50 protein-coding genes (2 of these 50 only partly in view) are annotated in these 56,708 nt (G+C 67.7%); 18 read left to right on the top strand and 32 right to left on the bottom strand.

All coding sequences use genetic code 11. From position 1 onward, the window contains the following. Together ABIE19_RS02115 and ABIE19_RS02120 are read right to left on the bottom strand one after the other, a co-directional pair. Positions 1 to 1,355 carry the 5' portion of an aldehyde dehydrogenase family protein gene (locus ABIE19_RS02115; RefSeq protein ID WP_354087460.1) on the bottom strand. It extends 115 nt beyond the left edge of the window, so 1,355 of the gene's 1,470 nt are visible here — the first part of the coding sequence; the start codon lies at positions 1,353 to 1,355; its stop codon lies off the left edge, out of view. 65 nt (positions 1,356 to 1,420) lie between these two features. Next, the gene (locus ABIE19_RS02120; protein WP_354087461.1) at positions 1,421 to 2,218 is read right to left on the bottom strand and encodes a GntR family transcriptional regulator; all 798 of its coding nucleotides are present in this window, start codon (positions 2,216 to 2,218) and stop codon (positions 1,421 to 1,423) included. Between the two features lie 91 nt (positions 2,219 to 2,309). Here ABIE19_RS02120 and ABIE19_RS02125 point away from each other — a divergent pair, with 91 nt between their 5' ends. Continuing rightward, entirely contained in the window at positions 2,310 to 3,356 is a 1,047-nt protein-coding gene (locus ABIE19_RS02125; RefSeq protein WP_354087462.1) for a nitrilase-related carbon-nitrogen hydrolase, read from the top strand. 54 nt (positions 3,357 to 3,410) lie between these two features. Continuing rightward, a complete protein-coding gene (locus ABIE19_RS02130) occupies positions 3,411 to 4,664 on the top strand; it encodes an MFS transporter (RefSeq protein WP_354087463.1) in 1,254 nt (417 codons plus the stop codon). Here the strand turns inward: ABIE19_RS02130 and ABIE19_RS02135 are convergent. The 3 genes from ABIE19_RS02135 to ABIE19_RS02145 are packed head-to-tail and all read right to left on the bottom strand — an operon-like array spanning position 4,655 to position 7,130. Next, complete coding sequence (locus ABIE19_RS02135) at positions 4,655 to 5,542, bottom strand: VOC family protein (protein ID WP_354087464.1); 888 nt, start codon at positions 5,540 to 5,542, stop codon at positions 4,655 to 4,657. The two genes, ABIE19_RS02130 and ABIE19_RS02135, sit on opposite strands and share 10 nt — an antisense overlap. Continuing rightward, entirely contained in the window at positions 5,542 to 5,907 is a 366-nt protein-coding gene (locus ABIE19_RS02140; RefSeq protein ID WP_354087465.1) for a hypothetical protein, read from the bottom strand. The genes ABIE19_RS02135 and ABIE19_RS02140 overlap by 1 nt, the downstream gene beginning before the upstream one ends. Beyond that, positions 5,904 to 7,130 (bottom strand): class I SAM-dependent methyltransferase, encoded by a 1,227-nt coding sequence (locus ABIE19_RS02145; protein WP_354087466.1) that lies wholly within the window; start codon positions 7,128 to 7,130, stop codon positions 5,904 to 5,906. Before ABIE19_RS02145 ends, ABIE19_RS02140 begins: the two co-directional genes overlap by 4 nt. 100 nt (positions 7,131 to 7,230) lie before the next feature. Between ABIE19_RS02145 and ABIE19_RS02150 the strand changes: the two genes are divergently transcribed. From ABIE19_RS02150 to ABIE19_RS02185, 8 genes are all read left to right on the top strand, one after another. Next, on the top strand, positions 7,231 to 7,542 hold the full coding sequence (locus tag ABIE19_RS02150; protein WP_354087467.1) for a RedY/HapK family protein: 312 nt from the start codon (positions 7,231 to 7,233) through the stop codon (positions 7,540 to 7,542). Beyond that, positions 7,542 to 8,378 (top strand): SDR family NAD(P)-dependent oxidoreductase, encoded by an 837-nt coding sequence (locus tag ABIE19_RS02155; protein ID WP_354087468.1) that lies wholly within the window; start codon positions 7,542 to 7,544, stop codon positions 8,376 to 8,378. The genes ABIE19_RS02150 and ABIE19_RS02155 overlap by 1 nt, the downstream gene beginning before the upstream one ends. Next, a complete protein-coding gene (locus tag ABIE19_RS02160; protein WP_354087470.1) occupies positions 8,378 to 9,289 on the top strand; it encodes a polysaccharide deacetylase family protein in 912 nt (303 codons plus the stop codon). Before ABIE19_RS02155 ends, ABIE19_RS02160 begins: the two co-directional genes overlap by 1 nt. 70 nt (positions 9,290 to 9,359) lie before the next feature. Next, entirely contained in the window at positions 9,360 to 10,163 is an 804-nt protein-coding gene (locus tag ABIE19_RS02165) for an HpcH/HpaI aldolase/citrate lyase family protein (protein ID WP_354087471.1), read from the top strand. Between the two features lie 10 nt (positions 10,164 to 10,173). Further along, positions 10,174 to 10,695, top strand: a complete 522-nt coding sequence (locus ABIE19_RS02170; protein ID WP_354087472.1) for a MaoC family dehydratase — start codon at positions 10,174 to 10,176, stop codon at positions 10,693 to 10,695. After that, positions 10,695 to 11,882 carry an acyl-CoA dehydrogenase family protein gene (locus tag ABIE19_RS02175; protein ID WP_354087473.1) on the top strand — a complete coding sequence of 396 codons (1,188 nt, stop codon included), beginning with the start codon at positions 10,695 to 10,697 and terminating at the stop codon, positions 11,880 to 11,882. The genes ABIE19_RS02170 and ABIE19_RS02175 overlap by 1 nt, the downstream gene beginning before the upstream one ends. Further along, positions 11,882 to 13,033 (top strand): CaiB/BaiF CoA transferase family protein, encoded by a 1,152-nt coding sequence (locus ABIE19_RS02180; RefSeq protein WP_354087474.1) that lies wholly within the window; start codon positions 11,882 to 11,884, stop codon positions 13,031 to 13,033. Before ABIE19_RS02175 ends, ABIE19_RS02180 begins: the two co-directional genes overlap by 1 nt. Further along, positions 13,033 to 14,142, top strand: coding sequence for a CaiB/BaiF CoA transferase family protein (locus ABIE19_RS02185; protein ID WP_354087475.1), 1,110 nt, complete (start codon positions 13,033 to 13,035; stop codon positions 14,140 to 14,142). Before ABIE19_RS02180 ends, ABIE19_RS02185 begins: the two co-directional genes overlap by 1 nt. Before the next feature lie 11 nt (positions 14,143 to 14,153). On the opposite strand, the gene ABIE19_RS02190 is transcribed toward ABIE19_RS02185, so the two are convergent. Beyond that, positions 14,154 to 14,870 (bottom strand): GntR family transcriptional regulator, encoded by a 717-nt coding sequence (locus ABIE19_RS02190; protein ID WP_354087477.1) that lies wholly within the window; start codon positions 14,868 to 14,870, stop codon positions 14,154 to 14,156. A gap of 70 nt (positions 14,871 to 14,940) precedes the next feature. Between ABIE19_RS02190 and ABIE19_RS02195 the strand changes: the two genes are divergently transcribed. The 4 genes from ABIE19_RS02195 to ABIE19_RS02210 are packed head-to-tail and all read left to right on the top strand — an operon-like array spanning position 14,941 to position 20,408. Continuing rightward, complete coding sequence (locus ABIE19_RS02195; protein WP_354087478.1) at positions 14,941 to 16,272, top strand: MmgE/PrpD family protein; 1,332 nt, start codon at positions 14,941 to 14,943, stop codon at positions 16,270 to 16,272. Next, entirely contained in the window at positions 16,269 to 17,663 is a 1,395-nt protein-coding gene (locus tag ABIE19_RS02200) for an MmgE/PrpD family protein (protein WP_354087479.1), read from the top strand. Before ABIE19_RS02195 ends, ABIE19_RS02200 begins: the two co-directional genes overlap by 4 nt. Further along, entirely contained in the window at positions 17,660 to 19,054 is a 1,395-nt protein-coding gene (locus tag ABIE19_RS02205) for a phenylacetate--CoA ligase family protein (protein WP_354087480.1), read from the top strand. The genes ABIE19_RS02200 and ABIE19_RS02205 overlap by 4 nt, the downstream gene beginning before the upstream one ends. 13 nt (positions 19,055 to 19,067) lie before the next feature. Beyond that, entirely contained in the window at positions 19,068 to 20,408 is a 1,341-nt protein-coding gene (locus tag ABIE19_RS02210) for an amidase (protein ID WP_354087481.1), read from the top strand. A gap of 6 nt (positions 20,409 to 20,414) precedes the next feature. Here ABIE19_RS02210 and ABIE19_RS02215 read toward each other — a convergent pair whose 3' ends face one another. Next, positions 20,415 to 21,209, bottom strand: a complete 795-nt coding sequence (locus ABIE19_RS02215) for an enoyl-CoA hydratase-related protein (protein WP_354087482.1) — start codon at positions 21,207 to 21,209, stop codon at positions 20,415 to 20,417. Positions 21,210 to 21,310: 101 nt separating this feature from the next. Between ABIE19_RS02215 and ABIE19_RS02220 the strand changes: the two genes are divergently transcribed. After that, positions 21,311 to 21,751 (top strand): hypothetical protein, encoded by a 441-nt coding sequence (locus ABIE19_RS02220; protein WP_354087483.1) that lies wholly within the window; start codon positions 21,311 to 21,313, stop codon positions 21,749 to 21,751. Between the two features lie 67 nt (positions 21,752 to 21,818). On the opposite strand, the gene ABIE19_RS02225 is transcribed toward ABIE19_RS02220, so the two are convergent. After that, positions 21,819 to 22,745 carry a DUF1838 family protein gene (locus tag ABIE19_RS02225; RefSeq protein WP_354087484.1) on the bottom strand — a complete coding sequence of 309 codons (927 nt, stop codon included), beginning with the start codon at positions 22,743 to 22,745 and terminating at the stop codon, positions 21,819 to 21,821. 100 nt (positions 22,746 to 22,845) lie between these two features. Continuing rightward, positions 22,846 to 25,200, bottom strand: a complete 2,355-nt coding sequence (locus ABIE19_RS02230; RefSeq protein ID WP_354087485.1) for a TonB-dependent receptor — start codon at positions 25,198 to 25,200, stop codon at positions 22,846 to 22,848. Here ABIE19_RS02230 and ABIE19_RS02235 point away from each other — a divergent pair. After that, positions 25,184 to 25,612, top strand: a complete 429-nt coding sequence (locus ABIE19_RS02235; RefSeq protein ID WP_354087486.1) for a hypothetical protein — start codon at positions 25,184 to 25,186, stop codon at positions 25,610 to 25,612. The genes ABIE19_RS02230 and ABIE19_RS02235 overlap by 17 nt on opposite strands. Positions 25,613 to 25,625: 13 nt before the next feature. Continuing rightward, positions 25,626 to 26,909, top strand: coding sequence for a DMP19 family protein (locus ABIE19_RS02240; protein WP_354087487.1), 1,284 nt, complete (start codon positions 25,626 to 25,628; stop codon positions 26,907 to 26,909). Positions 26,910 to 26,958: 49 nt separating this feature from the next. Here ABIE19_RS02240 and ABIE19_RS02245 read toward each other — a convergent pair whose 3' ends face one another. From ABIE19_RS02245 to ABIE19_RS02265, 5 genes are all read right to left on the bottom strand, one after another. Continuing rightward, a complete protein-coding gene (locus ABIE19_RS02245; protein ID WP_354087488.1) occupies positions 26,959 to 27,711 on the bottom strand; it encodes a hypothetical protein in 753 nt (250 codons plus the stop codon). 708 nt (positions 27,712 to 28,419) lie between these two features. Further along, positions 28,420 to 28,689, bottom strand: coding sequence for a DUF7660 family protein (locus ABIE19_RS02250; RefSeq protein WP_354087489.1), 270 nt, complete (start codon positions 28,687 to 28,689; stop codon positions 28,420 to 28,422). A 2-nt stretch (positions 28,690 to 28,691) separates the two neighbouring features. After that, on the bottom strand, positions 28,692 to 29,117 hold the full coding sequence (locus ABIE19_RS02255) for a hypothetical protein (protein WP_354087490.1): 426 nt from the start codon (positions 29,115 to 29,117) through the stop codon (positions 28,692 to 28,694). After that, on the bottom strand, positions 29,065 to 29,820 hold the full coding sequence (locus tag ABIE19_RS02260) for a hypothetical protein (RefSeq protein WP_354087491.1): 756 nt from the start codon (positions 29,818 to 29,820) through the stop codon (positions 29,065 to 29,067). Before ABIE19_RS02260 ends, ABIE19_RS02255 begins: the two co-directional genes overlap by 53 nt. A gap of 512 nt (positions 29,821 to 30,332) precedes the next feature. Beyond that, positions 30,333 to 44,438 (bottom strand): LysM peptidoglycan-binding domain-containing protein, encoded by a 14,106-nt coding sequence (locus ABIE19_RS02265; RefSeq protein ID WP_354087492.1) that lies wholly within the window; start codon positions 44,436 to 44,438, stop codon positions 30,333 to 30,335. 203 nt (positions 44,439 to 44,641) lie between these two features. Here ABIE19_RS02265 and ABIE19_RS02270 point away from each other — a divergent pair, with 203 nt between their 5' ends. After that, positions 44,642 to 45,793 (top strand): tetratricopeptide repeat protein, encoded by a 1,152-nt coding sequence (locus ABIE19_RS02270; RefSeq protein ID WP_354087493.1) that lies wholly within the window; start codon positions 44,642 to 44,644, stop codon positions 45,791 to 45,793. On the opposite strand, the gene ABIE19_RS02275 is transcribed toward ABIE19_RS02270, so the two are convergent. The 18 genes from ABIE19_RS02275 to ABIE19_RS02360 form a co-directional block, all read right to left on the bottom strand. Beyond that, positions 45,780 to 46,118, bottom strand: a complete 339-nt coding sequence (locus ABIE19_RS02275) for a hypothetical protein (protein WP_354087494.1) — start codon at positions 46,116 to 46,118, stop codon at positions 45,780 to 45,782. The genes ABIE19_RS02270 and ABIE19_RS02275 overlap by 14 nt on opposite strands. A gap of 3 nt (positions 46,119 to 46,121) precedes the next feature. Continuing rightward, positions 46,122 to 46,676 (bottom strand): tetratricopeptide repeat protein, encoded by a 555-nt coding sequence (locus ABIE19_RS02280; RefSeq protein WP_354087495.1) that lies wholly within the window; start codon positions 46,674 to 46,676, stop codon positions 46,122 to 46,124. 3 nt (positions 46,677 to 46,679) lie between these two features. Next, entirely contained in the window at positions 46,680 to 47,420 is a 741-nt protein-coding gene (locus ABIE19_RS02285) for a sigma-70 family RNA polymerase sigma factor (protein ID WP_354087496.1), read from the bottom strand. Between the two features lie 5 nt (positions 47,421 to 47,425). Next, complete coding sequence (gene fliP, locus ABIE19_RS02290) at positions 47,426 to 48,154, bottom strand: flagellar type III secretion system pore protein FliP (RefSeq protein ID WP_354087497.1); 729 nt, start codon at positions 48,152 to 48,154, stop codon at positions 47,426 to 47,428. After that, a complete protein-coding gene (locus ABIE19_RS02295) occupies positions 48,151 to 48,528 on the bottom strand; it encodes a hypothetical protein (RefSeq protein ID WP_354087498.1) in 378 nt (125 codons plus the stop codon). The genes fliP and ABIE19_RS02295 overlap by 4 nt, the downstream gene beginning before the upstream one ends. After that, on the bottom strand, positions 48,525 to 48,824 hold the full coding sequence (locus tag ABIE19_RS02300) for a FliM/FliN family flagellar motor switch protein (protein WP_354087499.1): 300 nt from the start codon (positions 48,822 to 48,824) through the stop codon (positions 48,525 to 48,527). The genes ABIE19_RS02295 and ABIE19_RS02300 overlap by 4 nt, the downstream gene beginning before the upstream one ends. Position 48,825: 1 nt before the next feature. Then, complete coding sequence (locus tag ABIE19_RS02305; RefSeq protein ID WP_354087500.1) at positions 48,826 to 49,563, bottom strand: FliM/FliN family flagellar motor switch protein; 738 nt, start codon at positions 49,561 to 49,563, stop codon at positions 48,826 to 48,828. After that, the gene (locus ABIE19_RS02310) at positions 49,560 to 50,744 is read right to left on the bottom strand and encodes a flagellar hook-basal body complex protein (protein ID WP_354087501.1); all 1,185 of its coding nucleotides are present in this window, start codon (positions 50,742 to 50,744) and stop codon (positions 49,560 to 49,562) included. Before ABIE19_RS02310 ends, ABIE19_RS02305 begins: the two co-directional genes overlap by 4 nt. Before the next feature lie 9 nt (positions 50,745 to 50,753). Next, positions 50,754 to 51,158, bottom strand: a complete 405-nt coding sequence (locus ABIE19_RS02315; RefSeq protein ID WP_354087502.1) for a flagellar hook capping FlgD N-terminal domain-containing protein — start codon at positions 51,156 to 51,158, stop codon at positions 50,754 to 50,756. Continuing rightward, on the bottom strand, positions 51,159 to 51,734 hold the full coding sequence (locus ABIE19_RS02320; protein ID WP_354087503.1) for a hypothetical protein: 576 nt from the start codon (positions 51,732 to 51,734) through the stop codon (positions 51,159 to 51,161). It lies immediately after the preceding gene. Positions 51,735 to 51,873: 139 nt separating this feature from the next. Beyond that, positions 51,874 to 52,335 carry a hypothetical protein gene (locus ABIE19_RS02325; RefSeq protein WP_354087504.1) on the bottom strand — a complete coding sequence of 154 codons (462 nt, stop codon included), beginning with the start codon at positions 52,333 to 52,335 and terminating at the stop codon, positions 51,874 to 51,876. Beyond that, complete coding sequence (locus ABIE19_RS02330) at positions 52,332 to 53,642, bottom strand: FliI/YscN family ATPase (protein ID WP_354087505.1); 1,311 nt, start codon at positions 53,640 to 53,642, stop codon at positions 52,332 to 52,334. Before ABIE19_RS02330 ends, ABIE19_RS02325 begins: the two co-directional genes overlap by 4 nt. Next, on the bottom strand, positions 53,639 to 54,334 hold the full coding sequence (locus ABIE19_RS02335) for a FliH/SctL family protein (protein WP_354087506.1): 696 nt from the start codon (positions 54,332 to 54,334) through the stop codon (positions 53,639 to 53,641). The genes ABIE19_RS02330 and ABIE19_RS02335 overlap by 4 nt, the downstream gene beginning before the upstream one ends. After that, the gene (locus ABIE19_RS02340; protein WP_354087507.1) at positions 54,331 to 54,666 is read right to left on the bottom strand and encodes a hypothetical protein; all 336 of its coding nucleotides are present in this window, start codon (positions 54,664 to 54,666) and stop codon (positions 54,331 to 54,333) included. The genes ABIE19_RS02335 and ABIE19_RS02340 overlap by 4 nt, the downstream gene beginning before the upstream one ends. Further along, the gene (gene fliF, locus ABIE19_RS02345) at positions 54,656 to 55,879 is read right to left on the bottom strand and encodes a flagellar basal-body MS-ring/collar protein FliF (RefSeq protein WP_354087508.1); all 1,224 of its coding nucleotides are present in this window, start codon (positions 55,877 to 55,879) and stop codon (positions 54,656 to 54,658) included. Before fliF ends, ABIE19_RS02340 begins: the two co-directional genes overlap by 11 nt. A gap of 30 nt (positions 55,880 to 55,909) precedes the next feature. Continuing rightward, positions 55,910 to 56,239, bottom strand: a complete 330-nt coding sequence (fliE, locus tag ABIE19_RS02350) for a flagellar hook-basal body complex protein FliE (RefSeq protein ID WP_354087509.1) — start codon at positions 56,237 to 56,239, stop codon at positions 55,910 to 55,912. Continuing rightward, the gene (gene flgC / locus ABIE19_RS02355; protein ID WP_354087510.1) at positions 56,236 to 56,652 is read right to left on the bottom strand and encodes a flagellar basal body rod protein FlgC; all 417 of its coding nucleotides are present in this window, start codon (positions 56,650 to 56,652) and stop codon (positions 56,236 to 56,238) included. Before flgC ends, fliE begins: the two co-directional genes overlap by 4 nt. A gap of 2 nt (positions 56,653 to 56,654) precedes the next feature. Beyond that, positions 56,655 to 56,708 carry the final stretch of a hypothetical protein gene (locus ABIE19_RS02360; protein WP_354087511.1) on the bottom strand. The gene runs 291 nt beyond the window's last position, so the window shows 54 of its 345 coding nt (coding positions 292–345); its start codon lies beyond the right edge, outside the window; the stop codon is at positions 56,655 to 56,657.

A 56,708-nucleotide genomic window follows, 5' to 3' on the forward strand; every position in this document is an offset into this window, starting at 1 on the left:
CCCGAGGTCTTGAAACTCTGCTTGCCGGCTTCGTGGAACAGGGCGGTCAGGGCGGCGTCGTTCAGGCTGACGGCGCCGACATCCAGGCGTCGGCCGACCCGCTCGGCCTGATCCAGGTCGGCGGCGAAGACGGCGCCCGACAGGCCGTAGTCGCTGTCGTTGGCCAGACGCACGGCCTCGTCCTCGTCCGTGAAGGCCATGACGGGCAGGATGGGGCCGAAGGTCTCGTCGCGCATCACCGCCATGTCGTGGTCCGCATCGGCGATGACGGTGGGGCGCAGCCACAGGCCCCCCTCCAGGGTCTCGACCGTTCCGCCGGTCAGGACGCGGCCGCCCCTGGCGCGGGCGTCGTCGATCTGGGCCTGCAGGACGGCGGCCTGTTTCTCGAAGATGACGGGACCGATGTCGCCGGATGATATGTCGGGTCGGCTCAGGCGCACCGCCTCGGCCTTCTCGACCAGGCGGGCCAGGAAGGCGTCGTGGACGGCGCGGGCGACATAGAGGCGCTCGATCGACTGGCAGGCCTGGCCGGTGGACAGGACGCAGCCGCGCAGGGCCGCGTCGGTCGCCGCCTCGATGTCCGCGCCTTCCAGCACGATCATCGGGTCCTTGCCGCCCAGTTCGAGGAAGGCGGGGATCAGGCGGCCCGCCGCCTGGACGGCGACCTTGCGCCCGGTGGCGACCGAGCCGGTGAAGCAGACGCAGTCGACCTGGTCGATCAGGGCCTGGCCCGTCGCGCCGTCGCCCAGGACGAAGCCGAACACCGCGCCGAGGCCCGGCGTGGCGGCCACGGCCTCCATCACCGTCTCGACGAAGCGCGGCGTGACCTCCGACGGCTTGACCAGGACGGCGCAGCCGGCGGCGAGGGCGGGCAGGGCGTCGATCATCGACAGCAGGAAGGGGAAGTTCCAGGGGCTGATCACCCCGACCAGGCCGTAGGGAACCCACTGGGTCGTATGGCGGACATGGGGCGCCGAAACGCCGTCGCGCCAGACGGCTTGTCCGAACGATTGGACGGCGTGCCGGACCCCGGCCAGCATGCCGTCCAGGCTCGCGGCCTCAATGCCCGCGATGCGGCGCCGCCCGGTGTCGACCTCCAGGGCGCGGGCCAGGGCGGGGCGGCGGGCGGCCAGTTCGGCGGCGAAGCGGGACAGGGTCTCCAGCCGGCTTTCAAACGACCGCATCGCCCAGTCCGCCTGGGATTCCCGCAGGCCGGCGGCGGCGGCCGCGACGGCCTCAGGATCGGCGCGGCGGATGAACTCCTCGACGCGCCCGGTGCGCGGGTCGCGGACCCGGATGACGGCGTCGCCCAGGCCCTCGGCCGTTCCGGTTTCGACCTTGATGGAACTGATCATCGCTCGCCCTTAAATGACATATTCCTATATCATTTAATCTGTGCCAGGATTGCAAGCGTCAGCTGTCAGCCTCTCGAATTTTCGGGATGGGAGGGCGGTTTCCTTCGGTGAGTCTTCACATGGTACTGGAAACGGTCGGAGCGGTAGTGGGAGTGTATCAGCTGCACCGGCCGTCCGTTCACGTCCCGCATGATGCGCTCGACCTTCAGCAGGGGGGCGCCGACCGCGACGCCCAGGGCCGACGCCACCAGGGGCTCCGCCGCCACCGCCGTGATGGACTGTTCCGCGTCGAACACCGCCGCGCCCGCGCGCTCCAGCAGGGTCAGCAGGGAGGTGGTCGCCATGTCCCGCACCGAATAGCGGTCGGCGATGTCGCCCGGCACATGGGTCACCAGGTGGGAGAAGGGCTCGCCCTGCAGCTTGCGCCGGCGCACGGCGCGCTGGACGCGGGTTCCCGGCGACAGCTCCAGCGCCTCGGCCGTGGGCGCGTCGGCCGGGATGTCGGCGACGTCCAGCACCTCGATCTCGGTCTCCAGACCCATGATCCGCAGGCTCTCCAGCAGGTTGTCGAACGACCCCTTTACCACGGGCACGGCCGTGCCGTTGGTGACGGTGGTGCCCCGGCCGCGATGCCGGTTCAGCAGGCCGTCGGCGGCCAGTTCGTTCAGCGCCCGCTTCACCGTGATGCGCGAGACGTTGAAGATCTTGGCCATCTGCTGCTCGCCGGGCAGCAGGGCGTTGGCGGGGATGGCACCCGACCGGATCTGCTCGCGCAGGACCAGATAGATCTGGTGATAGAGCGGCGTGGGCATGCTCTCGTCCAGCTGCGGCACGGCGGAGAAGGGCCAGGCGTCGTCGGTCATCGTGGAGGCGTCTCGCGGTCTGGAGGGGCGTCGCATCGAGAGATGAGGCGTCTGTAGGTATATCAATATGTCAGATTGGTCTGAAACCTCTATGTCAATTCCCGAACCCTATATCGCCCTGGCCCTGCAGACCGCCTGCGACGCCGTGAACCTGGACCAGACGACCGAGGCGGCGCGCGAGCGCATGGCCCGGTCGCTGGAGCGCATCCGCATCCAGATCCTGGGCTCCAAGCGGTTCATCGGCGCGGACGTGCGGCTGGTGGTCCTGCCGGAATACTTCCTGACCGGCTTCCCCATGGGCGAACCCGCGGCCGTCTGGGCCGAGAAGGCGGCCTTGGAGATCGACGGGCCGGAATATCAGACCCTGGGCCGGATCGCGGCCGAGGCCGACGTCTTCATCGGCGGCAACGCCTATGAGCGCGACCCCCACTTCCCCGGCCTCTATTTCCAGACCTCCTTCGTCGTCGCGCCCTCGGGCGAGACGGTGCTGCGCAATCGGCGGCTGGTGTCGATGTTCGCGCCCAGCCCCTATGACGTCTACGACCGCTATGTGGAGGTCTACGGCAAGGAGGCCCTCTTCCCCGTCGCGGACACCGAGATCGGGCGGCTGGCGGCCATTTCGTCGGAGGAGATCCTCTATCCGGAGATCGCCCGCGCCCTGGCCCTGCGCGGCGCCGAGGTCATCGTCCATCCGACCAGCGAGGCGGCCTCGCCCATCCCCAGCCCCAAGAACATCGCCAAGCAGGCGCGGGCGATCGAGAACCTGGCCTATGTCGTTTCGGCCAACAGCGCCGGGATCGACGGCATCTCCATCCCGCGCGCCTCGACCGACGGCAGCTCCAAGGTCATCGACTATCGCGGCCTGGTCCTGGGCGAGGCGGGCTATGGCGAGAGCATGACCGGCTACGCCGAGATCGACATCGCGGGCCTGCGTCGCTACCGCCGCCGCCCGGGTATGGCCAACATCCTGTCGCGCCAGCCCATGGGCCTGTGGCGCGAGGCCTACGAGGGCTTCGACATCCAGCCGCGCAACAGCCTGCTGGACGAGGCGGGGGCGGCGATCACGCCGACGCCGCCCTTCTACGCCGAGCGTCAGCGCAAGGCGATCCAGGGTCTGGTCGACAAGGGCGTCGTCTAAGAAACGCCGGTCGAACCAACTGAAAACAAAGAAAACATCTAGGGAAGAGGCGCAATGAGCGAAGAGGCGAAAGGATACGGCGAGTTCCGCCGGGGCTGGCCGATAGTGGTCGCCGCCATGCTGGGGATCGGGCTGGGGCTGTCGCCCGTGCCCCTCTATACGACGGGGGCCCTGGCGCCCCATCTGGCCCAGGCCTTCGGCTGGGGCTTCGGCCAGATCATGGCCGGGCTGACGGTGATGACCCTGACGGTGCTGCTGGCGGCGCCGGTGGTAGGCATGCTGGCCGATCGTTTCGGCGTGCGGCCGGTGGCCCTGATCTCGGTGGTCCTGTTCGGCCTCAGCTTCATGGGCTTCGCCCTGTCGAACGGGTCGCTGCCGCTCTACTACGCCACCTGGGCCGTCATGGCCGTGGCGGGGGCGGGGACCCTGCCGATCACCTGGACGCGGGCGGTCAACAACTGGTTCGAGACGCGCAAGGGCCTGGCCCTGGGCGTGGCCCTGCTGGGCACCGGCCTGTTCGGCTTCCTGGTCAAGCCGCTGACGGCCTGGCTGGTGGCCGAGTTCGGCTGGCGCGGCGCCTATGTGGCCATCGGCGCCCTGCCGCTGATCCTGGCCCTGCCGGTCGGCTGGTTCTTCTTCCGCGACAAGGACGGCGGGGCGGGCGAGACCGTCGCCGAGCGGCGCGCGCGCCAGGCGGCTCAGTCGGCGGCGACGCCGGGTCTGACCTTCGGCCAGACGCTGCGCGAATGGCGTTTCTGGGTCCTGGGCGTGGCCTTCCTGCTGGTCAGCTTCGCGGTCGGCGGCTCGATCCCCAATATGGAGAAGATCCTGGGCCAGGCTGGTTTCGGCGCCGACGACATCGTCTGGCTGGCCTCGCTGATCGGCCTGTCGGTCATCATCGGCCGTATCCTGGGCGGCTGGCTGATCGACCGCTTCTGGGCGCCGGCCGTGGCCTTCATCTTCCTGGCCATCCCGGCCCTGGCCTATTGGCACCTGGCCTCGGGCGGGACGGATACGACGGTGACGGCCCTGTCCATCTTCGTCATCGGCTTCGCCGCCGGGCTGGAGTACGACCTGATGGCCTTCCTGGTCGCCCGCTATTTCGGGATGAAGGGCTACGGCGGAATCTACGGCGCCCTCTACGGCTTCTTCGCCCTGGGCGCCGGTTTCGGGCCGGTGGTGTTCGGCGCGGGCTTCGACAAGAGCGGCTCCTACGCCGGGCCGCTGCATGTCTCGGCGGGCCTGCTGCTGGCCTCGGCCGTGCTGCTCCTGCTGCTGGGCCGGTATCGCAAGTTCGATCAGGCCTGAACCAGCTCGATCAGGGTGTCGTCGGGGCCGATCAGGGTCCCGACGGCCTTGCCGCCGTAGACCGCGCCGTTGCGCACGACCGGCGCCGTGAACCAGGGCGCCCGCACGGCGTCCAGGTCCGGATGGACGAAGGTGGTCAGGGCCACGCCCGGAAACAGGTCGCCGACGCGGCGCGGACGCGGCGTCGCGCCCCGCGGATACTGATCCAGCTCCAGGAAGCCGTCGCCCTGATGCAGGCCCATGGCGATCGGGTGCTTGTGTTCGACGGGAAGGTCGAAGGCCTTGGCCAGCATGGTGTAGGTGATCGCCATCGGGGGGCTAGTCTTCACCCCCAGGGCCGCCTCGACCCAGGCCTTGGACGCCTCCAGATCCGAACAGGCCAGGACCATAATGAAGATCCGGTCGATCAGGCTCTCGGCGCGCGGCAGGCGCATGCCCGGCGGGTCGTCCTCGATCTGGGTCAGGTAGACGATCTCGCCGTCCGGTCCCCGCACCTGCATGGCGTGGATCATAGGCATGCCGTCCAGGCGACGCGGCGGGCCGATCACCTCGAACGGGCAGTTCGGCTTCCGCATCCGCTCATGCACGGCCAGGACGTCGGCGACGCAGATCTCGGTCGCCGCCCAGCCGAAGCTGCGCAGGGGACGATAGTCCGCCGGCGCCTCTCCCTCCACGAAACGCAGGTAGAGCGGCGCGCCGGATTCAGGGCGGCAGACGACCTGGCGACGTCCGGCGGCGCCCGGCGCTGCCCAGCCGGCGGCCAGGTTCGGATCGACCGGCCCGCTCTCGACCGTCTCATAGCCCAGCCATTCGCCGTAGCGCTCGGCGGCGGCCTCCGGATCGGGCGTCGTCAGCGTGGCGGCGCGCAGCATCCGCATCAGGCGCGGTCCGACAGTTCGACCGCCACCTCTTCGGACCGGATGTCGCCCCTGGCGTCGGCGGCTATGGCCTCGCCCTCCTGCTGGACGATGCGCAGGACGCGGACCAGGTATTCCTGCATCCACAGACCGCGCTCGGCCGCCTGGTCGGCGTCGGGGCGGAAGGCGTCGATCTCCTCGCGCGTCATCACGCCCTTGGCTTCCAGGATGCGCTCCAGGGTGTCCATGCGCTGACGGGCGACGGCCAGTTCCTGGACCGCCGCCATGGCGATGCCCAGCACCCGCTCGACCTCCTGCTCCAGGAAGTAGGGACGCTTGCCCGCCGGCTTGGCCGAGGCGACGTCGAGGGCGAGGGGCAGGCTCATTTACGGGCTCCGATGACGTGCCAGGCCGCCTTGCGGCCGAAGTCCTCGCTGTCGTCGTCGGCGGCGTCGGGGAAGAGGTCCCGATCGACCACGGCCGTCACGCCGACGTGCAGCAGCCTGTCGCGCTCGAAACCCGCCTCGACCAGCCAGCCGTCCAGGTCGATCTCGTGCAGCGTGCTCCAGAAGGGCTCGTTGTTGTAGAAGCAGTCCCAGTCCCGCATCGCCTGTTCGAACAGGGGCATGTCCGGCGTGTATTGCGGTTGTTCGACGTGCAGGACGAAGCCGCCGGGCGCCAGGACGCGGTTGCTCTCGGCGAAGATGGCCTTCATCGAGGCGTAGGACAGCTCGTGCAGGAACATGGTCGTCTGCACCCAGTCGAAATGGCCGTCGGCCCAGCGCGACAGGTCCGATCCGTCGGCCTGGACGAAGCTGATGTTCTCCACGCCCAGCGACTTGGCCCGCGCCAGGCCGTAGCGCAGCATGGGCGCGCCCACGTCGATGGCGACCACCTCGGCCTCGGGATAGGCCTGGGCTATGGGCAGGATGTTGTGGCCCAGGGTGCAGCCGATATCCAGGATGCGGCGCGGCCGGAAATCCGGATGGGTCTTCTTCATCCAGGCGGCCACGGCCTGGCCGCCGCCGTCCAGATAGCGGCCCAGCATCCCGCCCGTGGTGGCGAAGATGCCGTGGTCGTAGCTGGCCGCCACGGTCACGTCGCCCTCGAACAGTTCGGAGTGATAGCTGCCGGGCATGCAGTGGTGATCGACCGCCGAGACATAGCGCGGGATCGGCAGGCTCGGGTCCAGCTGAAGCCGGGGGTCGCCCTGGGTCAGGTCGCGCACCTTGGCGGCCAGGGTCTCGGCCTGGCGAGCGGCGGTCCAGCGGCCGGCCTGCTGGCGCTGCTCCATCGTCAGGCGGCGCAGGGCGGACCAGGTCTGGAACATCGGGTCCTGGGCCAGGGCCTTGCGCACCTCGTGGCGTGACTTGGGTTGTCCGGACGTCTTGACCAGTTCCGGCTCGACCCGCCTTTCCCACGCCGTCTTCACGAAGGGCATGACCCGCGTCGACAGGTGGCGGTTCATATGGGCCAGGAAGTTCAGCCGCGCGACCTCGTCGTGCTGGGTTTCCGGGAAGACGGCATGACGCCCCACGGCCTGATAGTCGGGCGGTCCGTCATAGGCCTGGGCCGGGCCGGCGTTGGCGATGGAGGGGGAGGCGGTCATGCAAACCTCGCTTCCGGGCTTTTCCAAACAAATGGCATATGTTTATATCTTTACCTTGGCACGACGGCGCGGCGCTGTCGAGCATCGGGAGGGACGCCGAATGGCCGGAACGCGGATCATCGCCTATTTCAACCTGAAGCCGGGCGTGTCGGTCGCCGACTACGAGGCCTGGGCCCGGTCGACGGATATTCCGACGGTCAACGGCCTGCCGTCCATCGAACGGTTCGAGGTGTTCCGCTCCGTCGCCGTCCTGGGATCGGACGCCCCGCCGCCCTACGCCTATTTCGAGATCATCGACGTGGCCGACATGGAGGTCTTCGGCCAGGACGTGGCGACGCCCCTGATGCAGAAGATCGCCGGCGACTTCCAGGGCATGGCCGAGGTGGTCTTCGTCCTGACCGAGCGCCTCTGATGGGGCGTTTCACCGGCAAGGTCGCGGTCGTCACCGGCTCGGGCCGTCGCAAGGGCCTGGGCGAGGCCATCGCCGTCCGACTGGCGTCGGAGGGCGCGGCGGTGGTCGTCTCCGACATCGGCGCCTCGCGCGACGCGGCCACCCCCGGCGCCATGATCGGCGCGACCGAGGAGATGGAGGCCGTCGCCGCCGACCTGCGCGCCCTCGGCGTCGCGGCCTCGACCTGCGCCTGCGACGTGCGCGATCCGGTTCAGGTCCAGGCCCTGGCCGACCATGCGGTCGCGACCCACGGCGGCCTGGACATCTGGGTCAACAACGCCGGCATCGGCTACATCATGAAGCCTCTTCTGGAGGTGACGCCCGACGACTGGAACGCCGTGATCGGCGTCAACCTGACCGGCGCCTTCTTCGGCCTTCAGGCCGCTGCCCGCGTGATGGCGGCGCAAGGAAAGGGCGGGCGTATCGTCAACATCGCCAGCCAGGCCGCCAAGTCCGGCTTCCCCCACGCCCAGGCCTACACCTCGTCCAAGCACGGCCTGGTGGGCCTGGTCCGCTCGGCCGCGATCGAGCTGGGGCCGCTGGGGATCACCGTCAACAACGTCTGCCCGAACCACGTCACCACCGGCCTGGGCGCCTGGCAGAACGAGTATTTCGCCAAGGTCACGGGGGCGGATTCGGTCGAGGACTATCTGAAGAAGATGGCCGCCCGCATCCCCATGCAGCGCCCCGGTCTGACCCAGGACACCGCCAACGCCGTCGCCTTCCTCTGCTCGGAGGAGGCCGCCTACATCACCGCCGAGAGCCTCAACGTCTCGGGCGGAGAGGAACCGCACTGATGAACCGTCCGCCCGCCACGCCCGCCGTTCCGCCCGAGGGCTTCACCTGGCCGAACGGCGCCAAGCTGGCCCTGTCCGTCGTCGTCAACGTCGAGGAAGGCGCCGAGCAGAACATCCTGGACGGCGACAAGGGGCCCGAGCCGGTCGACGAACTCTCGGCCTCGCCCAAGCGCGCCATGCGCGTCCACGGCAATGAGAGCAACTACCAGTACGGCATCCGGGCCGGCGCGCCGCGCGTGCTGCGCGAACTGGACCGGGCGGGGATCAAGGCCACCTGGACGGCGGCGGCCCTGGCGCTGGAGCGCGCGCCCTGGCTGGCCGAGGCCATCGTCGCGCGCGGCGACGAGGTCTGCTGCCACGGCTGGCGCTGGGCGCACCAGTTCTGGATGAAGGAAGAGGCCGAGCGCGACTATATCCGCAAGGGGCGCGACTCCCTGGAGCGCACCACGGGCAAGCGCCCGGCGGGCTGGCTGTCCCGCTATCTCCACACCGACGACACGCGGCGTCTGCTGGTGGAGGAGGGCTTCACCTATCACATGGACGACTACTCCGACGACTTCCCCTACTGGGATCTGGTCGAGATGTCGGACGGGTCGAAGACGCCGATGGTGGTCCTGCCCTACGCCATCGATTCCAACGACATGAAGTTCTGGCTGGCGCCGTCGCTGACGCCGCAGAACTGGACCGACTACGCCATCGACACCTTCGAGCAGTTGCATGCCGAGGCGAACGAGATCGGCGCCCGCTACATGAGCCTGGGCCTGCACCTGCGGATCATCGGCCGACCGGGCCGGATCGGCGCCTTCAAGGCCTTCCTCGACCATGTGAAGACCCGGCCCGACGTCTGGATCGCCTCGCGCGAGGAGATCGCCGCCGCCTTCGCCGCCGCCGTCCCGCCGCCTTCAGTCTGAAGAGCGCGAAATCCATTTGACCGGACAAAGTCTGCTTTCTAGTTTGTCCGGACATTTAAGCGTGAGTCCGATGATCCACCGTTCCCTTCTCTTCGTCCCCGGCGCCCGGCCCGAGCGCTTTGAAAAGGCCCTGGCGGCCGGCGCCGACGTGACCTGCATCGACCTGGAGGACGGCACCCCGCCCCAGTCCAAGGACGAGGCCCGGGCCGCGACCGCCGCCTTCGTCGCCGAACGTCCGGCGGCGGTGCGGATCAACGGCGTCGGCACGCCCTGGTTCGAGGCCGACGTGGAGGCTCTGAAGGGGATCGCGGGCCTGACCCTGATCATGCTGCCCAAGGCCGAGAGCGCCGAGCAGGTCGCCCTGCTGTCCGAGAAGCTGGGGCCCGGCCACGCCCCGCTCTGGGTCGTGATCGAATCGACCGAGGGGCTGAAGAACGCCTGGGCTGTCGCCGCCGCGCCGGGGCTGGAGGGGGTGCTGTTCGGCGGCGCCGACTATTCCGTCGACATCGGTTCGGACATGGAGTGGGACGCCCTGGCCTATGCACGGGGCCGATTGGTCGCCGCCTGCGCGCGGGCGGGGGTCCAGCTTCTGGACGTGCCCTTCCTCGACGTGCGCGATCCGGACGGCCTGATCGCCGCCACGCGCCGCGTGCGGGCCATGGGCTTCACCGGCCGCGCCTGCATCCACCCCGATCAGGTCAGGGGCGTGCACGAGGCCCTGACCCCGACCCCCGCCCAGGTCGAACACGCGAACAAGGTCGTCGAGACCTTCGAGGCGGCCCAGGGCGGCCCGGCCCTGCTGAACGGCAAGCTGATCGACCTTCCCATCCTGAGGGCCGCCGAGCGCGTCCTCGACACCGCAAAAAGAAGCTGAGAGACGAACCATGGTCCAGAACGTCAAACAGGTCGGTCCGCAACGCTATCGCGAGACCTTCGGCCGCTATTTCGAGGACTTCGTCGTCGGTGACGTCTATGAGCACCGCCCCGGCAAGACGGTGACGGAATACGACAATCACCTCTTCACCCTGCTGACGCTGAACACCCATCCGATGCATTTCGACGCGGAGTTCGCGGCGGCCTCGGAGTTCAAGAAGAACCTGGTGGTCAGCCCCTACACCCTGGCCCTGCTGATCGGCATGAGCGTGACCGACACCAGCCAGAAGGCCATCGCCAACCTGGGCATGGACGAGGTCAAGTTCACCGCCCCCGTCTTCGCCGGCGACACCATCTACGGCGAGAGCGAGGTGCTGGAGAAGCGCGAGAGCAGGTCGCGTCCCGGCCAGGGCATCGTCACCATCAATACGATCGGCAAGAACCAGCGCGGCGAGGTCGTCTGCACCTTCAAGCGCAACCTGCTGATCCCCGCGCGCGGCAACGCCGTCGAGGACAAGGTGGGCCACTACTGATGAGCGAATCCCACATCACCGAGGCCGACGAGCGCGCCATCCTGGACGCCATCGACAAGTGGCTGGAGCAGAAGGTCGCCCCGGTCGCCATGCAGTTGGAGCATGACGACGAATACCCGGCCGAACTGGTCCAGGACATGATCGACCTGGGCCTGTTCGGCGCCCTGGTCGATCCGGAGTACGGGGGCCTCGGCCTGTCGGCGACGACCTATTCGCGCATCGTCGCGCGGATCAGCGAGGAGTGGATGAGCCTGACGGGCGTGTTCAACTCCCACCTGATGATGTGCATCGTCGTCCAGAAGTTCGGCACCCAGAAACAGAAGGACTACTGGCTGCCGAAGTTCGCGGCCGGCGAACTGCGCGGCTGCCTGGGCCTGACCGAACCCGACGCGGGCACCGACCTCCAGGGCATCCGCACCACGGCCCAACGTGTCGGCGACAACTACGTCGTCAACGGTTCGAAGACCTGGATCACCAATGTCGTCAACGGCCACTGCCTGGCCCTGCTGGTGAAGACCGATCCGGACGCCAATCCCCGCTACAAGGGGATGAGCATGTTGATCACGCCTAAGATCGACCCCGAGACCCGCGCGCCCCTGCCGGGCGTGCAGGCGGGCCGCAAGCTGCCCAAGCTGGGCTACAAGGGCGTCGACACCGGCGAGATCGCCTTCGACGGCTATGAGTGCGACGCCGAGATGGGCCTGATCGGCGGCGAGGAGGGGCAGGGCTTCTTCATGGCCACCGGCGGGCTGGAGATCGGCCGCATCAACGTCGCCGCGCGCGGCGTCGGCGTCGCCCGTCGCGCCCTGAAGGAGGCGGTGCGCTATTCCCAGGAGCGCAAGACGATGGGCAAGCCCATCTGCGAGCACCAGGCCATCCAGACCAAGCTGGGCGAGATGGCGACCAAGGTCCGCGCGTCCGAGCTTCTGGTCGAGGACGCGGCCCGCCTCTACGACCGGGGCGAGCGCGTGGACATGGAGGCGGGCATGGCCAAGTTCTTCGCTTCCGAAACCGCGCTGGAAGTCGCCACCGAGGCCATGCGCATCCACGGCGCCTACGGCTATTCCAAGGAGTTCGTGGTCGAGCGCCTGTATCGCGACGCCCCCCTGATGTGCATCGGCGAAGGCTCCAACGAGATCCAGCGCATCATCATCGCCAAGCAGTTGATCGCCAGGAACAAGATCTGATGAACCGTCCCCTGGAAGGCGTGCGCGTCGTCGCCGTCGAACAATACGGCGCCGGTCCCTACGGCACCCAACTGCTCAGCGAACTGGGCGCCGAGGTCATCAAGATCGAGGCGGTGTCGATGGGCGGCGACGTCAGCCGCGCCACCGGCCCCTTCTTTCTGGGCGAGAACGACAGCCATTTCTTCCAGACCTTCTCGCGCGGCAAGAAGTCGGTGACGATCGAGCTGAAGACGCCCGAGGGCCGCGCCGCCTTCGACCGCCTGGTCGCGACGGCCGACGCCGTGGTCAACAACCTGCGCGGCGATCAGCCGGCCAAGCTGAAGATCGCCCATGACGACCTGAAGGCGATCAAGCCCTCCATCGTCTGCGGCCACCTCTCGGCCTATGGCCGGGATAATTCGCGCAAGACCTGGCCCGGCTACGACTATCTGATGCAGGCCGAGGCGGGGTTCATGAGCCTGACCGGAGAGCCTGACGGCCCGCCGATCCGCTTCGGCCTGTCCATGGTCGATTTCATGACCGGTTCGGTCTTCGCGCTCGGCGTCGTCTCGGCCATCCTGGGCGCGCGGCGGACAGGCGTGGGCTGCGACGTGGACGTCTCCCTGTTCGACGTGGCCCTGCACCAGACCTCCTATCCGGCGACCTGGGCCATGAACGAAGGCTATGAGATCGAGCGGATGCCGCGCGCGGCCCACCCTTCCATCGCCCCGTCGCAACTGGTCCGCACCGCCGACGGCTGGGCCATGCTGATGTGCCAGACGCCCAAGTTCTGGGACGCCTTCTGCGCCGTCGCCGAACGCCCGGACCTGAAGGCCGACCCTCGCTTCGCCGACATCCCGACGCGCCGAGCCAACATCGAGGCTCTGACCGAGGCCCTGGATGCGGTTATGCAGACGAAGACCACGGACGAATGGCTGGTCCTGCTGGGCGGCCAGGTTCCCTTCGCCCCGGTGCGCGGCCTGAAGGAGGCGCTGGACAACCCTTACGTCGCCGAGGTCGGCATGCGCGACGTGGTGGATCACCCGGAACGGGCGGGCGGGCTGCACCTGCTGGCCTGTCCGATCAAGATCGACGGCAAGCGGGCGCCGGGCCTGCGCGCCCCGCGCATGGGCGAGCACAACGCTGAACTGCTGGACGAAGGCGCGGCCTGATGAAGCTGGAAGGCGTCAAGGTTCTGGACCTGTCCCTGTTCCTGCCGGGACCGATGCTGACGCTGATGATGGCGGACCATGGCGCCGACGTGATCAAGATCGAGCCGCCGGGCGAGGGCGAGCCGACGCGCCATGTCGGCTACGTCAAGAACGGCGCCTCGGTCTGGTTCCGCAACACCCATCGCGGCAAGCGCAGCCTGGGCCTGAACCTGAAGACGCCAGAGGGTCTGGCCGCCTTCCACGCCCTGGCGGCCGAGGCCGACGTGATCGTCGAGGCCTTCCGTCCTGGCGTGGCCGACCGGCTGGGCGTCGGCTACGACGCCGTGCGCGCCTATAATCCCGGCGTGGTCTATTGCGCCATCAGCGCCTTCGGCCAGGACGGCGCCTATCGCGACCTGCCGGCCCACGACGTGGCGGTCCAGGCCCTGGCCGGTGTCGTCTCCCTGAACGAGGGCCAGGACGGCAAGCCGGCCATGCCGCACATGCCGGTGGCGGACGCCTTCTCCTCCCTGGCGGCCCTGTCGGGGGTGCTGATGGCCCTGCTGCGGCGGATGACGACGGGGCAGGGGGACTATCTCGACGTCTCCATGTACGACAGCACCCTGGCCTGGACGCCCAATGTCACCGGTCGCATCTTCGCGACGGGACAGGCGCACGAACCCAAGGACGAGCGGTCATGGGGCGGGGCGGCCTTTTACAACCTCTATGAATGCGCTGACGGCCAGTGGGTCGTGCTGGGCGGGTCGGAGCTGAAGTTCGCCAAGAACCTGCTGAAGGCGCTGGACCGGCCCGACCTGGTCGCGGTCGCGGCCCTGCCGCCGGGCCCGGATCAGGAACCCCTGCGCGCCTTCCTGCGCCAGACCTTCGCCACGCGGACGCGGGCGGAGTGGGAGGACTGGTTCAAGGGGCGCGACGTCTGCTTCGCCCCGGTCCGCACCCTGAAGGAGGCCTTCGATGATCCGGCGACGGCCCAGCGCGGCATGATCGCCCTGGACGCGGAGGGGAACGAGGTGGTCGGCACGCCGCTGCGTTTCCGCGAGGAACCCGCGCGCCTCGACCCGCGTCTGCCGGGCGAACCGGCGGCGCCCGACGCGGTTCATTGGCGATGAGCCGCTTGGCCTCAGGAATCGCGGCGATAGCTCATGGCGTAGACGAAGCGCGACGCCGGATGGGTCGTGTCCGAGGCCAGCATCAGCCGGTCGTCCCGGTCGTAGTAGCGGCGCAGGGTCTGGAGCGCCGCGCCGCCGCGTTCGGCCTTCAGCAGGCGCGCGGGCTCGACCCCCAGGGACAGGGCCGCGATCTCCTGCTCGATGCGCTGGACCACCACGCCGAAGTCGCGGGCGATCAGTTCCTGGATCGCGCCGTCCCAGGCGCGCAGGCGCGGCGCCAGGTCGGCGTAGGCCGGGGCGATGTAGATCTGCGACAGGGCCAGGGGCTTGCCGTCCTTGCGGCGCAGGCCGGAAACCACCAGCCAGGCCTCGTCCGAGACCAGGCCCAGCCTTTCCTGTTCGGACGGCTCCAGTCGACGCAGGCCGGCGCTGCGGATCTCCAACTGGGCGTCGCGCGCGTATTGCATCAGCTCCGTCACCCCGCCCAGGGGCTGGACGAAGGCCGGGGCCGCGCCGGTGCGCAGGACGGTGGTGCCCACGCCGCGCCGCCGCTCGACCAGGCCCGCCTCGAACAACAGGCGCAGGGCGTCGCGCGCCGTGTGGCGCGACACGTCGTAGATTTCGCACAGCTCGAACTCGGGCGGCAACTGGCCGCCGACCGGATAGCGCCCCGAGGCGATATCGGCCCTCAGGGCGTCGGCGAGCTGGCGATAGCGGGGTTGGCTCATGTCTGACCCTCGTGACGTGCGTCCGTCTTCTGCCATCAGGTCCGGACAAAGGGAAAGCCTTTCAATAGCCTTGGCCGAAGGTTTGGCCCGTCCCGTCTCGGCGGCGGACCGCGCGCGGGCGCGACGGCATCTGCTGGATTGGCTGGCCTGCGCCGTCGCGGGCGCGGTCGAGCCGGGCGCGGTCGAGCCGCGTCGCCTGGCCGCGCTGGAAGGCGAGGGGCCGTGCCGCGTCATCCGGGGCGGCCGTCTCGGACCCCAGGCGGCGGCCCTGGCCAACGGCCCGGCGGGCGCCCTTCTGGAAATGGACGACGTGGACAAGCGCGGCCTGCTGCATCCGGGGCCTGTGGTCTTCCCCGCCGTGCTGGCGGCGGCGGACGCGGCGGGCGTGGATGACGGCGCGGCGGTGCTGGACGCCGTGGTGCGCGGCTATGAGGCCATGATCCGCATCGGCCGCGCCGTGGGGCCGGGGCATGCGAGCCGCTTTCACGTCACGGCCAGTTGCGGCGGCTTCGGCGCGGCGGCGGGGGCGGCCTCGGTGCTGGGCCTCGATCCGCTGCGGACGGCCTGGGCCCTGGGCAATGCGGGACAGCAGGCCTTCGGCCTCTGGCAGGTGCGGCATGAGCCGGTCTTCACCAAGGCCCTGCACGACGGCCGGGCCGCCGCCAACGGCCTGGCCTCGGCCCTGCTGGCGCGCGACGGCTACGCCGGGCCGCTGGCGATCTTCGAGGGGCCGCACGGCTTCTTCCACGGCCTGTGTCCGGACGGCGCGCCCGAGGCCGTGCTGGACGGCGGCGACGCCTGGGCGATCCACGAGGTCAGCTTCAAGCCCCACGCCGCCTGCCGCCACGCCCATGCCGCCGTCGACGCCGTTCTGGACCTGCGGGAACAAGCGGCCGGGCGGGCCTTGCAGAGCCTGCGCATCGGAACCTACGGCGACGCCCTGACCTTTTGCGACCGGCCCTCGCCCCGCACGCCGGGCGAGGCCAAGTTCTCGTTGCAATACGCGGCCGCCGTCGCTTGGCTGCACGGCGACGCCGATCTGCCGCGCTTTACGTCCGAGGCCATCGCCGACTCGGCCGTCGCTGCCCTGCGCGACCGGGTCGAGCTGTCCCGCGACGCCGGATGCGACGCCCGCTATCCGGCGCGCTTCGGCGCCGTCGCCGAAGCCGTTCTGGCCGATGGAACGACCTTGCGCGCCGAGGCGCCCGACGCCCTGGGCGATCCGGAGAAGCCGCTGGACGACGCCGCCCTGATCGCCAAGGCGCGCGCCCTGTTCGCCTGGGGCGGCCTGACCGCCCCCGCGGCGGAGGCCCTGATCGCGGCGGCCTTGTCGCTGGGCGAGGGCGCGAGCCTGGCCGATGTCTGGGCCGCCGCGCCGGTCGATGTGGAGGAGACGCGATGACCAACCCCGGCGCCAATCCCAGTGCCAATCCGAGCGAACGTCTGGTCGACCACGCCCTGTCCCTGCGCTGGTCCGACGTCGATCCGGCGGCCCAGGCGGCGGCGCGGACCTTTCTGCACGACAGCCTGTGCGTCGGCGTCGCCGGCCGCAACGCCCCCTTCGCCGATGCGGTTCTGAGCGCCGCGCGCCTCTGGGGCGAGGGCGGCGTCTGCTCCGTCCTGGGTCGGTCCGACGCGTGCCTGCCCGCGCCCCAGGCCGCCTTCGTCAACGCCTTCCAGATTCACAGCCAGGAGTTCGACTGCGTCCACGAACCGGCCGTGGTCCATCCCCTGGCCACCATCGTCTCGGCCCTGTTCGCCGAGGTCGAGCGGTCCGGTCCCTATTCCGGCGAGGCGGTGCTGACGGCCCTGGTCGCGGGGGTGGACGTGTCGGCCTCCCTGGGCGTCGCGGCCTCGAACCCTCTGCGTTTCTTCCGCCCGGCGACGGCGGGAATCTTCGGCTGCGTCGCCGCCCTGATCAGTCTGACCAAGCCGGATCGGCAGGTCGCGCTGGACGCCTTCGGCTATGCCCTGTCCTTCGCCTCGGGCTCGATGCAGGCCCATGTGGAGGGCAAGGCGACCCTGCCGGTGCAGATGGGACAGGCGGCGCGCAACGCCGTCTCGGCCCTGGACCTGGCGCGGGCGGGCTTGCCGGGGCCGTCGCAGTCCATCGACGGCAGGTTCGGCTATCTGCCCCTGTTCGAGGGGGCGTTCGACCTCGATGCGGCCCTGGCCGACCTGGGCCGCCGCTTCCGCATCGCCGAGGTCAGCTGGAAGCCCTATCCCACCGGCCGCGCGGCCCAGGGCTGCATCGTCGCGACCGAGATGCTGATGCGCGACCACGGCCTGACGCCCGCGACGCTGGAGCGCCTGACCTACAGCGCCCCGCCCATCATCCACTATCTGGTCGGCCGTCCGGCGGTCGAGGGGATGAGCGTGGCCTACGCCCGCCTGTGCGCCGCCTGGCTGTCGGCCGTGACCCTGACGCGGGGGCGGCCCGTGGGGCTGGACGATTTCTCGGGGGCCTCCCTGGCCGATCCGGCGGTGCTGGACCTGGCCGGCCGGATCGAGGTGGTCGTGAACGACAATCCCGACCCCGCCGCCTTCGCCCCGGCCGAGGCCGTGGCGCGCTTCACCGACGGGCGTGAGGTCAGGTTGACGCTCCAGGCCCAGTTCGGCGCCCCCGACTGGCCCCTGAGCCGCGAACAGCACCTGGCCAAGGCCGCCGCCTGCCTGGCCTTCGGCGGCCTGCCCGACATTCACGCGCCGCTCGCGGCGCTGATCGACCAATTCGACCTGTTAGACGACGCCGCCAGGGCTTTCCGCCTGGCCGCGGGGAGAGACGACGCATGACCGACCTGCACCGCCACTACTGGCAGGACATGACGCCCCAGGGCCTGACCGCCGACCACCCTATCGGCGACGCCTTCACCCGCTACGCCACCACGGTCAGCCGCGACGAGCTGACGGCGCATCAGAACCGGCTGTTCATGCGCTGCGTCGACCGGGCGTGGAAGACCGACTTCTATCGCCGCCTGTGGGGCGACAAGGGGATCGAGCCGGGCGACATCCGCTCGCTGGAGGACCTGCCGCGCCTGCCGATCTTCGACAAGTCGGACATCATGGCCAGCCTGGACCGCGCCTCGCCTTTCGGCGACTTCGCCGGCTTCGAGGCTTATGAGCAGCGGCCGCCGGTCATCCTGCACACCACCTCGGGCACGACGGGCAAGCCCCAGGTCCTGCTGTTCGGCCCCAAGAGCCGCGAGGTGCAGAACATCCTTCTGGCCCGCCTCTATCGCTTCCAGGGCCTGCGCCCCGACGACATCGTCCACTCGGTCTACGGCCACGGCATGATCAACGGCGGCCACTATGTGCGCGAGGCCGTGACCCACTGGACCAGCGCGGTCTTCCTGTCGGCCGGGACGGGGGTGGAGACCCGCTCGGTGCAGCAGGTCGAGATCATGAAGAACTTCGGCGCCACCGTGATCGTGGGCTTCGCCGACTACATCAAGAAGCTGGCGACCGTCGCCCGCGAAATGGGGCTGGAGCCGGGACACGACATTCCGGTGCGGATGATCTCGGGCCACATGGGCCGTGAGGACAAGGCCGCCATCGGCGAGGCCTGGGGCGGCGCCCAATGCTTCGACTGGTACGGCGTCGGCGACACCGGCCTGATCGCCGCCGAGGGGCCGGATCGCGACGGCCTCTATGTCCAGGAGGACGCCCAGTATCTGGAGGTCTGCGACATCGACACCGGCAAGGTGATCGAGGACGGCGGCGTCGGCGACATGGTCTGCACCTGCCTGTTCAAGGACGACCTCTATCCGATCATCCGCTTCAACACCCACGACGTGACCCAGTGGAAGCCGGGCCAATCCTCCATCGGCGTCGAATACCGCCGGGTCGAGGGCTTCATGGGCCGGTCGGACAATATGGTGAAGATCCGCGGCATCAACATCTTCCCGCAGGGCGTCGGCCCGATGCTGGATGAGCACCCGGCCTTCGCCAAGGAGTTCATCTGCCGCGCGACCCGCGACGCCCAGGACCGCGACAGCTTCATCGTCGTGGCCGAGGCCACCGATCTGTCGCCCGCGACGGCCCAGGCTTTCGGGGATATCCTGAAGCGCAAGATCGGCATCGAACCGGTGATCGAACTGGTCGAGCGCGGCGCCACCGCCGCCCTGACCCAGATCGACGTGCGCCAGAAGCCGATCCGCCTGATCGACGAACGGTTCAAGAAGTAAGGGAGCGCCCGCCGTGGCCTTTTCCAATCCGGTGGTCGAGGCGGGCGTCGCCGGCCTGGCGGCGCTGTTCCGAGAGCGCGCCGTCACGCCGTCGGAGGCGGTCGAGGTCTATCTGAGCCGGATCGAGCGGCTGAACCCGCGCCTCAACGCCTTCCTGGCCGTGGACGCCGAGGGCGCGCGGGCGGCGGCCCTGGCCAGCGGCGCGCGCTGGGCGGCGGGGCGGCCCCTGTCGCCGATCGACGGGGTTCCCATCGGGATCAAGGCCAATATCGCCTCCGTCGGCCTGCCCCTGCACGCGGGGATCGACGCCTATCGCGATCAGGTGGCGGACCACGACGCCGTCTGCGTGGCGCGGCTGAAGGCGGCGGGGGCGGTGATCCTGGGCGTGCTGAACATGCACGAGGGGGCGCTGGGGGCCACGACCGACAATCCCGCCTTCGGCCGCTGCCAGAATCCGCACTGGAGCGGCTTCACGCCCGGCGGCTCGTCCGGCGGGTCGGGCGCGGCGGCGGCGGCGGGTCTGTGCGCGGCGGCCCTGGGCACGGACACCATGGGCAGCGTCCGCATCCCCTCGGGCTATTGCGGAATCTTCGGGTTGAAGCCGGGCCGGGGCCGCGTCTCGACCGAGGGCGTCATCCCCCTGTCCTGGACCCTCGATAACGTCGGCCCCCACGCCCGCTCGGCCGAGGACTGCCGCCTGGTGTTCGAGGCCATGGCCGAGGGCGCGGCCGCGCTGTCCGCAGAGGGCCGGCCCTGGGCGGCGCTGGACTTCTCGGGACAGGTCCGGGTCGATCCCCGCGTGGTCTGGGCCTTCGAAGATCGTCTTCAGGCCGCGCGCGACCTGGGGCTGGCGGTCGAGACCCTGCGGCTGGACGACTACGACTTCGGCGCCGTGCGGCGGCTGGGACTGCTGATCTCCGAGGTCGAGGGCCATGTGGTGCATGAGGCGCGCCTGGCCGAACGCCCTGAAGGCTTCTCCAGGGCCTTCGCCGACGGCCTGGCCTGGGGCGCGCGCCAGCCTGCGCCGCGCCTGGCCAAGGCCTATCGCGAGCTGGAGACGACGGCGGCCCGGCTGCGCGCGCGCCTGTCCGGTTATGCGGGTCTGCTGTCGCCCACGACGCCCCAGTTCGCCTTCGTCTTCGACGATCCGGTCCCGGTCAATCAGGCCGATTTCACCGCCATGGCCAATGTCGCGGGGATGCCGGCGGCCGCCTTCCCCTCGGGGCTGACGGGCGGGATGGACGGGGGGCTGCCCCTGTCGGTCCAGGTCATGGCCTGGACCGAGGCCGACGCCCTCGACCTGGCCCAGACCCTGGCGCGGCCCGTCTTCACCCCGCCCGACTTCGCGGGCTGAGACGCTTCAGCGGAAGGGGAAGACCGGCGTCCGCTTCTGCAGGAAGGCGTCGCGACCCTCGCGGAAGTCCTCGCCCTCCAGCGAATCCAGGAACCAGGCGCGGGTCGCGTCGTCGTCCTGGGTCTGGCCGTCCAGGATGCGGCGGATCACGGCCTTGGTGCGCCGCGCCGACCACTGAGAGGCCGTGGCGATGGCCTCGGCCTTGGCCGCGACGGCGGCTTCCAGCTCTTCCGGCGGACAGGCGGCGTCGATCAGGCCCAGGTCCAGGGCCTCCGCCGCGCTCAGGATGCGGCCGGTGTAGAGGATGTCCTTGGCCGCCGAGGGGCCGACCGCCTCGACCAGGCGGCGGGTGTCGCCCAGGCTGTACATCAGGCCCAGCTTGCCCGGGGTGATGCCCAGCTTGGCCCTGTCCGAGGCCATGCGGATGTCGCAGCACAGGGCCAGGCCCAGGCCGCCGCCGACGCAGGGGCCGGGGATGGCGGCGATGGTCGGCTTCGACAGATTGGCCAGGGCCTCCATCGCCTCGGCGATCTCGGCGGCGTAGGCGGCGGCGCTGTCGCGGGTGGCGTAGACCGTCTCGAACTCGGCGATGTCCGCCCCGGCGGCGAAGGCGCCGCCCGCCCCGGTGACGACCAGGACCTTGACCGCCGCATCGGCCTCGACCGCCGCCACGGCCTGGGGCAGGGCGCGCCACATGGCCTGGGTCAGGGCGTTGCGCTTGTCCGGACGGTTCAGGGTCAGGACGGCGACGTCTCCGTCGCCGGTCAGGACCAGGGCGTCGTCGGCGAAAGTCTGGGACATGGGGCGGCCTTCAAGGCTTGTGTCAAAAAACATATTGAGTATACCTTTATATCATTCGCTGGGCGTTCGACAGCGACATCGAGATTTCCGAGGGAAAATCCATGGCCGACCTCCGCAAAGAAATGCCCCTTCTGGCCCGCCACGAAGGCGTCTGGGAAGGCGTCTACATCCACGTCGATACGGACAACAACGTCATCGACCGCCACAGGTCGCGCCTCCAGTGCCAGTTCCCCAGCGAGACCGAATACTACCAGATCAACACCTACACCTGGGACGACGGCCGGACCGAGGAAATCCACTTCCCCTCGACCTATCGCGACGGAAAGATCTGGTGGGACAATGAGCGGATCATCGGCAATTGCTGGGAGGCCGACGCCCAGACCATCATGCTGCGCTGGGAACGCAAGGACCTGCCGAACGCGTATCTCTACGAGATGATCCAGCTCTCGGCCGACGGCAATCAACGGGCCCGCACCTGGCACTGGTTCGAGAACGACGAACTGTTCAAGCGCACCTGCATCAAGGAAACGCGCGTCGCCTGACCTCCGGCCTGACGGTTGAAAAGAGAAGCCCTCGAAGATCGCTCTTCGAGGGCTTTTCCTTTGGGCCTCAGTGACCGCTTTGCCGGGTCGGTTGCGGGTTGGCGCGGCGTTCGGCGTCGATGCCGGCGCGGGCCACGGTCCAACTGGTGGCGTTCGGCCGGGCGTCGTCCAGAGGCGGCGGCGCGGCATAGGCCGGATAGTCCGTCGCGATGGCGTCGCGCAGCACCTGGGGCAGGGCCTCGATCCCTTCGACCGGTTGGGACATGGCGTTGAACACCATCAGGCCGGAGCGGCTGCCCATCTTCATGAAGGGCATCCAGGGCGCGATGCGGACCCAGGACAGGACGGCGTTCGCCGTGTCCGTGCGGCTGCTGACCAGGGTGCGGCGGTCGGCGGCGAAGTCGAAGATCTCCATCGCGTGATAGTGGTTGCCGACGTAGTCCTGGTAATCGCCCGCCATGGGGTTGGGATAGAAGAGCGGGATTTCCGCCGGCATGAAGACCCGGTCGCCCTGGATGCGGAAGGGGGCGACGAAGGGCCTGCCCTGGGCGTCGCGCTCGAACATCGGGCGCTGGTTGACCGGATCATTGGCGACGTGGGCCACCGACACCTCGGCGCCGGTCCAGGGGTTCTTCCAGCTGTCGATCCTCTGCCCCGTGACGGGGTCGAGGTAGAGCATGAGTTCGCGCGACACCAGGCGGAAGCCCTGGCCCCGCACCGGGTCCTGAACCGTGCCGCACTGGCGGATGTTCATGCCCTCGACCTTGAACAGCAGGCGGTCGGGCTCGCCCTCGACGCGCGACCAGACATTGCCGCTCCAGTGATAGACCAGAGGCTTTCCGTCGATGGTCGAGCAGTTGATCTTGCGCATGGCCGCCAGGGCGTCGCGCGGCTGGGTCAGGTCCAGGTCGGCCGCCGAGGCCGACTGCGCCGTCGCCAGACATGAAAAAGCGGCGATCAGGGCCGCCGCGGTCGTCTTCAGATAGGATTTCAAGGTTCGACTCCGAACGACAGAGAAGTTCACCGGGATCTTCGCCGGATCAGGGCGAGGAGAAGAAGCCCCGAAGCCGTCAGGCTCCGGGGCTGAAGGGGCCTTAGAACTGATAGCCCAGGCTGACGCCCATCATGCGCCGGTCGGCGCCGGTGACCAGGGGCGAGGCCACCGAATAGTTGACCGAGTCATAGAAGCGCACGGCCGCCGTCGGCGTATCGTCGTCCAGCAGGTTGTTGACGAAGAACTGGTAGCTCAGCGCCTCGGACCGCAGGGCCAGGCGCAGGTCGACCGTGGTCTTGGCGCCGAAGTACTGCATGTTGTCGGCGCGGACGTAGGTCTTGCTCTGGTGCTGGACGTCCAGGCGTCCCTCGAAGCGATAATCGCCCCAGGCCGCCATCTCGAAGCGCGGCGACAGGGTGATCTTGTGGTCCGGCACATAGGGCAGGTGGCGGCCGTCGAAGTCCCAGGCCGGCAGGCCCAGCGCAGCCAGGGTGCCGTCCAGCGAGGCGTCGGCGAACTTCTCGTACCGCGCGCGGGTCCAGGCGTAGCTGCCCACGATCGAGAAGTGGTCGTTGAAGTAGAAGTGACCGTCCATCTCCAGGCCCGACACCTTCGCCTCGGCGACGTTGCAGGTATAGGTGCGCTGGGTCGAGGTCGAGCCGGGCGGGAAGGCCGAGGCCGGGTTCTGGCAGGCCGCCTGCTGGTCCGACCAGTCGGTGTGGAACAGGGCGACATTGGTGCGCAGGCGACGGTTCATCCAGTCGAACTTGCCGCCGATCTCATAGTTCCAGCTGGTCTCCGGCTCGAAGGTGCGCTGGTTGGCGAAGATGTTGATATTGGGGTTGAAACCGCCGGTCTTCACCCCGCGCGCGACGCTGGCGTACAGCATCTTGCCGGGCTCGATCTTGTAGTCGACGATCAGGCGCGGCGTGGTGAAGCTGAAGTCCTTCTCCAGATCGAACCGCGCGTATGACGGTTGTTCGGCGGCGGTCAGCGGCGGCGTCGTCGGCGCCGTGCGGGTCGGCGCCTGGTGATAGGTCTGTTCTTCCTTCTGGTAGCGCGCCTCCAGCGTCGCCGACAGCTTGTCGGTGAAGGCGTAGGTGGCCGAGCCGAACACCGACCAGCTCTTCGTCGTATTGACGATGTTCGGATAGCCGAAGCGCGAGGCGTTGGTGGCCGACAGGCCGGCCAGGCTGCGCTGAACGACGTCGGCGTCGCCGTCATAGTAGTAGGCGCCGACCAGCCAGCTCAGGGGGCCGTCGCCGTTGGACGACAGACGCAGTTCCTGGCTGAAGTCGGTATAGGTCTCTTCGGCCGACGACGTGGCGAAGCCCGAGGCTCCAACCGGGATCAGGCTGCCGGGCGCGAAGGGATAGCCGAAGTTGGGGCATCCGCCTGTGCGATCGCAGACAGTGTTGTCGCCGTCATAGGTGAACTCGGCGTTGCGCTTGGCGTAGGCCGTGATCGACTTCAGCGAAAAGCCGTCGAAGTCGTAGTTCAGGTCCAGGCTGGCGCGGAAGGTGTCCTGGCGCGTGCCGTAATCACCGACCTCGGCTGCCGTGCGCTTGGTGTTGACGTTGATGCGGCGGCCCAGGGGCTGGACCTCGCCGACATAGAGCTGGTTGCGGATGGTGCCGACGGGCGCGCCGCCGACCTGCAGCGGATAGGCGTTGGTGCGCTGGACCTCGGACGCGGGCTGGCCGGAATCCTCTTCGCTGCCCGTCAGGCGCAGGATGGCCGAGAAGCGGTCCGTCGGCGTGAAGTCCAGGGTCAGCATGCCGCCGTAGGACTGGCTGTAGTCGACCTTGCCGCCGTCGATGGCGCTGACGTACCAGCCGTCGAATTCGCGGCCGTAGGCGCCGACGCTGAAGCGCAGGGTGTCGGTGATGGGGCCGCTGATCCCGGCGGTCAGCTTGCGCAGGCCGTGGTCGCCGGCGGTGGCCTCGATGTGACCCTTCAGCTCGTCCGACGGACGGGCGCTGATGTAGTTGATGGCGCCGGCGAAGGTGTTTTGTCCGTACAGGGCCGACTGCGGCCCGCGCACCACCTCGATCCGCTGCAGGTCGGCCATCTCGATGTCCACCCCGGCCTTGCCGCTCAGATAGACGCCGTCAAGGAAGACGCCGACGTTCAACTGGCCGTAGGTCTGGGCCGCGCCGCGGATGATGGGCAACTGGTTCTGGGCGCCGAACAGGGGCGTGAAGCTGAGGCCCGGCGCGATCTTGGCCAGGTCGGCCAGACGTTCGACCCGCGCCGACTTCAGCTCCTCGGACGTGACCGCGGCTATGGCCAGGGGGGTGTCCTGCAGCGACTCCTCCCGGCGACGCGCGGTGACGATGACGTCGTCGACGACCTGGGCCTGCTGGCCGGCGTCCTGCGCCCGAACCTGTTGGCCGGCGGCCAGACTCCCCAGCGCGACCGATGCGGCCAGCGCCGCCTTGAAATATCGAGACACTGCCTTTTTCTCCCCGGTGTTTTTGTTGGGGCTAAATGGTATAACAATAGCCCTTTGCGAACTGTCGGCGTTTTTGGGCAAAGATCAACAGTTTTTTTACGCCGTAGCGCGGGGCGATGCGGGGCAAAGGGGTTCCGAACGGCTTCAAAAGGTCCGGACTTTTGTTCGGTCGTATTGGGCAGGCGCCGTCGAGGCGCGTCGGCCGCGGCGCAAGGGTGCTGATCCGACGTCCTTTTTCGCCGAACAGGCGCGCTCAGAGCAGCCGATCGACGCCGAACAGCAGCTTCAGCGCCTGATCGGCGCGCGTCATCAGGAATACGAGAAAGGTATCCATACCCAGTCCTCCACCATGGGGCGGGGCGCGGGACAAGTTACAACCTCGTCATTCCCTTGCGACGTTTCGGCGCCGTGATAGGCATGAGATCATGACGCAAGGCCCGCTCCTTCCCGCCGTCGACTGGTCCGCGCTGTTGCGCCGGGCGCCCCATTTCAGCGCGGCGATCGTGGACGCCCTGTGCGAGGCCGGTCCGGCCGCCTTCGCCCCCCATGTCCGCGCCGTTTATTATTTCGACCTGTTCGACGCCCAGGTGTCGAACGGCGGGGTGGATCAGTATTTCGACAATGCGGCCGCCCGGATGGACGAGGCCGCCCAGGTTCCGGCCCTGATCGCCGCCAACCCGGTCTATGCGCCCGCTCTGTCCCTGATCGAGGAAGCCCACGCCGTCTGGAGCCGGCTGGCTCATCTCCATCCCGAGGCGGGGGAGGGCGACGACGAAGACGAAGACGAAGACGAAGACGAAGACGAAGACGAAGAGGTGTGGGACGCCTATCAGGCGGCGCTTGAACCCCATGCCGAACGGCTCGAAGCGATCGCTCAGGCCTTCTTCGCCGTCCATCATCGCATCCGGGCGGATCTGGAAGCCGACATCCTGCGCGACCCGCACCGCTATTTCCGCATCACAGAGATTCCGGGCCTCGTTGGCCGCGGCGTCGAGCATGTGATCCTGGAAGACGGCGCCTATCGACTGCGGTTCGAGGACGGCTTCCCGGTCGGCCCCAACCTCTTCGAAGGCGAGGACGGCGCCTGCGACGTGGTCTGGTTCTCGCGCGACCGCACCCTGCTGCAGGCCGAGACTCCGGCCTATGGCGCTCAGCGCCGTCGCGACTGGATCCACTATCCTAGCCAGGCGAGCGGCACCTGGACCTTCGGCTTCGACTTCATGGGCGAGGGCCAGTCGGTTCGCGACGACCGCCTGTCGTTGAGCCATGGCCATCACGGCCTGCATGAGTATTTCACCGCCGACGGCCGCCGGGAGAGCAGTTCGCTCTACTGGCATGGCGAGGAGATGTGCGGCGAGCACTTCTACCTCGACGGAACGCCCCTGCTGCGCACCCGGCGACAGGGGCAGGGCGAGCACCGGACCCGATACTGGCCGAACGGCGCCCTCAACACCGAGAGTCTGACGGATCGCGACGGGCGCGAGCGCTACCTGCGCTGCCTCGACGCCGACGGCCGCGACCTGGCGCCCGGAGGGACCGGCAGGCTGGTGGAGATGCTGAGCCTGGACGCCGAGATGCGGCAGTGGCTGGAAGGCGAACTGGTCGGCGGCTTCCTCACCGGCGAGGCGCGGCGGATGGCGAGCCGTCCGGACGGAAGCGCGCCGCGCGAGACCGAGCGCCGCTTCTTCAAGAACGGCCGGGCGCAGTAGGGAAGGCGTCCGGCCCCTGCGGCATGGTCGATGAGGGGCGGCTCTGAACCTACCTGCGGCCCCTTCCGGCGCCGGGGACCTTGGCGTTCAGGGTTCGATAGCGGCTTTCGCACTGCGTCGCGCTGAAGTTGAACTGGTTGATGCTCTCTACGCCTTCTCGATACTTGCGCTCATAGAACTGCCGCTCGCGCGAGGTCCGTACGTCGGCGGACGGCATGGTCGCGCTACTAAGCGCGCTCAGGCGGGCTTCAGGCAGGATATCGCTGCAGGCGCCCAGAAGCATGAAGACATCGCCGCGCGCGAAGATGGCGGGGGTCTGCCAGGAGGCCAGCCCCGCACCTTGAAGGATGTCGTCGGCCATCATGCGTCGGCTGGCGGCGCGATCGAAATTGGCGGGTGCGGTAATGTAGTCTCGCGTGACGATGTGTGACGTCGCCGCCGCGCAGGCGCGGTCCAGCCATTCCACCATCCGATGGGTGGGCTCGGCCGTCCGTTCCCTCGCGGTGGCTCCATCGGAGGCGGCCTGACCCAGGCGCGCGAACTCGGCGACATGCGCGCGCATGGACTCTAGCACCCACTGCTCGCGAACGGCGGGACTGGGGCTGTTGAGTTTCGGCTCGGATAACTCCGCCTCTATCGCCTCGCTAAAGAAGGGCGACACTGAATAGCCCAACTGATGGCATTGGCTGGACGCAGCGGCTATGCGGCCCAGTTCGTCGTCCAACTGGCGCGCCATGCCCTGGTCCGCGGGCGTCGCCGACAGTTGAATCGCCGCCCAGACGGCAAGTGCTGCGTAACCCATGTTTCCCCCTGTCCCTGGCCCGAAGCCTTGTCTCAGACGCCTTGCCCTGTCCAGAACGATAGGGCGGATTCTGTTTTTTCGTGCTCGACGCCGGGCGAGGCCTGTCCCGCGTCGCTTCGAGACGTTGATCACGCCGCCCGCAAGCGCGGCTCCTGCGGCCGGGGCCTGGGTCGTCAGTCAGCTGACGAACAATCTGCCGAGGGTCTGGCCGATGACGCTGGGGAGGGCCGACTTCAGGTTGTCTCCGAAGCTGGAGCTGTCAATCAGAGGTTATTATTTTTCTTCGACAATTCGAACGCCAAGTTCAATAAGTCGATATATTATCGTGTTCTTTAGGTCTGAATTTGTTACTGATAGGTCGAATATCTTTCCATTCCCATCTCTAAAGCATACTGTTGTAGATACTGGAGTTTTTTCAATAAAATAATCATCAATAGATAGATTGTTCCGAAATATTAATTCATCTGGATTGGGCGTGACTTCGTTGTTTTGAGTTACCATTTTCCAAAATCTCCATAGTACGTTGTTACATCTCGTGGGCTGGGACCCTAGAAAATGTGGTTTGGAAGTGGCTGTGCACTCGGATTTGTCTGTAATGCTCGGAAGTGCAGTGCATTTGCTAGCTCCATATCAGCAGGATAGGCCCAATTTTCCAGCACACGCCCCCGAAGTGGCGATATCGCCGCTGTCTGCGGCGACGGTAAATCGTTAGTTTCCGTAAACTGAAGCGGCTAAAAGCATCTGAGCGGCCATACGCCAAGTAATCATTTCGACATCGACAACTTCACCCATATTTTTGTAAAAGCCGTTCATATCGTTTGCAAAGCCGGATAGCCCTTCAAGAAATTCGCTGAGGTCGTCATTTTGCCATTCGCTCCGCCGTTCACGAAAATCGTCATTCAAATATTTAATAAATTTGATGAAGTCTTGCCTATTTTTGACCGAGGCGGAAAACTCAAAAAGTTCATCACCAGTCATAATTATTTCCCCGATCGAATGAGAATGGATTCACCATTGTTCTGTGTTGTGAACTTGAAAAGCTCGCGCTTCGGGATGGAATCGAGTTTCTGATAGGGAATTTCGATACCAGCCTTTTGGAAGGCGTATAGACGTCTGTTATCCAAAGTGAAAATCATGCCTTCCTTATCCGCGATGCGGATTGGTGAAACCGTCCTCGGATCGATGGACTTGTTGGCTAGGCCGGTTGCAAAATCATCGACCGAGCCGAATGGCGGTTTGAATGAGGCTCCTGCGCTATCTTGGCTAAACCGAATGAGTGCAGGATCAACTGTGCCCGTCGTTGGCAATGCTGCAAAGCCATCAGCCGTGAGAAATGTTCTCTCTGCGGCAGCTCTAGGAGCCATGCCTACAGCGGTTTTCGGTCCGCCGACGAACACTGAGGCCACGGTGATGGCCGGTTCCGCCATCATGTGTCCGGACACGTTCTGCGGGCTGTTCCAACGCAGGCCGTCCCAGGACCGTATCGATCACGCCGTAGGGCGCGGCGAACGTGCTGGCGAACCCGCCGTGCGCGCGCTCCAGAGCGGCGCGCACGGTGAGGCCCGCATTCGTCGCATTGGAACGGGTGACGCTGCGCATGCCGCTGACACCGGCGGCGTGATCGAACATGTCTCGAATGGCGGATTGCCGAAGCCCGATGTCGCCGCCGAACCATGTCGCCAGGTTGGAAGGGGGCGACGGACGCAAGGTCGTCTCGCCGAAGCCTCGCGGCCTTGAGGGCTGCAGGCTCCAAGCGTTGAAGAAGTCGTTCCATGCTCCTTGCAGGGCTTTCGGAGTCTGCTTGACGCCCGTGACGATCACGTCGGCGACCTGGGTTGCGTCTTCGGAAGCCCATGTCAGGGAGGTGGAGAGCGTGGTTCGGGTGTGATCGACCGTGCCGCCGAAGGCGCGGCCTAGCGACGAGAAGGCCTGACGAGCGCCGCCGGCTATGTGGTTGTAGCCGTTCGAAACGGCGTTCTTGAAGCTGTCCCATCCCCGTTGGAGGAGGTTCCGCTCGGTGGAGCGTCCGCCCCTGACGAATTCATTCGGCTCCACGAAATAGCGGTTGAGATCGGGAACGAGCTGGCCGGTTTCCGGGTTGATCCGCACGGTCGCGGGCCAGAGTCCCTTGTCCTTGCCCTGAACAGGCGGCGTGGTCAGTTGTTTGGCGACGATGCCGCCGAGGGTATTGCCGATGACGCTGGGGAGGGATGACTTCAGGTTGTCGCCGAAGCTGGAGCCTTCAATCAGAGATTGTGCGCCCGCACCCTCCAGCCCGGCTACGCCGGACTTGTTGCGTCAACCAGAGAATAAGGTCCTTTGGCTTCAGTAGCTGTGTGCGCCAAAACAGCTTTATTCGCCGCAACATTGATGGAGATTTTCTTTGCGACAACAGATTAGTCGGCCATAGCAATCCGCTCAACCTTACTCCAGTCGACGGGATGGTCGATCGAATTCATAAAATCTTTAAAATTTGTTCCCGTTTCGTCTGAAATAATCTCCCCTTGAGGCCAGACAGAATCACATTCGAAGCACATAGAAAATCTGAAATTTGCTGAGGTATGTAGCGCTACCTCCCACACTGCATCTTGCTCACAATACGGACAAATTTTCATGATCTATTACCTAGGGAAAGCTGTGATTATTTGAGTGGTTCCATCTCTGGCAATAACACGAACACTGGTTTGACCGTTTGTTCCGACAACTCTACCCATGTCTACGTCCCACAAACGATTGCCATTGTTTTGCAGTGTGCCCGGACCTTGCCTTAACGTCCATGCTTCATCAACCACGCCTAATACGTCACTTCTTCCGACATTGAAAACTGAATGGACTGGCTTGGTCGGATTGGGAACTGTGTGCTCAAGCACATGCTTAATCCGATTTCCCTGCGCTGATCCTTCCGCATAAACCAATCCCTCTGGAGTCGTCCAAGTTCTCGCGGCCTTATCAAAAGTCAGCGGCGTTCCCTTTGAGGCCAGAGCGCGAGGCGCGAGGTAGTTGGCGGTCCTGAGGGGCGCGCCGGCGGTTACGCCGAGGAACTCCGGTCCGCCGAGCATGCCGGAGGAGACCATGAGCATGGCCTGAAGGGCGCGGTTGCTGCCGTCGGTTTCGACATAGGCGGCGTTGTAGCGTTGCAGGCGTCCGTAATCGCTGTCCACGGACATGCGGACGTCGGTGCCGAGGAAGCGTTCCGACAGTCCCGGCGTCAGCGGCAGGCTCGAAGAGCGACCGCCCTGAAGGATGCTGACGCCTTGCGGGGTTTGAACCACGCGGAAGGGGGTGCGTCCCGTGATGTCCGCGAAACCTCTCAGGTTTGAATTCGGAATTCCCGGAAGCTCGATCTGCGCGGCGTAGTGCGTCCGCCGCTGCGGCAGGTTGCCGGCCCTGGTGAACATGGGAGAGGCGTAATCCGGTGCCTCTTGAACAGCGTAGGCGGCAACGCCGCGTCGGGGGGCGGTGACGACGATGTCGGGCAGCGAGGTGACGCCGGGCCGTTCGCCGTAGCTGACGGTCATGCCCCAATCGTTGAAGCGCTGGGTTCCGCCCATGTAGACGCGGGTTTGGCCGCCGTAGGACAGGAAGCGCATGGCGCCGCCGTCGCCGACGGTCATCCAGCGGCTTTGCAGATCGCCGTGGACGCCGGCGTCACGACGAATCGTGACGCCGCCGAAATCGCGCTGGTCGGCCTGATGGCCGCCGGGTTGGGTGTCGATGAACTGGGTGAACTCATCCAGCCATTCGGGGGTCCGGTCCGTTCCGGTTCGGATCGTCGGCGAAGACTTGCCGCCGGCCATGACCTTGTCGAAGTTGGTCACGATCAGGCCGCCGTCCTTGGCCTTGCTGAACTGATAGCCGGCGGCCTTCAGTTCGTTCAGCTCCTTGGCGCTCGGCGCCTTGAGCTTGGCGGCGTTGGAGCCCCCTGCGGTTTGCGCCTGGGTGGTCAGTTGTTTGGCGACGATGCCGCCGAGGGTATTGCCGATGACGCTGGGCAGGACCGACTTGAGGTTGTCTCCGAAGCTGGAGCCGTCAATCAGAGATTGTACGCCCGCGCCGGCAGAGCCCGCTATGGCGCCCGAGACGCCCGCGCGGACATGGTCGGCGACCGACCATTGTTCGACCGGGGTGTCGAGAACGCCCAGCCATCCGTTGGCCATGGAGCCGACGCCGCCGGCCACGCCGGCCACGGCGACGCCGGTCCAGGAGAACCTGTCCTGGAGGCCCACGGCGACGGAGACGCCCTGGGTCACGACGTTGGCCATGGCCCCGGTGATGCCCGCGCGGATGTGTTCGTTGACGGGCAGCTTGCCGACGAGATTGCCCAGCTTGCCGCCGATGCCCTTGGTGATCCCGGCCGAGAGGGCGGCGATGCCGACGCCCTTCCAGTCGAAGCCGTCCTGGGCGCCGGTGGCGATGAGGAAGCCCTGGCTGGCGATGGAGCCGGCGGCGCCGCCGATGGCTCCGGCGGCGATGCTGCCGACGACGCCGCTGAGGGCGCCGTAGGTGAGGACGCTGACGGCGACGGCGATGACGACGGCGATGATCTGGCCGATGACGCCGCAGCCCTTCTTGCCGCGCGCGGGAGGCGGAGCGGCGGGCTTGGGCTGAGTGGGATTGACGTCGCCGATGGCCTTGTTGGGGTCATAGGGACGGAAGGTGTCGGCGGTGTTGTGGAGGTTCGCGACGCGGGCGGGGACGGTCAGGACCTGACCGCCGGCGAGCTGGCTGGCGGAGGAGAGGCCGTTGGCCTCGGCGATCAGATACCAGAGGGAGGCGTCGCCCCAGACGGAGGCGGCGACGGACTGGAGGGTGTCGCCGTCGCGGACGGTGACGGAGGTGGCGGCCGACGTGGTGTTGTCGGGGGCCAGGCCGGAGAAGGCCTGGTCGAAGTCCGCATGGGGGGTGGGCGAGTTGGAGCCGTTGCGGAAGGGGGTGACGGAGGCCTGGCGCGAGCGATTGTTGATCGCCGTGACGTAGTCGAGGGTGGAGGCGGCGCCGTTGTTGCCGACCTCGCCGATCCTCAGACCGTTGAAGTAGTAGTAGCGGTCGATCGGATCGGGGGTGCTGTAGTTGCGGTCGGCCTCGGTGCGGCTGAGGATCTGGCCGTTGACGTCGGTGACATAGGTGACGTTGCGCGGACGACCGTCCTGGATGTTGACGTAGGCCAGGCGGCCGTTGACGTCATAGCTGAACAGCGAGTTCTGGGCCGCCTGACTGTCGACCTGATAGCGGATCGCCTGCTGACGGGCCGCGTCGTACCAGGCGTAGACATAGTCGGTGTGGGTGGTCGCGTGGTTGGTCGCCGCCCCGCCGTTGACCGGGACGACATAGGAGGAGGAGGCGATGTGCGTCGCCACGCCCTGCCAGGCCCCGGTGTAGAGGCCGTTGGTCTCCTTCAGGCGATAGTCGTAGGTCGTGCCGGCGTACAGGCTCGACCCGTTCGACTGACGCGTGACCGTGTTCTCGGACAAGAGGTTCGAGGCCGCGTCATAGGTCGCCGTGCGGCTGTAGGCCACCGTCGAGCCGAACTCCATGTACTCCACATGGCTGGTCGAACGGCCCATGGCGTCGCGGACGTCCGTGGCGCGCAGGATCTGGCCGCCCATGGCCGTGCTCTGGGTGTCGAAGTTCCAGTATTCCTGGGAGGTGTGGAGGTTCAGCAGATAGCCGTCGGCCGTGTAGTTGTAATGCTCGACGACGGCGGCGTCGTAATAGACGATCTCCGGAACCCAGTGGTAGCCGGGCGGCGGGTTGCCGTATCCGTCCCACTCGAAGGGCGGATATTCGGACGTGGGGTCCCACTGCCAATGACCGCCCCCGCTGGCCGTCTGGCCGAACTGGGTGCGCGTCGAGGTGCGGCGGTTGCCGGCGGCGTCATAGGCGATGTCGCGACCGGCGCCGCCGCGCACGATCTGGCCGGAGCCTCGCGCGCCCTGCAGGCTGCCCATGACGGTGACGAACCGGTTCATGGAGTCGTAGCGATACCAGTAGTCCTGGGTGGAGTTCGTGGTCGCCCCGACGGCGCGATAGGTGGTGAAGACCCGCCGGACATTGCCCTGAAGGTCGTATTCATAGGCGACCGAGACCGGGCTCTGGTTCGCGGCGCCCGTGTCCGTGAAGCTGATCATCCGGCCCAGGGCGTCATAGGCCGTCGTCGCGTCCTGATAGACCAGTTCGTACTGGGAATAGCCGGGCGGGGTGACGCCGGGGTCATTGGTCGGATTGGTCGGGTTCGTGGGATTGGTCGGGTTCGTCGGCGGGTTCGGGTCCGTCGGATTGGGATCGATCGGGTCGATGGGCGGCAAACCACCGCCGCCGCCTCCGCCGCCTTCTCCGTCGCCGGGCTCGATCTCGATCAGGTCGCCGGGCACGCCCAGGGCGCTGGCGACCGCGCGGGCCTGCTCCTGAAGCGAAATGATCGGATACTGGCCGCCCCAGTCGCCGCCGCCGCCGATGCCGCCTCCACCGCCGCCGCCGCCGCCCCAGGGGTTCGGGTGCACGGGATCGATCGGGTCGTAGGTGTACTGGTAGTGCAGCGAGACATAGCGTTCTCGCGTGCGGTTGCCGGCGGCGTCATAGGCGAAGTTGATCTTGGTGTTCGCGGTGCTGAAGCCGTAGACGTTGCCGGAGTAGTCGATCTGGCTCGCCGCCAGGCCGGTGTTGTACCAGGCGTACTGGATGTCCTGACCCGTGCTGGAGGTCTGTTTGACCAGGCGCCCGGCCTTGTCGAAGGTCATGGTGTAGACGCGGCCGCCCAGGTCGGTCTTGCCCACGGTCCGGCCGAAGACGTCGAACATCTCGATCGAGGAACGCCCCGTCGGCAGGCTGGTGGTCTTGATCCAGCCGCCGAAATTCCCCAGGCCGTTGGTCGGCATGTCCGCGAACCAGACGTACTGGTGCGTCGTCGCCCGGCCGTTGAAGTCGGTCGTCCGCACGATGCGGCCTTCGTGGTCGTAGTCGGTGGCTTCCACCACGCCCGCGCCGAACTGGCTGTTCCAGTGCTTGATGCGCTGACCCAGGCCGTCATAGGCGTAGAAGTCCACCAGGCCGACGCCGTCCGCTCGAACCGCGTGCGCCTGCCGGACCAGGCGGCCCAGGGCGTCGTACTCGCGCGTGCTGACCGCGCCCAGGGCGTCGGTGACGGTGCGGACGTCGTCGAAGATGTCCATGCCGTAGCGGATGCGGCCGCCGTCGGCGTTGAACTGGGTCTCGGTGACGGCTTCTTCCCCGCCGTGGCCCGTGCCGGATCTCAGGCTGCGCACCGACAGGGCGCCGTTGGCGTCGCGCGTGCCGACGTGACGGCCCGAGATGTCGTAGTACCTCTGCTCGGTCGGCCGGGCGTAGAGGATGGCGCCGTTCTCCGCCGTATAGGCGACCTCAGGGCTCTTCTGCTCGATCAGGCGGCCCATGACGTTATAGGCGTATTCGGTCGTGTGGCCGCGAGGATTGGTTTCGCTGACCACCTCGCCGAAGGCGTTGTAGCCGCGACTGCGCGTGATGGTGGTCGTGACGAACTGGCTCGGGTCGGCCAGATTCTGCTCCAGCTGTCGGAAGAGTTCGCGGGTTTCGATGAGCTGGTTGCGGGCGTTGTGGAACTGGACCGTCATGGTCACGCCCTCGACGGCGACCGCGCCGACGGCGTGGCTGTTGTTGCCGTTGAGCAGGCCGAGCATGGTCCAGAAGTGGTAGCCCGACAGGTCGGCGCCGGAGGAGGCGGCCTCGAGGGAGACGTTGCCGGCGCGGTCGTAGAAGTAGAAGCGGACGACGCCGTCCTTGGCGGTGCTGCTGGTGAGGCGCCCGCCGTCGTCATAGGTCCAGGTTTCTTGGTACAGGCCGTTGACGCCCTTGGCCGTCATCTCGCCGTGCGCGTTGTAATATCGCCGCTCGATGTCGCCTTCGGCCCAGCCGTTGGCGGTCAGGAAGGCGGTCGACTGATGGATCAGTCGACCGACCGCGTCGTAGTAGTAGACTTGGGTTTCGTTCGCGGCGGAACCGTCGGAACGAATCCGGCTGACGTATCCGTCGCGGGTCATGCGTCCGACGGCGTCGTAATAATAGCTGCGGGTGAAACCTGCGGCGTCCGTCATGGAGGCCAGACGCCCCCCGGCGCCGTAGGTGAACTGGGTGATGCGGGCGTTGAGGTCGCCGCTGCCGAAAGAGTTCTCGTGGGTGCGGACGATGGAGCCGAGGCCGTCGTAGAAGGTCTGGGCGTGCAGGCGGCCGCCGTTTCCGGCGAAGTCGACGGTGGCGGACTTCAGGGCGCTGGTCTGGCGACCGAGGGCGTCATAGCCGTAGTCGACGAAGTCGCCGTTGGCCTCGGTGCGGCGGGTGACGTTGCCCAGGGCGTCCCAGGCGTAGCTGATCAGGGCGTCGCCCGAGGCGGTGTTGAGGGCGCCGGTGACGGGATCGACGCTGTAGGCCTGAACCCCGAGACGCTTCTCGGTCAGACGGCGTCCGGCCTTGTCGTAGGTGAACTCGGTGATGCGGTCGCCGGCCGCGGCGGAGGGGGCGCGCGGCGGCAGGCTGCCGGCCGGGCGGTGCTCGTCGAAGCCGCCCTGGACCGGCTGGGCGTAACGGACCTCGCGCAGGACATTGCCTTCGGCGTCGTATTCGAAGGTGGTCAGGAAGTTGTCAGGGTCCACCTCCGCGACCTTGCGGCCCAGCTTGTCATAGAAGAGCCAGGTGCTGACGCCGCGTCCGTCGGTGCGGCGCACGACATTGCCCGCGGCGTCATAGCTCTGGCTGTCGACGATGGAGACCATGTCGACCCAGTAGACGGCGCCGTTATGCTCGCCGACCGCCTGGTTCGCCTTGACGGTGGCGATCAGGCGATTGTTGCGGTCGTAGGAGAAGAGGGTTTCGCGATAATAGCCCGAGGGCGCGGTCGCGGTCCCGCCGGCGACGCCGGGCTGGGCGACGGGGGTGTCGTAGACGCGCTGGCTGATCGCATTGTCGGCGGCGTCGTAGGTCCAGGCGCGGAAGGTTCCGACGGCGTCGATCTCCGCGACCTTCCGGTTCAGGCTGTCGTAGTAGAAGAGGGTGCGGGCGCCGGCCGCGTCGATGGTTTCCACGACATTGCCGCGAGCATCGTAGAGGATTCGCTCGACCGGAACGACGGTCGGGGTTCCGGTCGGGATGGCGATGAAGAGGGCGTCGCCGGTCTTGGAGACGAGACGATCCAGGGCGTCATAGGCGTAGACGGTGACCCGTTGTTCGCTCAGGCCGGCGGCCTCGACGCTCCGCACGAGGTTGCCGCGGGCGTCGTAGGCGAACTGGTTGACGACGGCGGTCGCCTGGACCGAACCGTCGCTGCGGACGGACTGGACCGGCAGGGTCTCGGAGGTCTTCAAGCCGCGCCGGTCGTAGGTGAAGGTGGTCTGGGCGCCCAGGCGGTCGGTGACGCGGATCCGGTTCCCGAAGGCGTCCAGGGTATAGGTTTCCGTGGCGTTCAGGGCGTCGGTGACGGCGACGACGCGATCGAGCTTGTCGCGCGTGAAGCGGGTGTAGGCGTCGGCGGGGCTGTCCGGAAGGGGAAGGGGAGAGGCGGGATCGGCGACCTTCTGGGCGAAGCGTTTGACCCCGATGATCTCCCCGCTCATGCCGTAGTCGTTGATCGTGACGTAGCCCTCAGGGTCCGTCTGCAGCGCCAACCGGTCAAGCTTGTCGTACCAGAAGTAGCCGGTGGAGCCGCGCGGATCGGTGACGCGCACGACATTGCCGAAGGCGTCGTAGGCGTTGGTCGTGACCGCGGCCTGACCGTCGGCCAGGGGCGTGGCGCTGGTCAGCAGGCGACCCATGGCGTCCCAGGTGCGGGTGGTGGTGAAGCCGCGCCCGTTGGTCGCCGTCAGTTGGCGGCCGAGGCCGTCGTAGGTGAAGGTGGATGTAGAGGCGGCGGCCGCGCCTTCGCCGCGGGTCTCGGAGGTGACGCGTCCGGCGGCGTCGTAGATCCGGGAAACGGCGGTTTGGTCGGCGGTCTGGAAGGCGGTCCATTCGCGCACGGTGCGGCCTAGGGCGTCGAGCTCCAGGCGCGTCCGCACGCCCATGGCGTCGGTGATCTCATTGACCCGGCGGGCCTGATCATAGCCGTAGGCGGTCTTGGCGGCGGAAGCCTCCTGGGCGGCGACCAGAGCGGCCAGGGTCGCGGCGGTCGCGCCGTCGGCGACAGCGACGGCGCTCGAGAAGCGGCTGACCGATTGGACGAGATCGCCGGAGTAGCTGGTGCGGGTCACATAGCCTTCGGCGTCGACCGTATAGGTCGCGCGGCCGGCGCCGTCATAGACGACGCGCGTCGTTCGATCCTGGGCGGAGCCGTTCGCGGCGGTCCAGGCGTCCAACTGGGCCAGGCTGGCCTGGCCCGTGGAGGCCGTGGCGTACTGGACCGACTTCACCACCCTGCCGGACGGGTCGTAGACGAAGGCCGTGACATAGCCCATGGCGTCCACGGCGTAACGACGACGGCCGACGGCGTCGTAGGCGGAGACGGTCGTGCGGTTGTCGGCGGCGTTGGCGAAGGCGGCGCCGTGCAGAATGGCGGCGAGCGCATCGCGGCCATAGGGCGGCGCGACGCCGGGTTGGCCCGTCACGACGCCGGCGTACTGGATGGTGCGCACGACGGCGCCTGAGCCGTCATAGACATGTTCCGTCGCTCGACCGGCGGCGTCGACGGTGAAGACCAGGCGGTCGTCGTTGTCGTAGACGTAGCCGGTCGTCCGATCCGAGGGCGAGTTGAGGACGGCGGCGATCACCTGGGCGTCGCTGGGCTGGGCGCCGAGCGCCTGACGCTGGGCGGGGGACAGCCGCTCGGCATGCTCGATCAGCAGGATCAGGCGGCCCTTGGCGTCATAGCCGCGCCGGGAGACCGCGCCGACGCCGTCTATGGTCGCGACGAGCTGGTTTTCCGCGTCGTAGACGTACTGGGTGACGACGTCGTTCGCCGGATTGGCGTCCACGGCGTCGCGACGCTCGATGACATTGCCGTTGGCGTCATAGGCGAAGCTCGTCCGGATGTTGAGCGCGGCGGGTCCCGTTTCCTGGCGGATCAGGCGGCCGGCCTTGTCGTAGACGTGGCGGGTTTCCCGTTGGGCGGCCGTTCCGGCGGCCTCGGTCAGGGCGACGACCTCGCCTGAACGATCATAGGCCCAGGTCGTCCGCAGGGCGTGGGTCGAGGGATCGACGACCATGGCGACCTGGCGGCCGTTCCGGTCGAACTCATAGGTCGTGACGCGGCCGCTGCCGTCGGTGACCTGGATGCGGCCGCCGAAGGCGTCGTAGACATAGCGGGTTTGCAGGGCCAGGCCGTTCGGATCGATCGTTTCCGTCAGCAGACGGTCGGCGGCGTCGTAGGTGTATTCCACCACGCGCCCGGAGGCGTCGATCTTTTCGACCAGGCGGCCGATGTTGTCGTAGTCGTAGGTTTCGACGCCGGCTCCGTCCGTCACGCTCAGGACGTCGCCGTTGCGGTCATAGGCGTAGGACACGGTGCGTCCGGCGCCGTCGGTGAAGGTCTGGACCAGACCGTTGTCGAGATAGACCGTGGTGGAGGTCAGGCCCTCCGGCGTGGTCACGGCGACCTGGCGGCCGAAGGCCGAGACGGTCCAGTGCGTGATGCGCCCCAGGGCGTCCGTCTGGGTCAGCTTGTGACCGCGCGCGTCCCAGGTGAAGGCGATCTGGTCGCCGGAAGGATCGGTCGTGCGGATGACGCGTCCGGCGCGATCGTAGGCGGTGCGGGCGCCGGGCAGGCCGGCCTGGACCTGGCGCGGGTCCTTCAGTTCCACGGTGCGGCCGAAGGCGTCGTAGACGACCTGGGTCGTCAGGTTCAACCCGCCGCTGTCGAGGGTGGTCGAGGTCAGCAGGCCGCGACGGTCGTAGGCGTAGGCGGTCGCCGTCGTCGTCGGTTGGGCGATCGTGCCCGTGGATTCGGTCTTCTGCGTGAGCTCGCCGAAGGCGTTGTAGGCGAACTGGGTGGAGACGCCGACGGCGTCCGTCGTCTCGCGCACGGCGCCGACGGCGGTATAGCGCGTCACGGTGCGTCGGTCGTCCGCATGGGCGACGACGGGCAAGGCGGAATGCTGCGAAAGAAGACCGCCCTGCAGCCCGGAGATGCTGATGCGGTTGGCGTAGGCGACGGTTTCGCTCAGACGGCCCAGGTTGTCGTATCGACGCTCCAGCACCTCGCCCGAGGCGTTGACCTCGAAGCGCAGATTGCCGTCGTCGTCATAGAAGTAGGTGGTCTTTCGTCCGGAGCCCCAGACGCCGTCGGGGTCGGTGCGGCGGATCATCCGACCCGCGTCGTCATAGGCGAAGGTGACGCCGCGCGTGACGTAGACTTCGTCGATCCTGCTCTGCGGCGGGGCGTCGCCCTTGGTCGTGAGCCAGTCGAGGGCCAGGGCGCCTTCGCCTTCGAGCTGTCCCGTCAGGCGGCCGAAACGATCATAGCGCAGTTGAATCGAACGGGCGTGCCCGTTGGCGCGGGTGATGCCTTGTCTGACGAGGCGACGTTCGGCGTCATAGTGGTTGACGACGCGCTCCACGCCGGTTGCGAGCTGGCGGGTCTCGCTCAGCACCTGGCCGAAATGGTTGCGGACATAGGTGGTGGTTTCGATGGTCGGGGCCGCGGGGGCGGCGACCAGTTGAGCCAGGGTCGGGGCGATGGAGGGGGAGCCGCCGGCCAGACGCATGCCGCGCTTGTGGACGATGACGCCGCCCATGGCGTCGTGATCGAAGGTTTCGACGTCGCCTTCGCCGTTGACCGTCCCCTTGAGGAAGCCCCGACCGTCATGGACGGACCAGGTGTTGATGTCGGAGGCGGAGCTTCCGACCCCGGCCAGCAGGCTTGCGAAGCTCCCGGCGGCTCTCAGGGCCTCGGGCGCCGCGACGGCGTAGGCCGTGGTCTGAACCACCCGGCCCGCATTGTCGTAGACGATGCGCGAGAGATAGCCCTCGCCGTCCAGGACGCCGATCTTCAGGCCGTCGGCGTCATAGAAGTGACGCGTGGTGCGATCCTGGGGATGGGGGGCGAGCGCGCCGACTGGACCCAGGGGCGGGGCGGCGCGGAAGGCGGCCAACTCGGCCGGGGTGAAGGCGACCAGGCGATGGGTCGTGGACGTCAGGCGCGACGCGCCGTCCCACGTGTAGCGAACGGATCCGCCTTCGCCGTCGATGGTCTGAACAAGCCGTCCGGAAGCGTCGTAGATCGACCAGTTCCAGACATCGTCCGCGTGGGCGGCGGGACGGATGGCGGCGATATCGACCGCAGCGGGGGCGCCGGCGGCGTCCGTGAGCGACGCCAGCTGGGCGGCCGACGGCTTCTGGGCCCATTGGATCGTGGCGATCAGGCGGTCGGCGTCGTCATAGCGATATTCGACGACCGAGCCGTCGGCGTCGATTTCCGCCGTCTTGCGGCCGCGCCCGTCATAGAGCAGGTGGCTGACGCCGCCGGTCGGATCAGCGACCTGGCGCAGGCGGCCCAGGGCGTCGTAGCGATAGCGGGTCGTCGGGCCCTGGCTGATCTGTCCGGCCTGCCCGGCCAGACGGCTGACATCGATCTTGTGAATCTCAGGCTGACCGAAATAGGTCGAGTAGCCGAGCTGATCCTGATTGTAGAAGTTGAAGAAGCGCGAATAGACCTTGTCGTTGGGGCGTCCGGCGCTCCAGCGATAGGTCTCGGTGTCGGCGACCTTTTCACCAGTCTCGGCGTCGAAGACGCCGCCCCACTGTCCGGGGGACTGCAGCGTCGAGCCCTGGGGCAGGACGTAGCCCACGACCTTGTACCAGCGATCCTCGCTCAGAACGGTCTGATCGGCGAGGTCGGCGTGGAGGAAGTAGGGGTTGCCTTCGGCGGCGCCGGTGACGGCGCTCTCGACATAGGGCGTCGCCAGATTGCGCGAAAGACCAAGATAGAGCGAATGCTTGGTGAGGTCGTGCTTCTGGAAATAATAGACGAACTGATAGGCGCTGTTTCCGTCGATCGTCACCAGGTTGGTGATGTTGCCGCCGCCGGCCGCATCGGGATCCGTCTGACCGGACTCGATGGCCACGATCTGACGACCGTCCGGGCCGTCCACGATCCGCCATTGGGTCTCGACCGCATGATAGCCGCCGTATTCGTCAGTGGAGCCGGGAGGATTGCTCCAGGACGAGGGATTGGCCGGCCCGGTCGGAACTCCGCCGATCCCGGTCGGCCAGTCGCTGTTGTTGATCAGATTGGACGAGGCGAGGTCGAACTCGCGGATTTCCGGTCGACCGAAGTAGGTCGAATAGCCTTGATTGAGCGGGTCGTAGGCCGTGAAGAAGCGGGCGTGGACAGCATTGTTCGGCCGATCCGCGCTCCAGCGGAAGGTCACGGCGTTGTGGACCTTCTCGCCGGTCGTCATGTCGAAGACGCCGCCTAGAGATCCTGAAGGGATGTTGCCGCTGTTCTGGGGCAGGACATAGCCCACCACCTTGTACCAACGGTCATTGTCCAGCACCGCCTGAAGATCGGCCGCCTTGCCCTGGAAGAAGTAGGGATTGACCTCGGGGCCCGATCCGCTGGCGTATTCGACATAGGGCTCCATCGTGTCCCAGTTGTCGTTCAGCCCCAGATAGATCCCGTGGCGGCTGAGATCGCTCTTCTTGAAATAGAAGACGAACTCATAGGCCTTGGAGGCATCGATCTGGACGTCGTTGGTGGCGCTGCCGCCGCCCTGGTTGTTGGTGTCGAACTGCCCGGCTTCGATGACGGCCGTGGGACGACCGTCCGGTCCGATGACGGTCTGCCAGCGGGTTTCGGACTTGTACCAGGGATTCTCCCATCCGCCGACCGACACCGGGCCCGAGGGCAGGGCGCCGAGGTTCTGCGGCCAACCCCTGGCGTCGACCAGATCCGGACCGCGTTCGCTTTCCGTATAGCTGATCAGTTCTCCGGCCAGGTTGTAGCTGGAGATCTTGTTGAGACCACCGGCCGTGGCGACGACCGTCATGCTGGCCGCGTCATGATAGGCGGTGCGCGTCGTCTGGCTGTTGAAGTCGATCGATCGGACGACCCGGCCCATGCCGTCGTAGACGAAGACCTCGGCGCCGGTCAGGCCCTCCACCCGACGCATCAGCAGGGCGCCGGTCTGGTCATAGACGTAGTGGGTGCGCGTCAGGGCGTTCGTCGTCGACCCCGCGCCCGAGGCCTCGACCGTTCCATACTGGCTGACCGTGGCGACCGCGCCGCGGAAGTCGTAGGCGATGTCCGTTCTCTGGGACTTGGACTGATCGAAGCCGGCGATCACCGTCGCCATCGCCGCCTCGCTGGGAGAAGCCGTCACGGCATAGGACGACAAATCCATCCGGTTCGCGGTGAAGACCACGATGCTGGTCTGGCGGCCTTGGGCGTCGTACCCGAAGCGCGTGACCCGGCCCTCGGCGCTGATCGCATGGGTCATGCGCCCGCGAGCGTCATAGACGTAGCGGGTCGTCAGAGCGCCGGAGGGCTGCCCGGAACCGGCGCCGTCGGGGTCCGCGACGGTGTACTGGGTCTCAGTCAGAACCTGACCCGCCGCGTTCAGGGTGCGGGTGGTCGTCAGGCCCTGGCTGTCGCGCCGGGTGGTCCAGACGCCGTTGGTTCCAGGCGCATACTCATAGTCGGTCCAGACGCCCGGCGCCGTCTGCACATGCAGAAGATCGCCCCAGGCGTTGTAGACGTACTCCGTCACCTGCGCCGGCGCGCCGGCGTAGGCGGACGGGGCCGTGACGCGGTCCAGGCGCCCGTTGGCGTGGGTCAGGACGGTCTGCCGGCCGGCCGGATCCGTGATCGTCGTCTGGCTGGCGCTGTCATAGCTGAAGCTGGTCGTGCGGCTGACGCCTCCCGCCACGGCCTCGGTCAGGGCGGCGACGCGATAGACCCCGCCCGACTGGACATAGGCGATGTCGACGCGCGACCCGTCGGTCTGGCTGATCGAGGCCACGCGGCGGCTCGATCCATCGTACTGATAGGTGGTGACGTAGACCGCGCCGTCGGCGATCGCATTGTCGTCCGGGGTCAGATCTACCGTGACGCTGCTCAGACGGTTCTGGGCGTCATAGGCGTAGCGAACCCGCGTGAGGGTGCGGAGTTGATTGTCCGTGTCGCGATAGGTCGTGACCAGACGCGCCAGATTGCCGCCCGCATAGACGAACTCCGTATAGCCGCCGTCCGCCGTCGTGACGCGAGAGATCGCGCCCTGGGCGTTGTAGGTATAGGTCAGGACGTTCCCGTCGATGTCCGTGCTGCTGACCAGACGGCCGTCGTTGGTCTGGTCGTAGCGCTCGACGACCCGGGTGTCGCCGTCGGTCCAGATCCAGGTCGTTCCTTCCAGGCGCAGGCTGTCGTAGACGCCGGAGCCGTCGGTGCTGACATAGGCGGAGCGTCCGGCTTCCCAGGCGTAGACCGCCTCGGATCCGTCCCAGTCCGTGCGCCGGATCGTGCTGCCCACGGCGTTGAGGCTTCCCGACAGTCCATGCACCCGACGCAAGGCGCCGGCGCGCCATTCGTCGTTCAGCGCCCCCTGGCTGTTGTAGACGCGAGAGACTGCGGCGTCCGGGCCCAGGCCGATCAGGAACTCGTCCTGTTGGCTCAGCACCAGATTGCCGGTCGCGGCGTTGACGTAGAGGTTCTCGCCCGCGCGTCCCGTCGCCGCCTGTCCCAGTTGGCCGCGCGAACCGAGAAGCCACGCCGAACTCTGTTCCAAGCCCAGCCGCGAACCGATCACCACCGCCGCCATGGACGCCTCCCCCAAACAACGGGCGACCACGAAGACGATCCCCCTCGTTGAGTTGCATCGGGAGATCAGCTCCAAAGTTTAGAGATTTTTCTCAACACGGCGCCCAGACGCCCGCAAACCGGCCTTCGACCCGTTTCTGGAGAAGCTGGCGATTGTCTTTGAGGCGGTGTGGTCCCTATGCTGACCGGGATGAAGGGGGCTCCATGAACAATCCGACGACGCGATCCGACAGGTTGCTGGACCTGTTGCAGTCTGATCCCGACAACCTGCGACTGTTGGGGGATGCGGCTGACACGGCGTTTGCGGAGGGGCGGCCAGAACTGGCGGTCGAACTGATCGACCGATACGCCGGAATAGCGCCGCCGCCGCCCGGTCTGATCAACATCCTCGGCCTGGTCGCGCTGGAACAGGGAAGATACGGCGACGCCGCCAGCGTCTTCCAGAGCCTGCACGACAGCCAGGCCGATGATGCGGGCCTAAGGTTCAATCTGGCCTGGGCGCGCAGTCGGTTGGGCGAGTTCGAGGCCGTCCTGGACCTGGTGAGCGAGGATCTCGCCATGGCGCGATCGGTCGCCGCCCTGCTCAAGATCCAGGCCCTGCACCATCTGGGGCGCCTGGACGAGGCGCTGGCGCTCGGGGAGCGCGTGACAGAGCCGCATGGCGACGCGGCGGATCTGATGGGGGCCTTGGCCAGCGTCGCCATCGACGCCGAGGACGTCGAACGCGCCCGCTTCTGGGCGCAAAGGTCTGCGGGCGCGCCTGAAGGGCAGGCGACCCTGGGCATGCTCGCCTTGGCCGAGGGGCGGATGGACGAGGCGTCACAGGCTTTCTCGGCCGGTTTGGCCGTGCGCTCCGACAGCGCGCGCAATCTGCTCGGCATGGGGCTCGTGCAGATGCGTCGGGGAGACATGGCGGCCGGAGCCGCGGCCCTGGATCAGGCGGCCGAGGTCTTCGTCGACCATTCGGGGACCTGGATCGCGGCCGGATGGGCGTACTTCCTCGCCGGCGACGCCGCGCGCGCCATGACCGCGTTCGAGCGCGCGCGCGACGTCGATCCCGCATTCGGCGAAGCCCACGGCGCGATCGCGGTCGTGCAACTGCTGCAAGGAGACGTCGAGGACGCACGCCGCCACGCCGCCACGGCTCGTCGTCTTGACAAGGAGACCCTGGGCGGCGCCCTGGCCGATCTTTTGCTGGCTCAGTCGGAAGGCAGGACGGAATTGGCGGATCGTATCCGCGAAGCCGCCCTGACCATGCCGGTGGGGCCGGGCGGGCAGACGGTGGCCGAGGCCCTGGCCCAGGTCGCGACACGACCTTCGGCCTCGAGGACGTCCGAGAGGCCTATTTCCGACTGAGCAATTCGCGCTGGGCTTCATCCAGCAGACGCAGGCCCTCGTCGTCGTCCGCAAGGGCGAGGGCCACGCGATCCACGATCTGCTGGAAACGGGCGTCGTTGATCGCCTGATCGCCGAACCGGCTCAACAGGATCGTCTCGACCAGGGCGCGGCGGAAACGCTGGGGATCCTGGTCCGCCGTCGCCGCCAGGGCGCGTACGGCGGCGAGGGCGTCGGAACGGCGGGCGGACGACGGGCGGGCGGACCCCGAGCGTCGATCCGCGCGCACCTGCAGGCGCTGATTGAGCAGCGCGATCAGTCGGTCGACGCCGGAGATCGGCTCCATGGCCTAGCGCCGGAAAAGCGACTGATTGAGCAGGAACTGGGTCTCCGACACGGTCTCCTCCGCGGCGCTTCCGTCGTCCAGTCCGGCGCGACGGAGTTCAGCGATCAACAGGCCCATGTCGCGATTGAGGGGAGGGTTGAAGTCGTTGGCGGCCATGCCCGCCTCGATCCGCTTCACGCCCTCGGGCGTGCGATCCTCGGCGATGGCCTCCAGTCCCTCGGCGAAGGCGCGCAAGGGATGGGTTTCGGCCAGGGCCTTGAGGGGGGCCCAAACCACCGAGGCGCCGGCCGCGTCGCCGGAGGTGTAGCCCAGGAAGCCGAGCTGAAAGCGCGCCAGATCGAAGCCCGGGGCGATGTCCACGGCGCGCGTCATGGCGGCCTTCGCTTCATCATATCGCCGCGCGCCGGCCAGGACGGAGCCCTCGAGGAAGGGCAGGCGCGCATCCAGGGGCCAGGCTCGCGCCAGGGCGGACAGGGCGGACAGGCCCGCCGCCTCGTCCTGGTCGAGAAGGGCGACGACGGCGTCGATGTCGGATTGAGGGCAGAGGTCGGCGGTCATGGATCACCCTGATGGATATTCGGAAGGCGGCTCAAGCAGGCGGCGACGCAACTGCGTGAGCGCGAGCTTGTGAAGCTGAGAGATGCGACCCTTGCTCAATCCATGGGCCGCCGCAATGGAGGTGAAGTCGAGGCCTTCGATATAGTGGAGCGATATGATCCGCCGTTCCTTGGGGGAAAGCTGATCGAGCGCCGTCCGCAGGCGACGCAGGGCGTCGTTCCAGGCCAGGGTCTCATAGGCGTTCGGCAGGGAGGTCGCCTTTTCAGGATCGGCGGCCAGGCCCTCGTCTTCCAGCATGAAGCCGATCGCCAGGTCGGAGGCCAGATCCGCCAACCGTTCCAGCGCGCTCGAACCTGAATGAGGATCGGGCGAGGCGGCGAGCGACCGCAGGCGCTCCTGACGCATGCGCCTGCGGGTCGATATCTGCTTTCGCAGCTCGGTCGTTCCGGCCAGCCCGTCCGACACGGCGCCGTTGACGCGCCGGGCGGCGAAGGCTTCGAAAAAGACGCCGCGATCCGGGTCGAAGCGGTCGATGGCTTCGAGCAGGCCGGCGGCCGCCCATTGCCGCGCGTCTTCCCGATCCGCCGCCCCGCCGCCATAGGTTCGCGCCGTCCGATCGGCGATGCGTCGCGCGAAGGGCCAATAGGCGGTGAAAAGAGCCTCGCGCGCATCGACGTCGCGGGACGCCGACCAGCGTTCCCAGAGCTCAAGCCGATTATCCGGGACGATAGGCTCCGCAGTCATGGCGGCTAGCGAAACCCTCCGATGACGCCTTCCAGAACCAGACTCCAACCGTCGATCAGGACGAACATCAGCACCTTGATCGGCAAGGAAATACTGGTCGGCGGCACCATCATCATGCCCAGGGAGAGCAGAAGGCCGGAGACGACGAGGTCGATCAGCAGGAAGGGCAGAAGAACCACGAAGCCGATGCGGAAGGCGACGCCGAGCTCATGCAGCATGAAGGCGGTCGTCAGTTCGGCCATGCCGACCTGGTCGGCCGAGTCGGGCAGGGGCTTGCCCGCGATCTGATGCACGGTCTGCAGGTTGGCGTCCGTCACCTGCCGCAGCATGAAGGTCCGCAGGGGAGCGGACCCCTCCGCCAAGGCGGTCTCCACATCGACGCGCCCGGCCATGAAGGGCTGCAGCGCCTGTTCGTTCATGGTCTTGAGCGAAGGTCCCATGATGAAGGCCGTCAGCAGCAGGGAAAGGCTGACCAAGACCGCCGAGGGCGGCGTTTCCGGCATGCCGAAGGCGTGCCGTATCATCGACAGGACGATGACGATCCGGATGAAGGGCGTCATGCAGATGACCACGCCCGGCAGGATCGCCAGAAGGGTCAAGGCCAGGGTCGTGCGGATGACGTCGGCGGTCTGGACCGAGGCCACGGCGGCGGCGACCTCTGTCGAGGGCGCGGCCAGGGCGTGGCTGCAGGGCGCAAGGGCGATCAGGGCGCCCAGCAGGAGGGCGCGCCTCAAGACGCCTGCTCGCCGCAACGGACAAGGCTGACCTGTCCTTGGGGGGAAGTCGCGGCGATCCACGGTTCGCCGTCGATGGTGAAGAGGGCCAACTGCACATTGTTCGAAAGGCGCAGGGCGCCGGTCTCCACCAGCCGCGGCGGCGAGGCGTCCCGGGCGCGGGGCTTCCAGAGCGCGGGCAGGCCGCCGGTCGCGCCTTGGCGATGGCGAAGCGCAAACACCGCTGCGGCCGCGAGGCCGAGGCAGAGCGCCAGGGCGCCGATCAGGCGCAGCCAGGGAATATCGGCGGAGGTCCCGCCGGCCAGGGAGGCGGCGGACAGAGCCGGCGACGCCGTCAGCAGAAGAGCGGCGCCGGCAAGAAGGGAGAGCCTCATTCCGGCCGTGCGACTTCGGTCAGGCGAACGCCGAAATGGTCGTCGACGGCCACCAGTTCGCCACGGGCTATGACCTGACCGTTCAGCGTGAGTTCGACCTGTTCGTTCAGGCGCTTGTCCAGAGTCAGGACTTCGCCGTTCTTCATGCCGAGCACGTGCTCCACGGTCAAAGCGACGGAGCCGAGAGACGCCTCGACGTCCACAGAGACTCCTTTGAACAGGGCGGATTGCAGGGAGACCAGGGAGGCGTCGGCGGTCGAAGCGGCGGACGCGGCGGCGGGAGCTTTGGAGGACATTTTACGCGACAAGAGGCTGGAGTTTGAGGACGGCGGCGGGGCCTGGATCGAGCACTTCGGCGCTCAGTGCGGGAAGAAAGGCGTCATCGACATTGACGCCGAGACGCGCTGCGTCCGCCACGAGGCGGTCCAGCATGACGACATCGCCGATCTTCAGATCGGCGGCTTCTTCGAGACGCAGGGACACGGCGCCGATCACCGCCCGCAATGAAACGGGGGTCGAGGTCAGGGCGTGACGACGCGTGGTCGCAAGGGGCGGGACCGGGCGGGGCGCGGGCAGGGTCTTGAACAGCAGGCCGATCAAGGCGTCGCGACGCACGATGATCGACATGGGCTTTCGGCCATGGTCGTCCTGGATGCTGAAACGAACCACCGTCTCGTCGCGCCCTTCAGGCAGGCGCAAGCCCAGCTTGGTCGTCAGATCCTTGAGCATCGCCTCTTCGAGCGTGTCGATCGCGGCCTGGTCCTGAGCGGAAATCTCAAGCTCGTCCAAGGGGGCGTCGAGCGCGAGCGCGGCCAGAGAATGAGACGCCTCGGCGGTTTCGATCCAACCCCATCGGGCGTCGATGCGCTTGGTGCGCGGGCGCGGCGCGGCGCGTTCCTGACCGCCGCGTTCGATCTCGAACCGGCCGGCCTTGAACCATCGCTCGCTCCAGGTCGCGAGAGCTTCGTTCAGGAGGTCTGTCGTGCGCGGCGACAGGTAGGCGTCGCCTGGAACCCAAGGTTGAGCCGCAATCACCCCTGGCCTCGAATTCCGAACAACTGCTGGATCATGTCGTTGGAGACGCTGACGACCTGGGACGAGGCCTGGAAGCCGCGCTGGATCAGGATCAACTCGCCGAACTGCTGGGCCAGATCGACGTTCGAGGCTTCCAGGCGCTGCCCCACGATCTTGCCCATGCCGTCCGTGCCGCTGGCCAGGATGCGGGCCGCGGGTCCCTTGTTCTCGAACAGGCCGTTTCCGATCCGCTCCAGTTGCTGAGGGTCTCTGAAATCGGCGAGCGCCACGGCGCCGGCCGTTTCCTTGTGGCCGTTGGAATAGGCCAGCTCCACCTGACCGTCGGCGTTGACGGAGACGCGCGTCAGCGCTCCGACGCCCGAGCCGTCGGTCGAGGCGGCTCTCAGCGTCGAGGTCGTGCCTGACGAGAAGGAGGTGACGCCCTGCGAGAAGTCCAGCACCACGGACAGCGGGTCAGCCCCGGCGGGGGTGTCGGTCACGGTGATCTTGGCGCTGCTGGGATCGACGGTGCTGCCGATGAAGCGCAGCTTCGAGGTGTTCACCGTGCGGCCCGTCTGATCCGTGACGGTGACGTTCCACTCGTTCGGCGAGGTCGAGCCGACGGGTTGGAGACGCACCTTCCAGACCTGCTTCCCGCCCCGGGAGTCGTAGACCGCGATGTCGGAAACCGTCGCCTCCGTCGCCGTGGAGGACAGGTTGTCCGAGAACGAGACCTTCGTGGTGGCCTTGGGCGGCGCGGTCCGGCGTCCGTCGAGGTTCAGGACCTCGGGTTCGCGGGCTGCGTTGAGAACCGTCAGCTTCCAGGCGGTTTCCTGAAGGACGAGGTCGCCCTTGTCTCCGACGGCGAACTGGCCGGTGCGGGCGTAGACGGTCTTGTCGCCGTCCTTGAGGATCAGGAAGCCCGCGCCCTGGATGCCGAGGTCCAGGTCGCCGTTGGACTGGCGCAGGTCGCCCTGCTTGAAGTCGACGCCCGCGCCCGCGAAGGCGACGCCGCCGCCTGTCGATCGCGTGCTGCCCGAGAAGGCGGACCCCAGCCCGCCGGTGGTGAACACGTCCCGGAAGTTGACGGACGAGGCCTTGAAGCCCGGAGACGTCAGGTTCGCGACATTGTTGCTGATGGTCTGAAGCCCGCGCGAATAGGCGTTCATGCCGCTGAGGCCGATATAGACTGCGCCAAGCATCGTCTGCTCCTAGAGCCGTACGTTGGAGATGTCGGCGATGGACACGCCCGAGATGGTCTGCCCGCTGTCGGTCTTGATGGTGACGGTCGGCTGGCCGGTGGTGAAGGAGACGGACTGAACCTTGCCGCTCAAGGTCGAGCCGCTGGCGCTGATGTCGATGGTCCGGCCCAGAAGACTGGTCGCCTGACTGGCGCCCTGGGCCGCGAGCAGATCCGTGATCTGGTCGTTGAGGCTCTGGCTCTGCTGCAACTGGGAAAACTGCGCCAGCTGAGAGACGAACTGGAAGTTGTCGACAGGCTTCAGGGGGTCCTGATAGGTCAGCTGCGTGAGGATGATCCCGAGAAGGGATTGGAAATCCAGCCCGAAGGCCGCCTGTGAACCGCCGTTGGCTCCGCTGATCGGTGAAATGGCCATCTATGTCGCCCCCCGGCTTTCGACCCCGAATGGAAGGGTCGCGTAACGCTGTCTTTCCGTCCAGACCACTCTATCCAGCACAAGCCCGTGCGCGGCAAGGCGAAGTTGTGCGGCCTGTCGAAAACGTTCAATCGTAGGTTGTGAAAACGCAGGTCCCGCGACTGTCACCAGCACGCGGCCGTCCTCAGCCTCGGTCAGGCGGACGAGATGAGGCGCGGCGTCGGACGTCTTGGTCGGAAGCAGTTGACGCAGGTTCAGCGCGAGGCGCGCGGTCGTATCGGCCGAGGTCTTGCGACGGACGGCGATCCTGGTTTCGGCCCCGGGCGGTGAAGGCTCTGCCGCCCTGACGGTCTCGGCGGCCGGCGCCGACGGACCTGGACGTTCCGCCTGTCTGGGCAAGGCGGCCGTCTTGTCGACAACGACGGGACGAGTCTCCGATCCTTTCTCTGACCGGACGACAGGGCCGGAGGCAAGGTCCTGAACCGGCGTCTCTGCATCAGGCGCGGTCGTCGGTTGCGAAGGCCGCGACAGCTCGGGGGCGGTCGGCGCCTCGACGGCGCTGAAACGGCCGAACATGCCGAACTCGCCGAAACCGAAGGCCTGGCCGTCGCGGGCTGCGACGGGCGCGTCGTCGCGCCTGTCGAGAAGCGCCGTGAAACCGGAACGCGGCGAGGCTTGAGCCTGTCCGGGCGCAGGCGGCCTCCCGGTCGAGGAATCAATACGCATTGGCGGCGCCTCCTCGTCTGATCAGCAGCATCTCGGCGCTTTCGGCCATTGCTCGTTCTTCAAGGCGTCGCTCTTCCCGCCGATGCGCGCTCGTCCGCTGATCGCGGGCCAGGCCGGTGCGTCCGCGCGCTACGGTCCAGTTCTCGCGTGCGGCGTCGAGCGCCTTGCGGCCCTGATCGCATGCGTTCAGAGCCTGCTGCGCGCGGGCGGTTTCGAGGCCGATCCTTTCGTTCCAGAAGGAAAGGCTGTTCAGGTCGAGGCGGGATGAGGCGACGGCGGATCGCCAGCCCTCCAGCGCCGCCTCTTCTTCACGACGCGCCGCGTCCAGGGCGTCCTGGAGGGCGTCCGCGGTCGAACGCGCGTCCAGGGCGCGAGCCTCCGCAGCCTGTTCCTGCAATTCTCGCCAACGGACGGCCAGCCGCAGGACTTCGCAGGCGTGACGGCGGGTCATCCTCGCAATCTCGCCGCTGTCGCCAAGGCGGTCATCGTCTCTTTCAGCGACGAACGCTCATCCGTGCGTTGGGAAAGGAAGGCGGTCAGATCCGCCCGCCGCTCTATGGCCGCGTCGATGTCGGCGTTGGCTCCCGCCGTATACATGCCGGCGTCGAGCAGGGGGCGCGCCTGTTCATATTCGGCGATCAGGGACGAGGCGCGTTCGGCCGCGGCCTGATGTTCCGCCGACCGCAGACCGGAGGCGAGGCGGCTCAAGCTGCGTGGCGCGTCGATGGCGGGAAAGCGCCCCTGTTCCGCCAGCCTGCGCGACAGGACGATATGGCCGTCGAGCAGGGATCGCATGACTTCGCTGACGGGATCATCGACGTCGTCGGTTTCGCTGAGCACCGTCATGACGGCCGTGACGGCGCCGCCGTTTCTCACCGCGCCGCAGGCTTCGACCAGACGCGGCAGGGCGGCGAAGACATTGGGCGTATAGGCGCGCACGGTGGGCGGTTCTCCGGCGGCCAGTCCGATCTCGCGCAAGGCCATGGCGTAGCGCGTCGCGGAATCGACCAGCAGCAGCACGTGCAGGCCGTCGGCTCGCCAGGCGACGGCCTGGGCCATGGCCAACTCCACCGCCTGGGCGCGAAGCGCGGCGCTTTCATCCGAAGTGGCGGCGACCAGGACGCAGCGGGACCTGACGCCGGACGCCTTCGTATCCGCCCACAGGGCTTCGACTTCGCGACCTCGCTCGCCGACCAGGCAGATGACCACCCGGTCCGCCTCGACGTGGCGAGCCAGCTGGGTCAGGAGGGTCGTCTTGCCGACGCCGGGCGCGGCGAAAAGGCCGATGCGCTGTCCGCGTCCCAGGGTCAGCAGGCCGTCGATGGCGCGGACGCCGGTCTCGACGATTTCAGAGGGCGTGTGCCGATCCAGCGGCGAAGGCGACGAGGACGCGCACGCACGGCGCTCGACGATGATCGGCGGCCCCCCGTCGATCGGCCGCCCTAGGCCGTCCACCGCCCGGCCGGCCAGGGCGTCGCCGACCGTGTGATTGACGGCCTCGCGCTCCAGAACCACGCGCGCGCCCAGCCGCACGCCGAGCATGGCGTCGAGCGGCGCCAGCACCACCCGATCCCGCCTGACCGAAGACACGACCGCCGCCGCCGGGCGACGGCCCTCCTGTTCGACCATGCACAGGGCGCCGACGGGGGCGTCGGGCCCATCGGCCTCCAGAAAGGTCGATCCCGCGCGCGTGACGCGACCCTGGCGGATCGCCGGAGAAAAGGCGCGGACGGCGTCGATGGCGGCGGCCAGACTCATTCCGCGCCGTCCAGAGCGTGCGCGACCGCCTGTCGAATGCGCGCCACCTGATCGGGAATGTCCAGGTGCAGTTCGCCGAGGTCGGGGCGAATGCGGCATGCGCCGCGCGGCAGGCCGGCGTCGGCGAGAATCTCGACATCGTGAAGACGCGCCAGATCCTTCAACGCCTCAGCGTCGGGAAAGTCCGCGCCCGATACGGTGATGCGGACGCCTGAACCGGTGTCGAGCAGGGCCAAGTTGTGGCGAATGGAGTTCCACACCAGCCCGGACTGCAAGTCGGCGTCGCCGGTGATGCGTTCCAGCGCGGCGAAGGCGAGATCGGCCGCCAGGGGCTCCAGCGCCTGCAAGGCGGCCTGGAAACGACGACCGGCGTCTTCGGCGGCCGAGGCTAGAAGGGCGAGACCCTCGGCTTCGCGCGTCGCCGCTTCGGCCAGGCCCTGTTCTCGGCCCTGTTCCAGGCCTTGGGCGTGCGCCTTTCGTTCGGCCTCGACCAGGCGTTGCGGTGCGTCGGCGACGTCGGCCTTCAAGGCCTGGAGTTCAGCCAGGGCGTCGGTCAGGGCGTGGTTCAGCCGGCCGATTTCCGCGTCGGCCGCGTCCATGGGCGACAGGTCGCGTTCGCTCGGCGCGGCGGCGGTCGTGAAGGGCGTGACGCGGCCCAGGCCCTTGACGGCGGTTCCGAGCACGCGGCTCATCGAAGGAAGCCGTCCCTGAGCGGCGCGACGCGTCGTCGGCTTTCAACGGGCGCGGGCGTGAAGGCGGACAGGGTCTCGCGAACCGCGTCCGTGATCGGATAGGCGGAGCCGGGCGCCAGGCGTTGCGCCAGCCAGTCCGACAGCGGTGCGGCAGGGGGCGGCGAAGCCGACGGGGCGGAGGCGGCGCCGGACCATTCCTCCAGCAGTCCCTTCACGATCCGGGCGTCGTGAGGCGGCATGAGGTCGAGGACGCCCTCGAGGTCCTCCGGCGAAAGCCTGCTCAGGTCGGCGACAGCGCCACGCAGGCGGCGCTTGCCCAGATCAAAGACCATGGTCGGCTCCTTCGACCAGCCGGCTGAGACGGCGCGCCCAGGCCGCCCGTTGATCCGCGCCCAGTCGACGCGGCGCCCACAGGCGGCGGAGCAGGATCAGCAGGGCGACGCCCAGCACAGGAACCGCCAGCCAACGCCAGTCGAACCGCGCGGAGGATGAGGCGGCCTTCGTCGGGCGCGCCTCGACCGGAGCGGCCGGCGCCGCCTTCTCGGCGATCGGAGCGGCGAGCGCGGGCGAGAGCGGGAACAGCAGGGCGTCCGTCTCACGGAGCACGCCCGCCTGCAGCAACTGCTCGCGAACCGCCGTACGCGAGGCGGCGTCGGCCTGGTCCGGCGTCATGACGGAGACGCGGATGTCGAAGGCGCGGCTGGTCCTGGTCCATGCGGTCAGGGCCTGATCCCGGCTGTCGGAGCCGGCTGCGCCGGGACCCCATTGATGCAGGGGAATGACCACCTCGACCCGCGCGTCGGGCCATTGCGCGGCCAGGGCCGAACGGACGGCGGCGACATAGTACTGCTCGATCGCGCGCGCCTGCTGCAGTTCCGGGCTGACGGCTTCCGGCGTCGTCGCGACGGCGGGGTTCAGCACGTGGCCGGACTGATCCAGGACCACGACATCGGCCACGTCCATGTCCGTGACCGAGGCGGCGACGAGGCGCTGGATTCCCGCGACCGCTCCCTCGTCCAGGGAGACGCCCCGGACGGTCACGATGGTGACCGAGGCGCGCGGGGGCTTGCGGTCGTTACGGAATACGGAGGGCTCGGGCAGGGTCAGGTGGACGCGGGCGCTGTCGACGCCTTCGACCGTCATGATGGTCCGCGCCAGTTCGCCCTGAAGCGCGCGTTGATAATTGATGCGCTGGGCGAACTCGGTCAGGCCCATGTCCGACTTGTTGAACAGTTCAAACCCGACGGCGCCTTTCAGCGGCATGTCGGATCCGGCGATGTCGAGGCGGGCGGCGTCGGCGAGCGCCTTGGGCGTCAGGATGGTGCTCCCCCCGTCGGCCAGTCGATAGGGGGTCTTGGTCTCGTCCAGACGCGCGACGATCATGGCGGCGTCCGCCGGGCGCAGATCGCGGAACAGAACCTCGTAGCGGGGACGCGTGGAATACCAGGCGGCCGCGAGCAGGCCGGTCAGCACGGCCAGGGCGGCCAGACCGACAAGCGCCTGAGCCACGGGCGGAAGGGCGCGAAGACGTTGAAGCGGGGTCATTGGAAATCAACTCTTACAAGCAGGCGCGGGTCAGACCTGCATCCGCATCAGTTCCTGGTAGCCTTCGATCAGCCGATTGCGGACCTGGGCGACCAGTTCCAGCGACAGCCGGGCTTCTTCGAGCGCCAGCGTGACCTGGTGCACGGGGATGTCTTCACCCAGGGCGAAGGCGCGGGTCTGGGCCTCGGCGTGGATGACCTTGGCGTTCGCCGCCTCCACGCCGTCGAGCAGCATTCGGGTGAAGCCGCCGGTGGCGGCGGGCGCGCGAACCGGGGTCTGGACAGCTTCCAGGCCGGCGGGGTTCAGAGCCGCGGAAGGCTGGACCGACGCAATGGGCGCGTAGGGAGCGAAGGCGTTCATCGGCGACCGATCTCCAGCGCGCGGGCGTACATCTGGCGCGCGGCGGCCAGGGCGGTCAGGTTGGCCTCATAGGCGCGGCTGGTCTTGACCAGCAGGGCCATTTCCCCGGCGTGATCCAGGCCGGGATATTCGACATAGCCTTGAGCGTCCGCATGGGGATGACCGGGCTCGTAGACGCGGCGCGGCGGAGCGTCCACGGGCTCGACGCCGTAAACCCGGACGCCGCCCGGCGTCGGGTTCTCGCCGAGATGGGCGGCGAAGCCCTGGCTGGGGCCCGACACGAGACGCTGGGGGCGATAGGCCTGACCGTCGGCCGTGCGCGTCGTGCCGAGATTGGCGAGGTTCTGGGCGATGACTTCAAGCCGCCGCCATTCGACGTCCAGGCCGGTGCGGCTGATCTGGATGGGGTCCATGGTCAGCGGCCTCCGGACACGGCCAGGGCGCTCAACTGCGCATGGCGATTGAGCAG

It is taken from the genome of Brevundimonas faecalis (genome assembly GCF_040549405.1).
In the GTDB taxonomy this organism is placed as follows: domain Bacteria; phylum Pseudomonadota; class Alphaproteobacteria; order Caulobacterales; family Caulobacteraceae; genus Brevundimonas; species Brevundimonas faecalis.

Bases quoted from the DNA above. Each gene is read 5' to 3' on its own strand.
- ABIE19_RS02120 (WP_354087461.1), bottom strand. From the start codon at position 2,218: ATGACCGACGACGCCTGGCCCTTCTCCGCCGTGCCGCAGCTGGACGAG.
- ABIE19_RS02125 (WP_354087462.1), top strand. From the start codon at position 2,310: ATGTCAATTCCCGAACCCTATATCGCCCTGGCCCTGCAGACCGCCTGC.
- ABIE19_RS02130 (WP_354087463.1), top strand. From the start codon at position 3,411: ATGAGCGAAGAGGCGAAAGGATACGGCGAGTTCCGCCGGGGCTGGCCG.
- ABIE19_RS02135 (WP_354087464.1), bottom strand. From the start codon at position 5,542: ATGCGGATGCTGCGCGCCGCCACGCTGACGACGCCCGATCCGGAGGCC.
- ABIE19_RS02140 (WP_354087465.1), bottom strand. From the start codon at position 5,907: ATGAGCCTGCCCCTCGCCCTCGACGTCGCCTCGGCCAAGCCGGCGGGC.
- ABIE19_RS02145 (WP_354087466.1), bottom strand. From the start codon at position 7,130: ATGACCGCCTCCCCCTCCATCGCCAACGCCGGCCCGGCCCAGGCCTAT.
- ABIE19_RS02150 (WP_354087467.1), top strand. From the start codon at position 7,231: ATGGCCGGAACGCGGATCATCGCCTATTTCAACCTGAAGCCGGGCGTG.
- ABIE19_RS02155 (WP_354087468.1), top strand. From the start codon at position 7,542: ATGGGGCGTTTCACCGGCAAGGTCGCGGTCGTCACCGGCTCGGGCCGT.
- ABIE19_RS02160 (WP_354087470.1), top strand. From the start codon at position 8,378: ATGAACCGTCCGCCCGCCACGCCCGCCGTTCCGCCCGAGGGCTTCACC.
- ABIE19_RS02165 (WP_354087471.1), top strand. From the start codon at position 9,360: ATGATCCACCGTTCCCTTCTCTTCGTCCCCGGCGCCCGGCCCGAGCGC.
- ABIE19_RS02170 (WP_354087472.1), top strand. From the start codon at position 10,174: ATGGTCCAGAACGTCAAACAGGTCGGTCCGCAACGCTATCGCGAGACC.
- ABIE19_RS02175 (WP_354087473.1), top strand. From the start codon at position 10,695: ATGAGCGAATCCCACATCACCGAGGCCGACGAGCGCGCCATCCTGGAC.
- ABIE19_RS02180 (WP_354087474.1), top strand. From the start codon at position 11,882: ATGAACCGTCCCCTGGAAGGCGTGCGCGTCGTCGCCGTCGAACAATAC.
- ABIE19_RS02185 (WP_354087475.1), top strand. From the start codon at position 13,033: ATGAAGCTGGAAGGCGTCAAGGTTCTGGACCTGTCCCTGTTCCTGCCG.
- ABIE19_RS02190 (WP_354087477.1), bottom strand. From the start codon at position 14,870: ATGAGCCAACCCCGCTATCGCCAGCTCGCCGACGCCCTGAGGGCCGAT.
- ABIE19_RS02200 (WP_354087479.1), top strand. From the start codon at position 16,269: ATGACCAACCCCGGCGCCAATCCCAGTGCCAATCCGAGCGAACGTCTG.
- ABIE19_RS02205 (WP_354087480.1), top strand. From the start codon at position 17,660: ATGACCGACCTGCACCGCCACTACTGGCAGGACATGACGCCCCAGGGC.
- ABIE19_RS02215 (WP_354087482.1), bottom strand. From the start codon at position 21,209: ATGTCCCAGACTTTCGCCGACGACGCCCTGGTCCTGACCGGCGACGGA.
- ABIE19_RS02220 (WP_354087483.1), top strand. From the start codon at position 21,311: ATGGCCGACCTCCGCAAAGAAATGCCCCTTCTGGCCCGCCACGAAGGC.
- ABIE19_RS02240 (WP_354087487.1), top strand. From the start codon at position 25,626: ATGACGCAAGGCCCGCTCCTTCCCGCCGTCGACTGGTCCGCGCTGTTG.
- ABIE19_RS02245 (WP_354087488.1), bottom strand. From the start codon at position 27,711: ATGGGTTACGCAGCACTTGCCGTCTGGGCGGCGATTCAACTGTCGGCG.
- ABIE19_RS02250 (WP_354087489.1), bottom strand. From the start codon at position 28,689: ATGACTGGTGATGAACTTTTTGAGTTTTCCGCCTCGGTCAAAAATAGG.
- ABIE19_RS02265 (WP_354087492.1), bottom strand. From the start codon at position 44,438: ATGGCGGCGGTGGTGATCGGTTCGCGGCTGGGCTTGGAACAGAGTTCG.
- ABIE19_RS02270 (WP_354087493.1), top strand. From the start codon at position 44,642: ATGAACAATCCGACGACGCGATCCGACAGGTTGCTGGACCTGTTGCAG.
- ABIE19_RS02275 (WP_354087494.1), bottom strand. From the start codon at position 46,118: ATGGAGCCGATCTCCGGCGTCGACCGACTGATCGCGCTGCTCAATCAG.
- ABIE19_RS02280 (WP_354087495.1), bottom strand. From the start codon at position 46,676: ATGACCGCCGACCTCTGCCCTCAATCCGACATCGACGCCGTCGTCGCC.
- ABIE19_RS02285 (WP_354087496.1), bottom strand. From the start codon at position 47,420: ATGACTGCGGAGCCTATCGTCCCGGATAATCGGCTTGAGCTCTGGGAA.
- ABIE19_RS02295 (WP_354087498.1), bottom strand. From the start codon at position 48,528: ATGAGGCTCTCCCTTCTTGCCGGCGCCGCTCTTCTGCTGACGGCGTCG.
- ABIE19_RS02300 (WP_354087499.1), bottom strand. From the start codon at position 48,824: ATGTCCTCCAAAGCTCCCGCCGCCGCGTCCGCCGCTTCGACCGCCGAC.
- ABIE19_RS02310 (WP_354087501.1), bottom strand. From the start codon at position 50,744: ATGCTTGGCGCAGTCTATATCGGCCTCAGCGGCATGAACGCCTATTCG.
- ABIE19_RS02315 (WP_354087502.1), bottom strand. From the start codon at position 51,158: ATGGCCATTTCACCGATCAGCGGAGCCAACGGCGGTTCACAGGCGGCC.
- ABIE19_RS02320 (WP_354087503.1), bottom strand. From the start codon at position 51,734: ATGTTCGGCCGTTTCAGCGCCGTCGAGGCGCCGACCGCCCCCGAGCTG.
- ABIE19_RS02325 (WP_354087504.1), bottom strand. From the start codon at position 52,335: ATGACCCGCCGTCACGCCTGCGAAGTCCTGCGGCTGGCCGTCCGTTGG.
- ABIE19_RS02330 (WP_354087505.1), bottom strand. From the start codon at position 53,642: ATGAGTCTGGCCGCCGCCATCGACGCCGTCCGCGCCTTTTCTCCGGCG.
- ABIE19_RS02335 (WP_354087506.1), bottom strand. From the start codon at position 54,334: ATGAGCCGCGTGCTCGGAACCGCCGTCAAGGGCCTGGGCCGCGTCACG.
- ABIE19_RS02340 (WP_354087507.1), bottom strand. From the start codon at position 54,666: ATGGTCTTTGATCTGGGCAAGCGCCGCCTGCGTGGCGCTGTCGCCGAC.
- fliF (WP_354087508.1), bottom strand. From the start codon at position 55,879: ATGACCCCGCTTCAACGTCTTCGCGCCCTTCCGCCCGTGGCTCAGGCG.
- fliE (WP_354087509.1), bottom strand. From the start codon at position 56,239: ATGAACGCCTTCGCTCCCTACGCGCCCATTGCGTCGGTCCAGCCTTCC.
- flgC (WP_354087510.1), bottom strand. From the start codon at position 56,652: ATGGACCCCATCCAGATCAGCCGCACCGGCCTGGACGTCGAATGGCGG.